Genomic DNA, 57,671 nt, shown 5'->3' on the forward strand with positions numbered 1-57,671 from the left:
CACTTGAACAAGAAAATGGCATGTTTCCCTTTTCCGTTTGGTGTCCCTTTTTCTGCCAACAAAAAACCCGCTTAGAGATGCTTCTAAGCGGGTTTTTAGTGCGAAAGTGCCCAGAAGAGGATTCGAACCTCCACGCCATTACAGCGCCGCCACCTGAAGACGGTGCGTCTACCAATTTCGCCATCTGGGCGTTTTGTGGGCACAAAGATGTTGTGCTTTGCTTTTATTTGCAATACCTTCACCCAAAAAACATTAACTTTTTTCGTCTGCCATGTTGTTTCGCCCTTTCAAAACAAGCGATGTAGAGCCATTAACCCTGATTGCCAATGATTTCAGCATTTGGGAAAATGTACGCGACCATTTCCCGCATCCTTACCGCATGGAAGATGCCGTGCGATGGATAGACTTTTGCAACGCACCCGAACAAACTACCAACTTTGCCATTGAATACCGCGGGCAACTGGCAGGCAGTATTGGCATTTTTCTGCGCGAAGGCAACGAACGTTTTACCGGCGAAATCGGCTATTGGTTGGGGAAAGAGTTTCGCGGCAAGGGTATCATGCAGCAGGTCATACCCGACTTTTGCCGCTATTGTTTTCAAACATTTGGCCTGAAACGCATTGAAGCTATTGTTTTTGCACCCAATGAAGCCTCCAAAAAAGTACTGGAAAAATCAGGGTTTCAGTTGGAAGCCATCCATAAAGATGCCTATTACAAGTGTGGCGAAATTATTGACGGCTGGCGATATGCCATTTTTCCTGCTGTTGATGAATTTATGCCAGATGCAACTTCTTCATCTTAGCTTTTAGCGTATTGAGGCTAATGCCCAAGGCTTTGGCAGTATGCGTCAGGTTATGACGGAAATGTTGCAACGCCCGCTGTATATGTGCTTTTTCCACTTCTTCCATGTGCCAGCCGACCGGATGATGAATGTTTATGTCCGACTCGCTGTTATCTATTTCGTGCAGCACCATCTCCACCGTAACGCGAGGTTCGTGGCGATAAAAAACATACAGCCCGGCAATCAGATTTTGCAACTGCCTGATGTTGCCGGGAAAGTTGCATCGGATAATAAAATCTGTTGCCTCTGCGGAAATCGTCATTTTTCTGCCGTGATTGAGTTTTCGGGCTTGCTGTTCCCATAGGAAAATAAACAACTGCCGTCGGTCGTCTTCGGGTAAATCAGACCACGCAGGCAAGCGAATGGGGGCAGGATTCAGCCGATAGTAAAGGTCATCGCGGAAGCGACCTTGAGCAATCATCTGCGGCAAGTTGCGGTGAGTTGCGGCAATAATCCGTACATTCACCTTGCGGGGGCGCGTATCGCCCAGCGGAGTAATCAGCCCGTCTTGCAGCACCCGCAGCAAGGACTGTTGCAGCAGCAGCGAAGCATCGCCAATTTCATCCAAAAAAAGCGTGCCGCCGTCGGCTGCTTCAAAATAGCCGACGCGACTTTCTACCGCTCCCGTGAAAGCGCCTTTCTTGTATCCGAAAAGCTCGGCGCGAAGCAGTTCATCGGGCATGGCGGCGCAATTGACGGCCAGAAATCTTCCCTTGCCCGAAATATGGTGGATATGCCGCGCCAGTTGTTCTTTTCCCGAGCCGGAAGCGCCTGTGATGAGTGCGGGGAAATTGGGCAAAGAGGCAACCTGTTCTGCCCGATGGTAGGCCGAACGCATGGCAGGCGTAATGCAGGTATCGGCAGAGCGACTGTCGCCCCGGGTGTACATCAGCAAGCCGTAGGCCTGTGTGGATTGTTGTTTGGTAAGGTCTATCTCCAAAATTTCAGGCCGCCCGCTTTCCGTAAATTCGGGTTTGCGCATATGAAACAGGCGCGTAAAATCGCGGCAGGTAGTCAGGCAGCAAAGCACCCATGCCAGTTGCATCATCTGATACCCTGCATTGTAAAAAATATTCACCCTGCTGTCATCCCGAAGGTGCAACAAAAAAGACTCAACCTCTCCTTTGATACGAGCTAAATCTATCGGGTCGGGGATGTTCATATACACAGGCGTAATGCGATGCGCAGGAAAATCGCGCCCAAGCCTTTGCAGCATAGCCGTCATTTGCGTATCCTCGGGCTGTGAGGCTTTCATAGAGAGCAGATAGTGCCTGTCGCAATCGTGTTCGGGTATATAGTAGCGATGCAGCCGCCAAGTCATTCCGTTAATTGCAGGTACATGAGGATGGTCTTTTTCAAAATCAAAGCGATAGTCTAACCAAGAAACCAGAACATTTTTCATTGCATCTCTACCTGTTCATTGTATCTCACGTCGGTAATTTCCATTTGCAACCACGTCCAATCCTCTTCGGGGAGCTTCCATGTGGCTCGTACCTTGGAAGGAACGCGGATGCCATTGAAAGTACGCCAATTTTCGGCCGTAATTATCCATTCATGCTGTCGGGCATTCTCTTCGCTGCCCATGTAGCGCATGGCATTGAATGAGACCAAATCTCCATCGGGCGTAAAGTGGAAAATGCCGCTGCCTGTTGTTTCTCCGTAGGTCATGGTAGCGCGGGCGCTGTTGTCGTCTACGGCTTCCCACCGAATGGCAGGATGCAGCGCTGCGGACGGCAGCCAGACGATTTCCCCCAGATAGCGCTGCATGGTTCCTGTGTTGATTTTCTCATTGTCTTTACTGTCCACCATAGCAAAAGCACCCCAGAGTTGAATCTGCATCTGTCCTTTACCACCATTGAAACGGTCTCTGCCCAAAAAATAGACCAAAGGCATCATTTGTACAGTTGTTTCCCAGATAAAAGCAGGCTGCCGGACGGCATAGTATTGCACAGCGGTTGCAGAGAGCCAGTCTTTTTGTTCGGGTTTCATTTGCATCCGAATAGCCTGTGCCACTTGCGCCCGATAAATTTCAGGCTTACCTACCATGCCGGAACGACGTATCCAACGTGCTACGGGCGATGGCAAATCGGTAAGCAAGGTATCGGTAACTATCATCGGCTCGCGGGCAGCAAGCCGTCCTATCATCTGCTCCACCTGTCGGGTTGTTTCCCGATGGAAATTATAGGTAAAAAAAGCCGCCAGCACGGCAGGTAATATCATCAAATTTGCAACAGTGCCAAAGCGGGCATCTTCCCAGAACCCAATAATCAGGATTTGGGAAATTACGATTGCCACAGCACCGCTCAACCACCAATAGCGGCTTTCGCCAAAGCACAACGCCGCCGTCAGCAAAAACTGAATAGCGGCCAGCAGCCACAAAATGCCCCATGCTTTGCTGATGGGCAGTGTCAATTCTTTCACGGGCGAAATAGCAAAAGCCTTTACAAAGCCTAACAGATGAATAAGGCCGTGCAGACAGATGACAGCCAACAGAAAGTAGCGCATGGCAGTAGGTTACGTAAGTTTAGTTTCATTCCAAATTTACGGAAACGGCCTGTTTCGTTCCGATTTTTTTGTTAATTGATTCCAAAAACTGCCGCTATGTCTACCAACCAATCGCCCATCAGAGGACTGACCGATGCCGAAGTGCTTGCCTCACGGGATAAACACGGCGCAAATGTGATTGATTATCAGGAAAAAAACGGCCTGTGGGAAGTTATAAAGGGGCTTGCCAAAGAGCCTATGGTAATACTTCTGCTCATTACTGCGGCTATCTATTTTTTCAGTGGCGATGTAGAGGACGCTGTTTTTATGGCTGTGGCCATTGTATTTGTGGCAACCATTTCCATCTATCAGGATGCCCGCACCAGAAATGCCTTAGAAAAACTGAAAAGCATCACACAACCCAATTGCAAAGTCATTCGCAACGGAGAAACCATAGAAATCCCCACAGCCGAATTGGTAATAGGCGATGCAATGGTGGTAGAGGAAGGAACTTCCGTTCCGGCAGACGGTATCATTTTGCAGGCCAATGATTTCTCGGTCAATGAATCGCTGCTCACGGGCGAATCGCTACCCGTTTACAAAGATGCAAGCGTACAATCTCCTGTTTTTCAAGGCACTACAGTTGCCAGCGGCTTGGCAATTGCCCAAGTAAACGCTATTGGCAAAGAAACGCAGCTTGGCAAAATCGGTAAGCAGTTGGAAAGCATCAGCGAAGAAGCTACGCCTTTGGAACGCCAAATCAACCACTTTGTGCGCATGATGGTGATAGCAGGCACAGCGGTATTTGCCTTTGTATGGCTGCTGAACTGGTTTCGCTCGGGGTTAGTAGTGGACAGTTTGCTGAAAGCGCTTACGCTTGCCATGAGCATCTTGCCCGAAGAAATACCGGTAGCATTTACCACTTTTATGGCATTAGGCGCATGGCGGCTGATGAAAAAAGGGATTCTGATTAAGCAAATCAAAACCGTAGAAACGCTGGGCAGTGCCAATGTGATTTGCATAGACAAAACCGGCACTATTACCGAAAATCGTATGCAGTTGGTACAGGTTGTTCCCGGCGATAGCCTTAGCAAAGAGGATGTCGTGCGCATGGCCATGTGGGCCAGCGAACCCGTTCCTTTTGACCCAATGGAAACAGCCTTGCATGAGGCTTATGCAGCAGCCGCATCTGTTGATGAACGACAGTATTTCCGCATCATCCACGAGTATCCGCTGGATGGCAAACCGCCCATGATGACCCATGTGTTTGCCAACAGCGAAGGCAAGCGCATTATTGCTGCCAAAGGTGCGCCGGAAGCTATTTTGGCACTATCTGTACTTACTCGGGAAGAAAAATCGGCTATTGAACAGCAAGTACAAACGCTTGCTGCAGAGGGGTATCGCATATTGGCCGTAGGTGAGGCCTTGTTCAAAGGCGATGTTTTCCCGCCCCGACAGCAGGATTTTCAATTGCAGTACTACGGTCTGGTAGCATTTTACGACCCGCCCAAATCCAATATGCGTACCGTTTTGCAGGATTTTTACCGTGCAGGCATTTCCGTCAAAATCATCACCGGCGACAATGCACTCACTACCCAATCCATAGCCCGCGAAATCGGTTTTGCAGGTGCTGCCGGCAGCATCAGCGGCGAAGCACTGATGGCACTTTCCGAAGCGGAACTGCGGCAAACAGTGCAGGCAACCAATATCTTCACCCGCATGTTTCCCGAGGCCAAACTGCGGATTATCAATGCGTTAAAGGCCAACCAGAACATAGTGGCCATGACAGGCGACGGCGTAAACGATGCCCCCGCACTCAAAGCCGCACACATAGGGATTGCAATGGGCAAAAAAGGCACGGAAATAGCCCGACAAGCAGCCTCTCTCATTTTGGTAGCCGATGACCTTTCCAAAATGGTAGAGGCCGTAGCAATGGGCAGGCGTATTTATACCAATCTGAAAAAAGCCATTCAGTACATCATCTCCATCCACATTCCCATCATTCTGACCGTTTTCCTGCCGTTAGTGCTGAACTGGATTTATCCACATATTTTCTCACCCGTTCACATTATTTTCTTTGAACTGATTATGGGGCCTACCTGCTCTATCATCTACGAAAACGAGCCGATGGAAGCCTATGCCATGGAGCAGCCGCCGCGTCCTTTCAGCACCACCTTTTTCCGATGGAAGGAGTTGATAACCAGCATTATACAAGGTCTGTTTATCACAGCGGGGACGCTCACGGCTTATCAGGTAGCAGTTCATCAGGGGGCGGATGAAATGCTGACACGCACGATGGTTTTTGCGACACTCATCAGTGCCAATATTTTTCTGACATTGGTCAATCGCTCTTTCAGGTACTCTGTGCTGCACACTTTGCGTTATGCCAATCCGCTCATTCCGCTGATTATCGGCATCACCACAGCATTATCCGCCATGTTTATCTATTGGCAACCTGTGGCACATTTTTTCGGATTTAGGCCGCTTAATTTGGCAGAAGCAGGCACGAGCATAGCTATTGGTTTTGTTTCTGTCATTTGGTACGAAGCCGTAAAGAAACTGAAACAGTGATTCAAAACAACGAAGCCATCCTCCGTATGCAGGAGAATGGCTTCAAAATAACACAGGATAATTTATTACTTACTGTTGTTTACGATGTACTCAACTTTTGCCAGTTTTTTCTGGGCGGTAGTCAGTTCCGATGCTTCGGAGTACTTATCAACAATGGTTCTGTAAGCCATTACCGCATTGGCATAATCTTTTTTCAGTTCGTATGCCAAACCGAGTTTTAACAGATAAGCAGGCGTAAAGGCATCGTTCGGATAGTGCTCGGAAGCCTTTTTGTAGTACTTAATCGCATTATCCAAATCTTTTTTCTCCATGTAGGCATCGCCAATCAGGCTGTAAGCACGCGCCTGAACAAGCCAATCGTCGGCATCAAATTTTTCCAGATTTTTAATAGCTTCGTCATATTTGCCTTCTTTCAGTTGGGCAACACCCAAGTAGAAGGCCGCTAACTCACCGGCATCAGTGCTTCCGTATTGGTCTACGATTTTCTCCAAACCAATCGTGGTGTTGTTATTGTCGCCTTTGATGGCTTTGTTGATAGAGTCTTTTTCAATGTAGAAAACGGTAGGGAAAAGCTCGTTTTGGGCTTTGATATTGTTCTGTTCACTGAAATACTTCCAGCCAATTACGCCGCCAATCAGGGCAAGCACGCCCACACCAATACCAATTACCAATTGGCGGTTATTTTTAGCAAACTCTTCTGTTTTGCTGAGCTGTTCCTGCAATGCTTCCGGACTTTCAAAAATTTCTATGCCGGCTTTGTCTTTCTCTGCCATTGTCGTTTTCAATTTTGAGAGCGCAAAGTTATGTTTCCCACCTGAATTGTGGAACAACTTGCGCTATTTATTTTGTAAAGGAAGGTTAAAACTCAAATATGGCGTTCGGCATGGTAAGAAGAACGCACCAGCGGCCCCGATTCAACGTACTTGAAACCGCGCTTCAAACCTTCTTCTTTGTACATGGCAAACTTATCGGGGTGGATGTATTCCACTACTTCGAGGTGCATCTTGGTAGGTTGCAAGTACTGCCCCAGTGTCAGCACATCCAAGCCGTTGGCAATCAGATCATCCATGATTTCAAATACCTCCTCGTCGGTTTCGCCCAAGCCCAGCATGATGCCGCTTTTGGTGCGCTTGCCGTATTCTTTGGTCAGGCGGATTTGCTCGAGGCTGCGCTCGTATTTTGCCTGCGGGCGCACACGGCGGTAGAGGCGCTTTACGGTCTCCATGTTGTGCGAAACCACCTCCTGCCCTGCCGAAATCATCCGATACAAAGCATCCCAGTTGCCTTTCACATCCGGAATAAGGGTTTCTATGGTTGTTTCGGGACAGCGTTCTTTCACGGCACGCACCGTCTGATACCATATTTCCGCACCTCGGTCTTTGAGTTCGTCGCGGTTGACCGAAGTAATTACGGCATGTTTCACACCCATCAGCTCAATGGCTTCCGCAACGCGCCGCGGTTCGTCGGTATCGTACTCATTGGGGCGGCCTGTGGCAACTGCACAGAAGGTGCAACTGCGTGTACATACATTCCCCAAAATCATAAAAGTGGCTGTGCCTGCGCCCCAGCACTCGCCCATATTGGGGCAGTTGCCGCTTTCGCAGATGGTATGCAGTTTATATGTATCCACCAGTTTGCGCACCTTGGCATATTCGGGGCCTATCGGGAGCTTTACGCGCAGCCAGTCGGGCTTCCGTGCACGCACAGGCGCTTCGACGGGAGGAGTATTGCCAAGAACGGGAAGTTCTATCATGTCCATCGGATATCAATATTTAGCTTGTAAACACAAATTTACAGGCAGATGTTTAGCCTGACAAGTATTCCGTCAGTTGTTTCGCGCAGGTACGGATGCCATTACTCGCTCGTACATAGCTTCGTACAAGGGGCGGATTTTGTGTACGTCAAACTCTTGCGCACGTTTGAGCGCATTGGCCTTGAATTCTGGTAGTTTATCGTCCTGCAAAATAACAAGTGCATTTTTCACCATATCATCCACATCGCCCACATCACTCATAAAGCCCGTAACCCCGTGTATGTTCAGCTCGGGCAGGCCACCGGTATTGCTGGAAATCACCGGCACTTCGCAGGCCATTGCTTCAAGGGCTGCCAAACCAAAGCTCTCTTTCTCGGAAGGCATCAAAAACAAATCGGCCACAGAGAGCACCTCTTCTATGGCATCTAATTTGCCCAAAAAGCGGATGTCGTCCATCAAACCGTTGTCTTGGCAGAGTTGCTCAATGCGCCGACGCTCGGGGCCGTCGCCAATCAGCAACATTTTGACGGGGATTTGCTGCCTCAGTCTGCAAAAAACCTTGATGGCGTCGTCTATGCGTTTCACTTTGCGGAAGTTGGACGTATGCACAATCAGGCGCTCTCCGTTGGGGCAAATGGCTTTTTTGAAGTGTTCCTTTTGTTGCTTCTTGAAGCGCGTAAGGTCAATAAAGTTGGGAATTACTTCAATCTGCTTGGTTATTTCAAAATGTTCGTAAGTATCGGCGCGCAGGCTTTCCGAAACTGTTGTAACGCCGTCGGACTGGTTGATGCTGAAAGTTACAACCGGCGCGTAACTTTCGTCTTTACCTACAAGGGTAATGTCGGTACCGTGCAGTGTGGTAACAAAAGGCACATAAAGCCCTTGCGTTTTCAGAATTTCGCGTGCCATATATGCCGCCGAAGCGTGGGGAATCGCATAGTGGACGTGTAACAAATCCAATTGTTCAAATTTGGCTACATTGACCATTTTGCTGGCAAGTGCCAATTCATACGGCGGGTATTCAAACAAAGGATACGTGCGAATATCCACCTTATGATAATAAATATTTTCATCAAAAAGTGCCATTCGCGTAGGCTGGTCGTAGGTAATAAAATGGATTTCATGTCCTTGCCGTGCCAGCGCATTGCCTAATTCGGTGGCTACTACTCCACTGCCGCCAAATGTCGGGTAGCAAACGATGCCTATTTTCATGTAAAAAGGTTTTCGCGAGTAAAAATCAGGAGTAAGTTGTATGTTTTACACTGTAATAACTAATGCAACAGGTCTGGCCGCTCAAAAGTTTACACAAAGTTCATGTATTTGCGTATAAACATCACCGATTGACCTGCATTTAATGTGCAGGCAACAAAAATCACATGATTCACATTCAAAAAGCAAGCAATCTGCCCGACACAAAAAACGAACAGATTACTTGTTGAATAATGCAAAAAAACCTGACAGGCTTTTGTAGCCTATCAGGTTTAAATAGCTGCTTTTCAGAAATTTACACAAAATATTTTTCGCAAATCACTTGCGCTTTTGTATAGCATTGAAGGCGGTAGTTTACACGCGCTCTACAATCAATGCAGAAGCGCCGCCGCCGCCGTTGCAGATGGCAGCCAAGCCGTATTTGCCATTGCGCTGATGCAGCACGTTCACCAGCGTGGTGATGATGCGCGCACCTGAGCAGCCCAACGGGTGGCCAATAGATACAGCGCCACCGTTTACGTTTACTTTGGCTTGGTCTAAGCCTAATTGCTTAATGAATGCCAAGGCTACTACCGAAAACGCTTCATTGACTTCAAAATAGTCAATGTCGCCTAAGTTCAAACCTGCTTTTTTCAGTGCACGCTCTGCTGCCGGTACGGGAGCAGTAGTGAACCACTCGGGTGCTTGCGCTGCGTCGGCAAATGATACGATGCGTGCCAAAGGTTTCAGGTTCAGGGCTTTAACCTGTTCGCCGCTGACGATGGCAAGGGCTGCCGCGCCGTCGTTGATGGTGCTGGCATTGGCGGCTGTAACGCTGCCGTCTTTGGTGAATACTGGCTTCAGTGTCGGGATTTTATCAAAGAAAACGTTTTTGTATTCTTCGTCTTCTACCATCATAACAGGGTCGCCTTTTTTCTGCGGAATGGCAATCGGAGTGATTTCGTTCTTGAAACGACCTTCGGCCGTAGCTTCAGCGGCACGCTTGTAAGACTGAATCGCATAGGCATCCTGCTCTTCACGGCTGATTTCGTATTTGGTAGCCGTAGCGTCGGCGCATACACCCATGGCACAGCCTTGATAGCGGTCGGTCAGACCGTCATAAACCAAGCCGTCCAAGATTTCGCCGTTGCCGTACTTGTAGCCGTAGCGCGCTTTGGGGATGTAGTACGGCACGTTGCTCATGCTTTCCATACCGCCCGCAATGATGATGTCATTTTGTCCGCTCATAATACTTTGTGCGGCAAACATTACGGCTTTCATGCCCGATGCACACACTTTATTGATGGTAGTACAGGGTACGTGGTAGCCCAGCCCGGCATAGATAGCTGTCTGACGTGCGGGAGCCTGCCCCAATCCGGCGGCAATTACGTTGCCCATGAAAACTTCTTCTACCTGCTCTCCGGTAAGTCCGGCGCGGGAAACAGCCGCCTTAACGACTTCTGCACCTAATTGAGTGGCTGTAAATCCTGCAAGGCTGCCGCCAAAGCTGCCGATGGGCGTTCTGGCAGCGGAAACGATATAGGCTTCTTTCATTGGTGTTATGGGTGATGTAATCGCACAAATTTAAGGCTGAAACTTGTGATATTTGGCTGCCTTTCGCTAAAATTGGAAGTTACATATCGGCCTTACATTCCTTTTTTTATTTTTCACATTCTTGGTCAAAATATGAAGCGAAAACTTATCTGCGCTTTTTTGTGGTTTCTGCTGCCAGCGTTGGCATTACAGGCACAAACCCTCAACATGGAAAAACTGCACGGGATGAAAGCCCGCAGTATCGGCCCGGCAGGAGTAAGCGGGCGCATCACGGCAATTGACGTGGTGTTGCGTAATCCCAACATTATCTACATCGGCTCGGCTTCGGGCGGTTTGTGGAAGTCCACCAGCGGCGGCATCAATTGGCAGCCCATTTTTGATGAGCAGCCCGTTGCTTCTATAGGTGCTATTTCCATCTATCAGAAAAACCCCGACATTATTTGGGTTGCAACAGGTGAAGGCAACCCGCGCAACAGCCAAAACTTCGGCAACGGTGTGTATCGCAGCAACGACGGCGGCAAATCGTGGGTGCATCTGGGGCTGGAAAATACGCGCAACATCCACCGCATTTTTGTACATCCCGACAACCCCGATGTTTGCTACGTAGGCGTGCAAGGCCCCGCTTACGGTTTCAGCATGGAGCGCGGCGTATGGAAAACCACCGATGGCGGCAAAACATGGCAGCACATCCTCAAACCCGAAAACAACACCACAGGTGTTGGCGAAATGGTGATGGATCCGCACAATCCTGATAAGTTTATCGTCAATATGTGGGATTTCCACCGCGATGCGTGGTTTTTCCGCTCCGGCGGCCCCGGCTCCGGCTTGCACATTACGATGGACGGCGGTAAAACATGGAAGAAGTTGGGCACAGAAGACGGTTTGCCCGAAGGTACGCTGGGTAAAATGGGCTTTGCCATTGCCCGCAGCCGCCCCAATGTAGTTTATGCCCTGATTGAATCTAAGAAAAACGCTCTGTATCGCTCCGACGATGGCGGCTTCAAATGGACAAAAGTCAGCGACCGCAACATCGGCAACCGACCGTTTTATTATGCGGAAATCTACGTAGACCCCACCAATGAAAACCGCATTTACAACCTCTATTCGGAAGTTACCCTCAGCGAAGACGGCGGCAGAACATTCCGCACACTGTTAGACAATCAGATACACTCCGACCACCACGCTTGGTGGATTCACCCTAACGACCCGGACTACATTATAGACGGCAACGACGGCGGTCTTGCCATCAGCCGCGACCGCGGTAAAACGTGGTTCTTCCCCGAAAACCTGCCGTTGAGCCAGTTTTACCATATCAATGTGGACATGAGCATTCCTTACAAAGTCTATGGCGGTATGCAGGACAACGGCTCATGGGCAGGCCCCAGCCAAGTTTGGCGCATGGGCGGCATCCGCAACCACGAGTGGGAAGAAACCAGCTTTGGCGATGGCTTTGACGTATTGCCCGACCGCAGCAACAACCGCTACGGTTATTCCATGTCGCAGGGCGGCAATTTAGTGCGCTACGACTTGGTGTCCGGTGCTACCAAATTCATTCGCCCGCAGCATCCCAACACCAAAGTAACCCTTCGCTACAATTGGAACGCAGCCATTGCACACGACCCGTTTGACGATAAAACCATCTACTATGGCAGCCAATTTGTACATAAAAGCACCAATCGCGGCGACAGTTGGGAAATTATTTCTCCCGACTTGACTACCAACGACACCTCCAAGCAAAAACAAACCGAAAGCGGTGGTTTAACCTACGATGTTACAGGGGCTGAAAACCACTGTTCTATTTTGGCCATTGCCCCGAGCGCAGTGAAAAAAGGTGTCATTTGGGTAGGCACAGATGACGGCAATTTGCAACTGACAACCGACGGCGGCGCAACTTGGACAAACGTTATCAAAAATGTCAAAGGTGTACCTGCCAACACGTGGATTCCGCAAATTCAGACTTCGCCAACCAACGAGGCAGAAGCTGTGGTCGTTTTTGATAACCACCGCCGCGACGATTGGACTTGCTATGTTTTCCGCACCAAAGACTACGGCAAAACATGGGAACGCCTTGCCGCCAACGTAAAAGGCTATGCCTTGTCATTTGCCTATGACTTGCAAGAGCCAAACCTGATGTTTCTGGGAACGGAATTTGGCCTCTATGTAACGGTGGACGGCGGCAAAAATTGGACAAAATGGACACAAGGCTATCCGCACAACGTTTCCACGCACGACATGGTCATCCATCCACGCGAGCATGATTTGGTTATCGGAACGTTCGGGCGCTCGGCCTATATCATTGACGATATCCGCCCGCTGCGCGCCATGGCAAAAGAGGGGGTAGCAACTTTGGACAAAACCCTGAAAGTATTTGAGATTCCCGATGCGTATATGGCACATTACCGCTTCCCTGCCGGTATGCACGAATTTACGCCCGATAATACCTACACAGGCGAAAACCGCCAACGCGGGGCAATGATTAGCTTTGTGATGAACCCCAAAGATGCCAAAACAAAAACCGACACCGTGAAGGTGGAAGTAGTAGCAGCCAACGGCGAAGTAGTGCGCACCTTCCGCGCAGGCGGCAAACCGGGCTTAAACCGCATCTACTGGAACTTCAGCAAGAAAGGGGTGCGCTTCCCGGGACAACCCAAGCCAACCAACCCGAACGCTCCCGAACCTGCGGGCGGAACAGTTGTTCCGGGCACTTATACCATTCGCATCAGCTATGCGGGCGTAAAAGACTCTGCCAAAGTGAACGTATTGCACGACCCACGCTACGAAACCACACCCGAAATTCTGGCCGCGCGCGAAAAACTACAAAATGATATGATGGGCTATGTCAGCAAAGCAACCGAGGTAGCAGATAATATCCGCAGCGGTCAAGACAAGATTGCACAAGTAACCCGTTTGCTGGGCGAGCGCAGCGATGACAAAGCCAAAGCCATTAAAAAGGCAGGCGATGAACTTCGCAAAAAGCTCACCGATTTGAACAAGAAAATCAGCGGCGACAATGAATTGCAAGGGATTGTACGCCGTCCCGATGCGGTAACAGCCGTTATCGGCGAGGCAATGTCGTACTTCCGCACCACACAAGGAATGCCCGGCAGCAACGAACAAGCAGTTATTAATCGGGCTATAGAGGCTATCACTAATTTGGTGAAACAAGCTAACGATTTATTTACCAATGACTGGGCAAACTACCAGAAATTGGTGAATGAAGCCAATATCACCATAGTGGAAGCTATGCCCGAAGTGAAGTAATATCGGTCAGCAGGATACCCAAAACGGGTTTCCCGCATTGCAGCATTACATCCGTTTGTTATACTTAAATCCGACGGGTCTCTAAGCCTGTCGGATTTTAAGTATCCGATTTTCAAAAATTCACACAAAAAATTTTTTGCAAAATCACTTACGGCTTTTTAAACACAAACCTGACAGGTTTCTAACACCTGTCAGGTTTAATCGCTTGTTTTCCAATAATTTACACAAAAAATTTTTCGCAAAATCACTTGCACTTTTGTATAAACAGAAACGGTAAAAAGCAAAATCCCGACAAGTTTTCAATGACTTGTCGGGATTTTTGTTGTCGTCAAACTGTGGCGATTAGTTAGCGCCGATGGCCGTCAATATATCATTGCTCATAGGCTTGATACCGGAGCCATAAAACTTCACCAATTCACCCTTTTCGTTAATCAAGTACTTGCAGAAATTCCACTTAGGCGCATCACTGTTCCATCCGTTTAACTCTTTGGTAGAGAGCCACTTGTAAAGCGGGTGCATGTCATCGCCTTTAACGGAAATTTTCTCAAACATTTGGAAAGACACTCCGTAGGTTGTGCGACAAAACTCGGCAATTTCTGCATTGCTGCCCGGCTCTTGGTTGCCGAAGTTATTCGCGGGGAAGCCCAAAATAACCACTTTGTCGCCGTGTTTCTTGTTGAGTTCTTCCAACTCGGCATACTGTGGAGTGTAGCCGCATTTGGAGGCTACGTTTACAAGCAGCACTTTTTTGCCTTTGAACGTGCTGAAGTCCACCTCATTACCGTTGATGTCCTTCATTTTAAAATCGTAGAAAGAGGGTTTTTCCTGCATGGTTGTTGTATTAATAATGCTTGCCTCAGCCGTTTCCGGTCCGGATTTAGTTTCGTTGGCACCCACACAAGCACTTACAAACAGTAAACAAGCTAAAAAGATGTGGTTCATAATAAATTAGAAGAGGTTTAAAAATTCATTGCAACTACAACAAGTGTTGTTACACATTTGTTCGGCTTCGGCGCTAAATTTTTAATGCGCTTTTCGCAGATTGCAAATCGCGGTAGAACGATTGCTCGGTTGCCTCTGAGTAGCGAATGGCGCGCTGCCTGAAATTTTCGTAGGATTCATACACTTTCTTGCTGACGGGGTCTGTCGCAATCATCTCGCGCACAACTTCCAGCAATTGCTCGTTCATTGCCGCCAATACGTCGGCAGGAAAACGGCGCAGTTCTTTTTTCTCTTCCTGAATCAGTTTGTCCAAATATTCGGCATTTTTTGCCTCTGCCTCTGCAAAAATAGTCGTGTGCAGGTGCATAATAGCTGTTTCTAAAATCGCTTTCAGGTCGTCGGTGAGTTCTGCCAGCGCATTTTTATTGACAAGAACTTCCAACGGCGTTCCGGGCTCTTGCCATCCCGGGTAGTAGTAGTATTTGGCTACGCGATGTAAGCCCAACAGGTAGTCATGGAAGGGGCCAATCCACTCGCAGGCATCAATTACGCCGCGCTCCAAATTGGTGTAAATCTCTGCACCGGCAACCGTAATGGGCGAACCGCCGATTTTTTTTACCACCTTACCGCCCAGCCCGGGGATGCGCATAATCAGCCCTTTAAAGTCATTGATGTTGTTGATTTCGCGGTTGAACCAGCCGCCCATTTGCATACCTGTGCATCCGCCAAGGTAAGGGACAATGTTAAAAGGTGCATATACCTCCTGCCAGAGTTGTAGCCCTCCGCCGCCAAGAATCCAAGCAATCATCTGCTGGGAGTTCATGCCAAAGGGAATGGAAGCGAAAAATTGGGATGCCTGCACACGCCCCGCCCAATAGTAAGGAGCCGAATGCCCCAGTTCGACTGCGCCAAGACTGACCGCCTCAAAAACTTCATAGGCAGGAATGAGTTCGCCCGCACCGTACACCTGAATTTGTATGCGACCATCGGTCATTTTCTCGACCAAGCGGGCAAACTTATCTACATTTTCACCCAAAACGGGAAAATGCGGCGGCCAAGTAGTTACCATTTTCCAGCGAAAAATCTTGTCAGATTTTCGCGTTTTTTGTGCCTGATTCTCGCTGTCTGCCGACCGGCAGGCTGCCAATCCGCCACTTGCGGCAAGTACTGCCAATGTGCCTTTTTTAAGAAAGTTGCGCCTTTTAAACGTATCCATACAACAAATTTATAAATTTGGCTCAGTATGAAGTATTTGCCCTCAAATAAAGCGTTGCGAACGGTCATGACCGCTGTAATCGCATTGTTGGCAGGACTGCTTTCACTGCCGGCTGAGGCTCAAAAAAAGGGAAGTGCAAAAACCTCCACCAAAACTCCCGTAAAAAAAGTCAATGCTGTTGTTAAAACACCTCCCAAAGTAGAATATAACCGTCCGCTGAAAGGCAAAACTATCCGAGTAGTGCTTGACCCCGGGCACGGCGGCCATGACCCGGGCACGCTTCGCAGTTCTCAAAAGTTCAGCCACGAAAAAGATATCGTACTGGAAATCAGTCAATTGGTTGCCAAATACATAGATGAAAACTTAGAAAACATAGAACTGATTCACACAAGACAGGCCGATAATTTTGTCAGCTTAGAGGAACGAGTAAAATTGGCAAACAGTGCCGAAGCAGATTTTTTTGTAAGCATCCACTGCAACGCCAATCCGCGCTCGTGGGTAAGCGGCACGCAAGTACACATCCACGACCACGCCTTCGTGCGCAGCCTTGCATTAGCCCAAAGCATTGACGAGGAATTTCGCGTGCGGGCACGCCGCCCAAGTCGCGGCATCTTTAATACCAAAGACCGACGGCACAGCCTTTACGTATTGCAGTACACCACCATGCCGGGCGTATTGGTTGAAATCGGCTTCTTATCGAATAAAGAAGAGGAACGCTATCTGAACGGGCAATATGGCAAGGAAATTATTGCCTCCGCTATTTACCGTGGTTTACGCAACTATCTGGTAGCAGCAGAAACAGGTGTGCGATTCAAAACAGACAGCCCTGCCGGCAGAAAGCAGTTGGCAGAAGAAAAAGCCGACAGCGAAAAAATCCGCTATCGGGTGCAGATTACTGCCTCCGAAAAGAAGATTCCCATGACGCATCAGGACTTTAAAAAACTCAAAATGCCCGTTAAGGAGCACCTGTTCGAGGGGGAAACCTATCGCTACCGATATACGGCGGGCGATGCGTTTGATGACATTACAAAAGCCACCGAACTGATGCGGGAAGTACGAAAAAAAGGCTTTCCCGATGCCTACCTGATTATTGACCCGCAACAAAGAGCTGAGGCCATCAAAAAGTAGCGCTTATTTGCATATGTGCTTACAATGATGCAATTTTGCAGCTATTTAGAATGGTTCTAAATTATATCTCTGCATTTATGAAATTCACCTCTTTAATTGCAGCTGCAGCATTGATGCTGTTAGCTGCCTGCGGCGGCCAAAACAACCAAAGCAATCAGGAAGCTGCCACAACAGACTCACTTGTTGTGAATGTGTACACACATCGCCACTATGACGCTGACAAACAACTTTTTGCCGAATTTGAGAAAGAAACAGGTATTAAGGTAAATGTTAAAACTGCCAGCGCCGACGAGTTGCAAAAACTCATGGAAATGGAAGGCGCTAATTGCCCGGCCGACTTGCTGCTGACCGTTGATGCAGGTCGTTTGGTGCGTGCCAAAGAAAAAGGTCTGTTGCAACCCGTACAGTCGGAAATATTGAATGCCAATATTCCTGCTAACCTACGCGACAGCGAAGGCTACTGGTATTCGCTCACACAGCGCGGCCGTGTGATTGTTTACAACAAAGCCAAAGTAAAACCTTCCGATTTGAGTACTTATGAAGACTTGACAAGTGCGAAATGGAAAAAACGTATTTTAGTGCGCCCGTCCGACAACATCTACAATCAATCGCTGTTGGCTTCCATCATTGCACACAAAGGCGAAGAAGTTGCTCTGCAATGGGCGAAAGGCATTGTAGCCAATATGGCGCGCGAACCCAAAGGCAACGACCGCGACCAGATTTATGCAGTTGCCAACGGAGAAGGAGACGTAGCTATTGTCAATACCTATTACTTAGGGCAAATGCTAAACTCAAAAGAAGCAGCTGACACTGTGGCTGCACAAAAAATCGGCATCTTTTTCCCCAATCAGGCCGACCGCGGCACGCACATGAACGTGAGTGGCGGAGGTGTTGCCAAATATGCCCCCAACAAGGCGAATGCCATCAAATTGTTAGAGTTTTTGTCTTCCGATAAAGCACAACAAGTTTTTGCAGAAGGTAATCAGGAATACCCTGTGAAACCGGGCGTGCCACTCTCTGCCACCTTGGCAAGTTGGGGTGCTTTCAAAGGCGATACGTTGAATATTGTGGAGTTGGGCAAACTGAATGCCGCTGCCGTAAAAATATTTGATGCCGCCGGCTGGAAATAATGCTTTCATAAAGCCCTATTGCACATAAAGCCATCTCCGAAATAAGAGATGGCTTTTATCTTTCCTCACGCAGCCGCTGATTTTCGCGTTGCAGGCGCACCACTTCCAAATACAGCAACTCATTGGTCTCTGTAATCTGACGGTTTAAATCCGCAAGTTCGCGCAGCAGTTCCCGTCGGGCAGATACAGAAGCTGTTAAGCTAACCTCTTCCTCCAATCGTCGGTTAAATGCCTTCATAATTGCGTCCAATTCCAAGGCTGCCTCGTTGAGGCGATTCAGGCAATACTCCAATTCCTGCGGGTCGTTTCGGTCAGTCTTTTGTAAGACAAGCACCAGCCCCATAATGCGGGCAAGCGGTGCACGTACTTGGTGTGCATGAAACTCTCCATACTCTTGCAATTGCTTGTTGCGAAGGGTCAAGTCCTTGGTTTTGGCCCTGATGATATTGGCTAACTTCCGGTTAATCAAATCTAAGCGATGTTGTTTTGCTTGAAGATTATGGGTAAGTTGTGCCAGTTCTTCATTTGCCAATTGTGTGTCGCGCAGCAATTGGACAATATTATCCTCCGATGTCAAGTTGATATGCTGCAAATAGCCGAATCCCAAAAAGAACATGGTAAAATTGACCAATGCCGAAATAACATAAAGCGCATTGGGAGGCATTTCCTCAGACTCGTAAATCGGATAGAACAGCCGCGTTCCAAGAAATTCGGAGCCAAAAAAATTAGCAATCACTATACCCGTACCAATTGCCATCAGCCACCTTTCGCGAATGCTTATGAGCACCATCGGCAAAATAAAAGTGGCAATGATTGTAAACTTAACGTAATACTCATTCCTCTCCGATAGGCCAAACAGCATGTAAACACCTGCCAGCGTTCCGATTTGAGGAGCAAGAATAACCGCTATGCGTGCCAAATTATGATATCCCTGTTGGTTGAGCAGTATGGCACTAAAACTGATGCAAGCAGCCAGCAACATTACTCCAACGTAAAAAAATTTATCAGGAGCCAGCAGCGTATAAAAAATAATAGGCAATCCGCTAATAATGGACAGTTGATTGCTTAAAACAACCCTTTTATATAAATCGGGGTCGCGAATATTGGTTGTTCCTGTATAACTCAGGCGTTTCCATAGGATTGTGAGGCGTTTCATGCAGCCCGTCTGTTAGTATTCTACAAATATGCTTATTTTGGCAATAAAATCTTGAAATTTTATGCTCACAATAGGGTATGACTTAGGCAGTTCGTCTGTAAAGGCGGTTCTGATGGATGTAGAAAAAGGACTTTTGCTCGCATCGGCAACTGTTCCGGCAGATGAAATGCCTATTCATGCGCCGCAAGCAGGTTGGGCAGAGCAGCCGCCGCAGATGTGGTGGGATTATGTACAACAAGCAACCCGACAACTTCTTTCAAAAGCGCCGCAGGTATCGCCTCAGGCAATTCAAGCCATTGGTATATCCTATCAGATGCACGGGCTTGTGCTGGTAGATGAGGCGGGCAATCCGCTGCGCCCGTCTATTATCTGGTGCGACAGTCGGGCAGTTACAACGGGCGAACAAGCCTTAAAAGCCATCGGGCAGGAAAAATGCCTTCGCCACCTGCTCAATTCGCCGGGCAATTTTACGGCTTCCAAATTGCGTTGGGTAATTGAAAACGAACCGACGATATACCATAACGCCCGCTATTTCATGCTCCCGGGCGACTTCATTACATTGCAAATGACGGGAAAGGCAACGACTACCGCCTCGGGGCTTTCAGAAGGCATACTGTGGGATTTTGCAGCAGGCCAACCAGCCGATTTCCTCATGCAACATTACGGGATTCGTCGCGAAATGCTGCCCGAAATAGTGCCTACTTTCGGCATACAGGGCGAACTCACCCCCCATGCGGCAGCACAACTTGGACTGGCAGCAGGAACGCCCGTTACTTACAGGGCAGGCGACCAACCCAATAATGCTTTTTCGCTCCACGTGCTAAACCCGGGTGAGGTTGCAGCTACGGCAGGCACTTCGGGTGTTATTTACGGGGTCGGAGAAAATGCCATCCCCGCCCCCGATATGCGTTTTAATACCTTTCTGCACGTCAATCACCGTTCTGAAACGCCGCGCATGGGTGCGTTGCTTTGTGTGAACGGCACCGGCAGCATGAATGCATGGCTGCGCCGCAACATCTGCCCAGAACTGTCCTACGATGCCATGAATGAGTTGGCAGCCACTGCCCCCCAAGGCGCTGACGGCGTGCGGGTTTATCCTTTTGGCAATGGTGCAGAGCGAGTGCTGTCAAACCGCGACGCAGGGGCGCAAATCAAAGGTGTGCAATTCAACCGACACAGCCGTGCACATTTGCTCAGGGCAGCACAGGAAGGGATTGTTTTTGCACTTTGGTACGGCATGAAAGCCATGCAGGAAACAGGCATCCGATTTGAAACAATTCGCGCAGGGCACGCCAACATGTTTCTCAGCCCGTTGTTTGCCCAAACCTTGGCAACGTTGAGCGGTGCAGCCATTGAATTGTTCAATACCGACGGTGCACAGGGCGCGGCACGCGGTGCAGCCATCGGTGCGGGGCTTATCGGCGAATCCGAAGCATTCAGCCGCCTGCAATGCCTCCGCCGCATAGAGCCGGAAATTACACAACAGGCTGACTTACAAGCTATTTATGCCAACTGGGAGAAAGAAATAACAGCGTAGCTCGTCGGTTAAGCGGCCAATCCGCTTGGCTTTGTGATTTCGGAGTAAGCAGTTGAGCAATTTTAAACGCATAAGTACGTTGCACGCGCTGCGGATTTCAGGCGAATGACAACACAGCACACTTTTCAATTGCTTAACTTGCTACCTCAAACACAGCCCCGTCTACGGCTGCCAGCGTTGCGGGAAATACCTCACATGCTTCATTGAGCAGTACATCCACCTCGCGGTAGCGCACCGAAAAATGCCCCAGCAACAACTGCCCGACTTGGGCTTTGCGAGCAATGGTAGCCGCTTGCCGTGCCGTAGAATGGAAAGTTTCTTTGGCGCGGTCTGCCATGTCGTCGGCGAAGGTGGCTTCGTGATAAAGCAAACTCACACCTTTTACCCACTCAATTACCGGTTCGTGGTAGAGCGTATCGGAACAATAGGCATAGCTGCGCAGTGGCTTAGGGGGCAGCGTATAGTCGGCTGCAAGCAGTGTCTTTCCTTGCCACAGTACATCTTCGCCGCGTTTCAAAGCCTGCAAATGCCCGAAAGGTAAGTTTGCGGGCAGCCGTTCTTTTATCAGGTTGCGCGGTTTTTCCTTTTCGCGAAACAAAAAGCCAACCACGGGCAGCCCGTGTAACAGCGGAAAAGTACTCACCATAATTGTTTCATTGTCAATAATAACCGCAGGATTTTCCATGTCCAACGGATGAAAATGTAGCGGAAAATGCAGCACAATACCCGTGCATCGGAATTGCACGGTCAGAACTTCCGCCAATTCGCGCGGGGCATAGAGGTCAATGGGTCGGGTACGCCCTTGCAGGCTCATGCTGGACAGCAGCCCTACCAGCCCCAAGTAATGGTCGCCGTGCAGGTGACTGATGAGGATGTGCCGAATGCGGCTTGCTTTTACGCCAAACTTCTGAATTTGCATTTGCGTGCCTTCGCCGCAGTCAATCAGGTAGAGTTGTTCGTTGAAATTAACCACTTGTGCAGGCAGCCCCCTCCCCCAGCCCGGGGTTGCGGACGAACTGCCGAGTATAGTAACGTTGAAAATCATAATAGCCAATAATACACCGATGATTAGGTTGGTTATGAGCGTATTATTCGCTGCTTGAAAAATAAGATTGCTCCGATTTCGCTGCATGAAAAAGACGCAATTGCATTTCAACCGCTTGAATGCGTTTTCTTGCCATCATACAATATTCGGGACTTATGTCTATGCCGATATATCGCCTGCCTGTTTCACAAGCCACTCGCAGGGTTGTACCGCTGCCGCACATAGGGTCAAAAACAATATCGCCCGGATTAGTCCATGAAATAATATGGTCTCTTACTAATTGGCACGGAAAAGGAGCAGGATGTCCTTTAGCTTCTTGGTCTTCTTCTTTTTTGCCTACCACATATTCCCAAATATTACCTTTGATTTTCTTGTCTTTCACGGGTTTAGCGAGCTTCTCGCGTACCTGTTCATTTTTTGAATAATTTTTATAAGTTGTTCCGTTTAACTCAAGACCGGCGTGCATACAATCGACCATAATCGGATTATGCGTTTTTACAACTCCTTTGCTCAATACGAACATGTATTCAAACTCATTATTATAGCGTTTGCGGTAAATCTGAGGTATGGGATTGCGTTTGCGAAAAATCATTGTGTCGTGCAAATTAAATCCGATTTCCTTGAAATAAAGTGCCTGTCTAAAACTTGTACCTGTTTCGCTTGCATCAATTGTAGCGTCTGCAACTACCCATACTACTACGCCACCGGGTTTGGTAATTCTATAGAGCTCTCGGGCAATCTCTTCAAACGGAAATACATATCCCTTGTAGTTTCTCAAATCATCATATGGAGGCGAAGTAACAGTTAAGTCGATAAAATCATCAGCAAAATTTTGCATCACATCCACACAATTTCCTTCGATGATACTGTTAATAAACGATTCCATAGTTAATCCCGTCATTTGATATTGAATAACCCGTTATCTGAAACAGCCTGAATGGTTGCTATTCTTCTCTCAATCTGATGTACTTTCATCAGTTCTGCAATTGCTTCCTCGCGGCTCATTTGCATAATTTTTTCACGCTCTTGCGCCAGAAAACCTAATGCTTCTTCTTTACCCAAAATGATTGAATGATTAGCAATTGCCTTTTCCTGCGCCCACAAAAGCCCTATTTCTTCGGCGAAAGAAAGCATAACTTGGTTTATCGCCAACCAATAATCATTTGCAATGTCAGACGGGTTTAGTGCAGCAATGGTTTTAAACACCTGCTCTAACAGTGTTGTGGCTTTTGTTTTTCCTGCCGTAACGGCATAATTGATAAGTACCGCTAAATGAGAGTAAGTAAAAATACACACATTTCGGGTAGTTGCTTGCCGATATATTTGACTTTTTCTGCCGGGTAATTGATAAATCGGGCAAACAACCATTGCATAAGGTTTACCTCGTTTCCAGCCTGCCATTGCTTCTATTTTGAAATCCTTTTGGTTTTTAGCTGTACGACTCAATCGGAATGATTTTGCATCGGCAACAAAGCTGAAAATCGAAGAAAACGTCTCAACATCAGCTGCATCAGCCCTTTCTCTAAGAACAATGCTCTGCATTCCTAAACTTCTGTATGCCAACGCCAATAAGCAATCGGTATATTTTGAATATAGTTTTTCTTCGCTACTGTCATGCTCATAAATTTCCGGGATATTGCCGCAAAGTCTTAAATGATCTACCAGAGCTGTGATGCCCTCATTTTTAATCTCTTCTTCCAACTCTTTTTCTAAGCGGGTTGCATCTGCGCCAAAATTGCCGCTTAACTTTTGGATTTCAGTAATCCAAAATTGCCGTCGTTGAACAGCTTTGGGGGATATGATGCTATTTTCGGTCATTATTATTATTCTCAAATCCCCGTATAATTAAACGGACTTACCGCCAACATTTCTGCCTTAACTGCTTCGGAAATTTCCAGTGAGCGGATAAATGTTGCAATGCTTTCCTGCGTAATACCACCCTGCCCGCGGGTGAGTGCTTTCAGGGTTTCGTAGGGTTGCGGATAGCCTTCGCGGCGAAGAATGCTTTGCAGTGCTTCGGCAACCACTGCCCAGTTGTTACTCAAATCGGCGTGCAGGCGGCTTTCATCGGGCGTGATTTTGCCCAATCCCTTTTTGAGCGATTGCAGCGCCACTACCGTATGCGCCAGCGGTACGCCCACATTGCGCAACACCGTAGAATCGGTCAAATCACGTTGCAGGCGCGAAACGGGCAGTTTTTCCGATAAAAAGCCAAAAATGGCATTGGCATAGCCCAAATTGCCTTCCGCATTTTCAAAATCAATCGGATTAACCTTGTGCGGCATGGCAGAAGAACCAACCTCACCGGCAACTGCCTGCTGTTTGAAATAGCCCATGGAAATGTACGTCCAAACGTCGCGGGCAAAGTCAATCAAAATGGTATTGATGCGGCGCAGCGCGTCAAATAATGCTGCCAAATGGTCGTAGTTTTCAATTTGCGTAGTCCACTGCGCGCGTCGCAAACCGAGTTTTTCATTCACAAATCGGTTGGCGAAATCCTGCCAATCAACCGTCGGGTAAGCAACCTTATGCGCGTTCATATTGCCCGTAGCACCGCCGAACTTAGCACTGTAAGGAGCTGATTGCAAGGCTTTTAGCTGTTCTTCCAAGCGATAGACAAACACCTGAATTTCCTTGCCTAACCGAGTAGGCGAAGCAGGCTGCCCGTGCGTAAAAGCAAGCATCGGCAGGTTTGCCCATTGCGCCGCCATTGCTGCAAGTTTTTGCATCACATCGCCCAAAAGCGGCAGATAAACCAATGTTACAGCCTCTTTCAGCGACAGCGGAATAGCTGTATTGTTTACATCTTGCGAAGTAAGCCCAAAATGAACAAACTCTTGATAATGAGCTATTTGCAGACGCTCAAAGTGCGATTTGATAAAATACTCAACCGCCTTAACATCGTGATTAGTCGTTTTTTCTATGTCCTTGATTTGCTGCGCATCCTTTGCGGAAAAGTTGCGGTAAATATCGCGCAGCGGCTCAAACAAGTTGCGGTTAAAGCCTGCCAATTGTGGCAACGGCAACTCACAAAGGGCAATAAAATATTCAATTTCAACCTGTACGCGGTAGCGAATAAGCCCTTGTTCGGAAAAAAACGGGGCGAGCGTTTCGGTTTGTTTTCTGTAACGCCCGTCTATCGGGGAAATTGCAGAAAGTGAGGAAAGTTCCATGCAAAGCCTTATTAAGCGGCAAATATCGGATTTTTTTTCGTCGTTATTCCCGCAAACTTTGTTACTTTGCTTTATCGTTTTTTAAACTTTGGAACAATGAACGAAGGATTCAACCCCGAAAAAATTGCGGCACTCAAAGAACAGTGCAAGCAAGCCAAGAAGTCATTCATATACGTAACCGACGAGCAACAGCCCGATGAGGACTCCGCCTATTTCCAATTTGTAGGCAAGCACGACGGAAAAGAAGTAATCTTCGATGCTTTTATCTACACCCTGCGTGCCGAGTACGAAATGGCTGTATTTGATTTGGCAGAGCAACGCATCAAGGAAAAATTCCCGAACTACACCAACTACGACGAAGCCACCGAAGAGCAGCAAGACTATTTGGATTTGCTCATTGACGAAATAGAAAGCGAAGACGAGGTAGGTGTTTCCGAATTTGTAAACATCGAAGAAGCTGTTGATTTCGGCATCGGCATTGACATCTGCCTCAATGTGGATGAAATCAACGACGAGGTGATTGAAAAATTCGTTCGCGAATTTAACGACGGCACATTAGAGTTAGACGATTCGGTGTATTCGTTCAGCTATGCCGCCGAGGAAGGCGACGAAGAGTAGTCCGGTTGAAAGGCTATCCAACACGTAAAATCCTGTCAGGTTTCAGAAACCTGACAGGATTTTTGCCAACTGACTGCGTCGGCAACAATATAATCAGTGTTTATTCGTAAAATTTACAACCATCAGCATTTCTAAAATCAGCAATTAAGACAAGACATGGAAAACTCAACCGGTACCAATCAGGCTGCCGACTTAGAACAGGAATTTCTTACCCAAATCACCAACTACGGCTTTATTATTGAGCGAACAACCAAACGCATCCGCCAAAATCTGCAACGCCGTTTCAATGCGCATCATTTCGGCGTAACGGTTGACCAGTGGGTCGTGCTGGACTGTATCCGCCAAAACCCGAGCATCAGCCAAAACGAAATTGCCGACCGCACCTTTAAAGATGCCCCCACCGTTACGCGCATCATCGACCAACTCTGTAAAAAAGGATTGACCACCCGTTCGGTAGATGAAAACGACCGCCGCAGGTTTATTGTCGAACTCACCCCCAAAGGTCATAAAAAGGTCAGCCAAATGCTTCCCGTTGTTATTGAGATGCGCAAAGACGGCTGGAAAGGACTTGATATTACTGACTATCAAAAACTTATGCACATCATGAGCACCATTTTCAACAACTTGGATTAGGCGCGAAAAATTTTTTTCGGTTATTATGCTTGCATAACATTTTTTTCTTTACTTTTGTATTGTTATGCACGCATAACAATTTTCTCTTTGTGCACCTAAATCATTAAACGCTGTATATTATGGAAATGGTAGAAAGAAAAGAAGCCCTCAAAGGCGGAGAGTTCCTGATTCGCGAATCTGAAGCCCATGATGTATTCATCCCTGAGGACTTTACCGAAGAGCAACGCATGATGGCGCAAGCCTGTACGGACTTCCTGCGCACCGAAGTTTTCCCCAATGTGGACAAAATGGAAGATGTAGAGTCCGGCTTCACGATTGAGTTGATGAATAAAGCCGGCGAGCTTGGCCTTTTGGGGATCTCTGTTCCCGAAGAATACGGCGGATTGGGCATGAGTTTCAATACCTCAATGCTTGTTGCCGACGTATTGGGCACGGGCGGTTCTTTCTCTACTGCGTTTGGTGCACATACAGGCATAGGCACGCTGCCGATTCTGTACTACGGCAACGAAGAACAAAAGCGCAAATACTTGCCAAAATTGGCTACCGGCGAGTGGAAAGCCAGCTACTGCCTCACCGAACCCGATGCAGGTTCAGATGCCAATTCGGGCAAAACCAAAGCGCGCCTGAGCGAAGACGGCAAACACTACATCATCAACGGGCAAAAGATGTGGATTACAAACGCAGGTTTTGCCGATTTGTTTATCGTTTTTGCCAAAATTGATGACGATAAAAACCTGACTGCATTCATTGTAGAAAAGTCATACGGCGGCATTACGATGAACGACGAAGAAAAGAAACTTGGTATCAAAGGTTCTTCTACCCGTCAGGTATTTTTCAATGATTGCCACGTGCCCGTAGAAAATATGCTTTCTACACGCGGCAATGGTTTTAAAATTGCCGTAAATATTCTCAATATCGGTCGTATTAAATTGGCTGCTGCCGTTATTGGTGCTTGCAAAGACGTGATTACGATGGCTACCAACTATGCCAACGAACGCAAGCAATTCGGCAAGTCTATTTCTTCTTTCGGTGCTATCAAGCACAAAATCGGTGAGATGACTGCCCTGACCTATGCCACCGAGTCGGCAGCCTATCGTGCAGGTCAGTGCATCGAAGATAAAATCAATGCGCTGATTGCCGAAGGCATGGACGAGGCACAAGCCAAACTCAAAGGCGTAGAGCAATTTGCCATTGAGTGCGCCATTATGAAAGTGCACGGCTCCGAGGTGTTGGACTATGTGGTAGACGAAAGCCTGCAAACCTACGGCGGCATGGGCTTCTCCGAAGAAGCTCCGATGGCACGCGCTTACCGCGATGCACGTATCACACGCATCTATGAAGGCACAAACGAAATCAACCGCATGTTGCTAGTAGGTATGATTCTGAAGCGTGCAATGGCGGGCGAATTGGATGTTCTCGGCCCTGCAATGGCTGTTGCCAAAGAACTGACCAGCGTTCCTACTTTCGGTGCAATTGATGCCTCCGTACTGTTTGCCGAAGAAAAAGAAACTATCAAAGGCTTGAAAAAAGCCGTGCTGATGGTAGCAGGCAAAGCCGCCCAAACTTTCGGCCCTGCCTTGGAAGAACAGCAGGAAGTAATGATGCACGTAGCCGATATGATTATTGAAACCTACGTAGCCGAGTCTGCCCTGTTGCGCACCGAAAAACTGATTGGTATCCGCGGTGAGGCTGCTTGCCAACAATACATCAACATGGCACGCCTGTATCTGAACCGCGCAGTGGATAAAGTAGCTTACCACGGCAAAGAAGCTATCAACAGCTTTGCTACCGGCGACGAGCAGAAAGTAATGCTGATGGGTCTGAAGCGTTTTGCAAAGATGAATCCTATCAATGCAACGGCTATTCGCCGCGAGTTGGCTGACTTTGTGATTGAGCAAAACAAGTATCCTTTCTAATTCATCATATTTCCATTTCATTTGTTCCTGATACAAGCATGAGTCTGATGGCTTATGCTTGTATGCTTTTCAGGTCATTCACCTCCAAACATCCTCCCGCTCATGGAACGCTACCTCAAAAACACCTATTTTATTGACCATGAAAGCCATGCCATTCGGGCTTTTGTAGCAAATGTTGATTTTTCGGCAGCCCGTACAGCTACGGAAAAGGCTGTCAGGTTGTACTACGCTGTTCGCGATGGCTTTCGCTATAACCCGCACAACATATCCATGCAGCCCGAAGACTTCCGCGCAAGCGTGCAAGTGCAACGCAGCGAGGGGCATTGCATAGACAAGGCTACCATTTTGGCAGCAGCGGCGCGCGCCGTCGGTATCCCGTCAAGATTAGGTTTTGCCAACGTAACCAACCACATCGGCACGGAAAAATTAGAGAAAATTCTGGGCACTAATATTCTGGTTTTCCACGGATTCACCGAGTTGTACTTGGAAGGACAATGGGTAAAAGCCACCCCTGCCTTCAATGCAGCCCTTTGCGAAAAACTCAACGTAGAACCGTTGGAGTTTAACGGTCGTGAAGATTCTATTTTTCAGCAATTCAGCCGCAACGGCAACCGCTTTATGGAATACCTGCACGACTACGGCTCATTTGATGACTTGCCCTTTGAGCAAATGATTGGTGAGTGGAAGAAGCATTATCCAAAACTGTTTACCGATGAAATTAAACAGTTGATTGTCTGATATTCCGCAAAAAGACACCTTGAAACAAATGATTGCCCACTTCTAACCGTTGCGTGTGTCTGCTCACACGACTATTGTCGCTTTTTTAGATACACATAACGCATTAATTTGCGCAAACGCTGAGCTACGCAAATGGGATTGCATAAGCACGCGGATTATACAAAAGCGCAAGAGGTTTACGAAAAATATTTTATGTAAGTTATTGAAATACAGATATACAAACCTGACAAGCCTTTTAGTCCTGTCGGGTTTGTATATATTACGGATGACGCGATTTTCACTAGTTGTTTAAAAATCCGAAATGCTATTTTTTTATTCACCCTCCAATCGGGAAGTTGTTAATTGTCGTATGCCAATGTGATTTCCTTACTGATTGGCTGGCATTCGTTATTACATCCGTCTTTAAATTTGACATATACCCGTTTCAAACCTGCCCCATCGCGCAGCGACCATTGCTTAGTAGCTTGATAGGGCTCCCAAGTAACCCCATCATCAAATTTAGGAGAGTTGGAAACCAGCATAAATTTAGCTTTGCGGGCATTGAGCTCGAGCGTTACAAGGGTTGTTTTCGTAAGCGTTTGATTACCGACAAATTTAATCAGCCCGGGTATAGGCGCATCTGTATCTAAATAAATATTGTCGTAGGCAATACCCGATTCATTACCGGCCTCATCCCGAAACTTTACATAAATGGTTTTTTCACCGTCGCCCGGCGAAACACTCCATTCTTTGCTTTCTCTTACAGGCTCCCATGCCGCATTGTTAAAGTATTTGTTATTGCTAATCATCATTTCCTTGGCACCTTCTACCTGAATATCCAACTTAACTCTGCCGCTTGCAGCATTGGTACATTCTTCGTTATTATTGATGACAACTTTTTCATTAACAGGTTCTTGACGGTCGAGTATGATGTTGGCTACCACAGGTTGCGTTTCATTGCCTGCCTTGTCGCGGAACTTGGCAAATACCTGTTTTTCGCCATCTTCGCCATCCAATTTCCAGTTATACAGGTAGTTTTCAAAGCGTTGCCATTTGGCATCCTTGAAATCTTTATTGTTGCTAATCATCATTTCGGTAGCATCTTGTACAGACAAACGCAGCGTTACCAACTTATTAATATTGGTACAATAGCGCGCTCCGTTGTTAATTTTTATATCGCCGCCCTTAGGAGCAGTCATATCTAAACCGATGCGGTCGTAGGCTACCTGCGATATGTTGTTTACTCGGTCTTTGAATTTGACAAATACCATTTTTACCCCGTCTTCGCCAACGAGCGTCCAGTCTTTGGTTGTTGCATAAGGCTCCCACTTTGCTCCCCGAAAATCGTAAAAATTAGATATCATCATTTCTACGGCATCCTGAGCGACTAATTCCAGTTTTACCTGTTGGAGTTTTACTTGTTGGTTCTCGGCCAAAATTTTCACAGAACCTTTTTTAGGGGGTGTTCTGTCCAGAATAATATCATCGGAATAGACGGCGGATTCGTTGCCGGCCTCGTCTTTAAATTTGACATATACTGTTTTTACACCATCAGTACCGGCCAATACCCAACTGATATTCAGCTCGGAATAGCCGCGCCAGCGTTCGCCCGAAAAATCAGGCGTATTGGAAATCATCATCAGGGTTGCCTGCTTGGCTCTCACCTTCAATACCACAACCTTATCTATATCATTAGTAATAGAGTCCCCTCTGTTGATGACAACACTGCAATCAAACGGAGGTTTGCGGTCTAAGATAATATTGTCGGCTACCACATCCGACTCATTACCTGCTTGGTCGCGGAACTTAACCACCACGTTTTTCAAGCCGTCTTCGCCTTCCAATTCCCACTCGGCACTGGTTGCATACGGCTGCCATTTGCCGCCTGTAAAAGTGCTGTTGTTAGATATCATCATTTCTGTAGCTCCTCTGGCAAAAAGCATCAGGTTTACTTTTTTGCCGGGATGCGTGGTAAATTCTTTACCGTTGTCTATGGTAACACGGCAATCAACCGGTTTGGTGCGGTCAAGTTTAATTTTGGTGCTTGCAATATCAGAAACGTTGCCTGCTTCATCCCGAAACTTGACATATACGCCTTTTTCACCGTCATCACCCGGGCTTCCGAGTTTCCAGTTTTTGACCTCCGTACGATAAACTTCCCAGCGTGCATTGTAAAAATTGCTGGTATTGCTTATCATCATGTATTTGGCACCTTCGGCAGATATTTTCAAATTGACCGTAGCACTTGTATCGTTGGATATCTTTGACATATCGCCTACGATTTCTACACGAGGCTTGGTCGGCGGTACTCTGTCTAATATAATCTCAGACCATGTGGTCTCGGAGATGTTACCTGCTTGGTCGCGGAATCGGACATATACCCTGCGGTTGCCGTCTTTTTCGGCAAGCGTCCATGCTGCCGCTACATTATAAGGTCGCCATGCCACATTTTGAAAGGAGCTGTCGTTGCTGATTTGCATTTCAAATGCGCCAATAGCAGATAGCCGCAGAGAAACAGACTGACTTTTGGTAAAACGGTTGCCGCCGTCTATCAATACACGGGGCATTTGCGGCGGGTCGGTATCAACAATAATTGCGTCTTGGGCAACGGCCGAATAGTTGCCGGCATCATCGCGGAAACGCACTTGCACTACTCGCTCGCCTTCGCCGGGAGGGTCTAATTTCCACTGAATGGTGCTTTGCATCGGCATCCATTCGGAACCGCCGCGAATAAATACCTCTTTGGCACCCTGCGCACTGAGGAAAAGTGTTACTTCTTCTTTATTGGTGTACTGGTCGCCGTTGTTGATGAGCACTTTCGGGTTCAGCGGCGGCATCATATCCATCAGAATGCGGGCGCTTACCGGTTGCGACACATTGCCCGCCACGTCGCGAAAGCGTGCAAAAATAATTTTTTCGCCGTCTTCGCCTAACAATTGCATTTTTTTGCGTTCGGCATAGGGCACCCACTGCGCACCGACGAAATCGCTTCTGAGGCTTATCTGCATTTCTTTGGCTTCCTGCGCATAGAGTTCTACGCTGACCACACGGTCGCGCGCGTTGGTGAAGCGTGCGCCGCCGTTAATGGTAATGCTACACTCAAAGGGGGGCTGGCGGTCTAATTCTATCACGGTTTCTACAACCTCCGAAACGTTGCCCTGATTGTCTTTGTACATTACATAAACGTTCTTCAAGCCATCGCCATCGGTGGTTTTTAAGCGCCATTTGATGGAGGTTTCGTATGGTCGCCAACGTTGGTTGGGAAAGCTGGGGTCATTGGAAATCATCATTTCGGTTGCTCCCCTGCCAAAAAGCTCAAGTACAACCAAACCCTCAGGGTCATTGGTAATATTTTTTCCGCCGCGCATTCGCACTGCACCATCTATTTGTGCAGATGCCGAGAGAGAGAGGAAACATGTAAGTAATACAGTAAATATGCTATATTTCATACTTGCATAGGGCTATAACCTTTTCATTATCAGGTAGATAAGCCAATGAAAAGCAATCAGACGGGCAAGGGGTAGTTTGCCTTGTATCTATCTAACGTTAAAATTATGCAAAACTTGTACCATCTGTATGCTGCTTATGAAATAGTTGCAGCAGCAGCCCCAGCAAAATCACCGCTGCACAGCCAATCAGGTTGAACCAAAGATATGAAATATTTGTGAATTTCCAGCAAAACAGTACTACCATTTCGGCAAGTATGGCTGCCTGAAAAATCGCCTTTGCTTTTACGCTTTTGACATAGAAGGCGACTAAAAAAATGCCAAGAATGGTGCCGTAAAAAAGTGAGCCAAGTATATTGACCGCTTCTATCAAATTATTGCTCAATGTGCTTGCAAATTCGGCAAACAGGATGGCATAAGCCCCCCACCCGATGGTCATCCACTGAGAGGCTTTGAGATAGTGGGACTCGCTTTCGTTTGGTCTGACAGAGCGTTTATATACGTCAATAACCGTTGTGGAAGCCAGTGCGTTAAGTTCCGATGAGGTAGATGACATAGAGGCGCAAATAACAAGTGCAATGAGCAACCCAATCAGTCCTTTGGGCAGGTAGTTGATGACGAAGGTGAGGAATACATAGTTCGTATCACTGGATTTCCCTTTGCCTTCTGCTTCATTTTGTCGGTGGATAATGGCTAAGGCCTCATTGCGAATATCGCGGGCTGCGCTGTTTTGCGCATCTAACAGTGCTTTGGCATGGTCTATCTGCTGCGGCTCTCCCTGTTTCAGTGCTTCTACCAAAGCAATGGCCTGTTCGCGCTTTTGAGTAAAAACCTGATGATATTTTTGTTCTAATGAAATAAACTCGCTGCCGTTATCCGAACGGCGCACTTTTGCTGCTTCTACCTGATTGAAGTATAAGGGCGGCTCGTGAAACTGGTAAAATACAAATACCATAGCCCCGATAAACAATATCAGAAACTGCATCGGGATTTTGATAAAGCCGTTGAAAATCAACCCCAAACGACTTTCGGTGGTTGATTTCCCCCCCAAGTAGCGCTGTACTTGCGACTGGTCGGTACCAAAATAAGACAATTGTAAAAAAAATCCGCCAATGATGCCCGACCAGATGTTGTAGCGGTTGTTCCAGTCAAAACTGAAATCAATACTTTCCAGTTTGCCTGCCTTGCCTGCTACCTGTACTGCTTCCCAAACGCCTACTTCTTGCGGCATCAGGGCAAAAACCATATACAGGGCAACCATTAAGCCTACAAAAATGACAAACATTTGCTGTTTTTGGGTGATGCTGACAGCCTCGGTACCGCCTACTACGGTGTAGAGAACCACGATTCCGCCCAAAATGAGATTGACGTAAAAGATTTCCCAGCCCAAAATAGTAGAAAGCACCAAAGCGGGGGCATAGATGGTAAGCCCTGCGGCCAACCCTCGCTGAATCAAGAACAGGAAGGCTCCAAGTGAACGGGTCTTGACATCAAAGCGCTTTTCCAAAAACTCATAGGCCGTATAAACGTGCAAACGCTGGTATAAAGGAACGGCGGTCATACAAAGTACAACCATGGCCAATGGCAAGCCGAAATAGAACTGTACAAAGCGCATACCATCGGAGAAAGCCTGCCCGGGTGTGCTCAGGAAGGTAATGGCACTTGCCTGCGTAGCCATAATGGAAAGCCCGATAGTGCCCCAACTCATTTTTTTGGAAAGAAGGTACTCTTTGGTGTTTTTACTTCCACGTGTTTTCCAAATGCCGTAGGCGGTGATAAAACCTATCGTAAAAATGAGAACAAACCAATCTATGGGCGACACAGCTAATGCAGTTTAACAGGTGAAGTTTTCGGAGACTGCCAAAAATAGGCGTAAAAAAAGAAATTCCACTCCAAAGCGGAGTGGAATTTCTTTCAGGAGAGGAAACAATCGGCTGTTATCTGCCTTGCAACAACTCCCAGTTTACTTCGGCAATCGGACGCTCCAACTGTGTAAATACAGCGCCTCTGTCCAATGCTACCGGAATTTCGTTGAGTCGGTTATAGCGGCGTGCATCTACCCAACGATGTCCCCAAGGCTCGCACCACAGGGAGTAGCGGCGTTGGAATAAAATTTCGTTGATGAGTGCATCGCGTGTAGTAGCGCCTGTATAGGCCGGTAAACCTGCCGCAGTGCGTATGCGGTTGATAGCGCGAACGGCCTCACCGCTGTTACCTGCCTGCGCGTTAGCTTCCGCATAAATCAGCACCAATTCTTCGTTGCGCAAATATTTGACAGGAGTGGTATTTGTCGGATAGCGCAAGTCTTGCCATTCGCCCGACAACGGGATGTTATCGGTAGTAACAACCACAGGCGAACTACGGCGGAAGAACTTGCGCTGTACGCGCAAATCGCCGGGCAGCGCATCGCTAATCAGCGAGGGGTGCACCACAATCATTGTATTAACAGGTGCATTCAACACGAAAAACAACGGATTGAAGATATCGGGTGGTGCGCCGTAAACAAATGCAGGGCCGGCTTCCAAGTCACCGTCGATGTTCATAAATGACTGTCCAAGGGCAGTGAGCGCACCCTGCCAATCTTGGCGGTACACCGCCAAACGGGCTGCTATGGCGCGGTTTAACTGACGGATAGAGGCAATTGTACCAAAGTTATTGGCAGTAAAGCCTGCAGTCAGTCGGAAGGGGAAGTTACCTGTTCCTGCACGGCTCAACTCATCGTTAGCCTCATTCAGTAAGGCATTGATGCGGGTCAGTGCTTCATTGTAAGGTACAAACGGCCCCGGGTTTAACTCGTCCGCTACATCAATGCGGATACCGTTTTGGAACTGTCCGTTGGCCACAATCATGTACTGATACGCCTGAATGGTTTTGGTGAAACCGCTAACGGCCAAGCGCTCCTGTTCGGTCAGTACGTTGGTGTTGCGTATAGCTTGCAGCAGTACATTGCCTTGCTTGATGGTCTGATACGGCGCATCATAAGCAGGGCCTACGCCAAAAAACTGACCGTCGGGGCGGCGCCCCCCCTGCCCTAACCAGTCTGTTTGCCAGCGCGGGTCAGAAGCGTTCAGATACCATATTTCACGGCCGAAACAGCCAAATGCAGCCGTAACCGTAAAAACATGGGCACGGTGGCGAAATTCGAGACCGCTGATGAGCGACTGAATCTGGTTGCGCGTAGCGTTTTGAGAAACGCTTTGCAAAGAAGGGTTGTTGGGGTCAATTGCGTTTTCCAACTTAAAGAAACTGCAACCGCTGTTACCCAGCAGGGCAACGGCTAAAAGACCCGCGTATATTGTTTTTTTCAACATGGTTTTCAAATGTTTAGGTAACAACTGCTTAGAATTCCACAATCAAATGTCCGAAGAAACGTTTGGCCGTCGGATATGGGGTAACATCCACACCTGAGCCGATTGAGCGCTGACCAAAAGTTGAGGTTTCAGGGTCGTAACCTTCATATTTGGTAAAGGTAAGCGGGTTGTTGGCTGAAACACCTAAACGGACTCTGCCTACTTTGTCGTCAAACCATTGGGTCAATGTAGTCTTAGGAACGTTGTAGTACAAGGCAACTTCGCGCAGGCGGATATAGCTGGCATCTTGTACCCAACGGCCGGCGTTGTTGAACGGTGCAGGCGGGCGCTGACGACCGTTAGGAATACCGTCGCCGTCATCATCGTTAAACCAGCCCGGCGTAGTACCGCCTGAATCGGTCAAAAAGGCTGACAGGTTGATATTGTCGCCGCCCTGCTTCCAGTGCCAAAGCATATTGAAATCAAAGTTTTTCAGGAAGGTAATTTCGTTGAACCATGACATTTGGAATTTAGGCTGCTGGTCGCCCCAAATGGTAAATACACCCGGAGAAACTTGCGGCGTACCTACGATGGTAGTAGGTGAAATACCCTCGCGAATCCAGAATGTACCAAGTGCTGTACCGAAACCTCCTTGGAAGTATGCAGGAATACCCAAGCTCTTGGTAAGCAGGCGGTTTTGCCAGTACATCACGCGGGTAAACCAGCGGAAATTGTCTGATTGAACAGGCGTTGCACCCAATGAGATTTCCCAACCTTTATTGGAAAGCGAAGCGCGGTTGCTTGGAATGGTGTTAATACCGGTAGAAGGCGCAAGGCTCAGGTTTTGGATGTTGTTGCGAGTTTCCTTGTCGTAATAAGTTACCTCCAATTGGATGCGATTATTAAACAAGCCTGCATCAATACCAAATTCAAGTTCGCTGGCGCGTTCAGGTTCAAGGGTTGCATTACCTGCGGCAGTAGTAACCACTGAACCAAGGAGACCACCGATGTTAGCGGCATTCAAGGCTGTAAAGGTATTGCCGAAAGCAGGCAAACCTGCGGTTTCGCCGTAGGCAATACGCGGCTTAATTTGGTTCACAGTTTCTTTGAATGTCCAGAAATCAAAGTTGGCAACGTTTACAGCCAATGAGGCTTTGGGGAAAGCATAGAACTTATTGGCGTCGCCGTTGAGAGTTGATTTATCCCAACGGATACCTACGGTAGCCACTACTTTGTCATCCCAGTTAGCTTCCTGCTGCGCAAATATGCCTACGTCGGTAATGCTGCTTTGCAGCGCTTGGAAGATTTCTTGTACTGTTCCTTGACGCAGGTTTTTCTGGCCGGGAGCCAAACCGCGAGAACGGGTCAGCAAGCTGTTTTCAAAGAAGTTCAGGCGAACTGTACCCACCTGAGAGTTCATGTTTACTTTGCCTATGTTGTAGTTATAGGTCAAAGCCGCTTGGAAGTTGGTATTCACGTTACGTGTTTCTCCCCAAAGCGCATCGCCGGGGTTTGCCTGCGCACGCTGGAACTGCAAGTCTTCGGGCAAGTAAACCAATGTAGAGTTTTGCGTAAAGTCTAAACCGCCTTGCGCCACAAATTTCAGGAGCGACTTATCGGTCTTCAACAGGTCTGCGCCAAAGTTGAATGATTGAATGAAACGATCTACCACCGAATTGTTGATACCTTTATCGGTTACGGCAATCGGGTTTTCGGCAAAATAGGGATTATCGGGATATACGCCGTTTTCATTGGGGAACAGATTGAAGTAGTTAGGTACATAAGCAATGTTATAACCGATACTTGCACCTGTGTTGTTCTGGTTGCCCGTAAAACCGCGGTCGGTATTGGTGCGGATGTAGTTAGAACCTACACCAAAAGAAATGCGGTCTGAAATTTTGTGGTCAATATTGGCGCGCAGCGAGTAGCGCTTAAATCCTGTACGACGCACGATACCTTCTTCGTCAGTCAGCGCACCCGATACCATGAACTTGGTTTTTTCATTGCCGCCCGATACGCTCAAACGGGTATTGAGCAGGGTGGCAGTATTGCCGTAAAAATATTTTTCATAGTCATATTTCTGTCCGGCAGCCGCACGGAATCGGTCTAATTCTACCTGACGACGAGCAGCAGGGAAAAAGAAGTTGATTTTGGCTTCGCTCCAATCATCTACACCCAGCAATCGCTGTGCACGGGCAAAACCCGCATCTTGTGCAAATGAGATTTTTGTACGACCTGCCGAACCTTTTTTGGTGGTAATAATGATTACACCTGCGTTGGCACGCGTACCGTAGATAGCAGCAGCAGAAGGGCCTTTCAAAACCTCAATGCTTTCAATATCGTTGGGGTTCAAGTCTGCCAAACGGTTGGGGGCATCGTCCTGCGCACCCACACCGGCACCGGCTTCTGCACCGGATACGGCAGCACGACCGTTGCGGTTCGTAGCATTGTTTACATATACGCCATCTACAATATAGAGTGGTTGCGAAGCGCCTACCAGCGAAGAAATACCACGCAGTTGCACGGAAACACCGCCACCGGGGGCGCCGCTGTTCAAATTGATATTGACACCTGTCAGTTTACCGTACAGCGCATTATCAACTGTTTGAATTTGCGTAGTACCAATCAGTTCTTTGGCAGAAACCGTAGAAACAGCATTGGCAAGGTTACTTCTCTTTACGGAAGATGCCAAACCTGTAATTACTACCTCTTCCAGTTTAGTAACATCTTCTGCCAGCGATACATCCACTGTGCCGCTGTTTGCATTTACTTCAACCGATTTAGACAGATAACCGATGTAAGAGAAAACCAACGTTGCAGAGCCGCTGCTGCCTACATTGATACGATAGGAGCCGTTGGCATCGGAAATAGTACCTGCCGTGGTGCCTTTTACCACAATGTTTACACCGGGCAGAGGGCTGCCGTTAGCGGCATCTTTGACCGTTCCCTGCACCGTGTACTGTGCCCAGGCAACGTTGCACATCCACAAAAGCGCAAATGCGCCCAAATAGCGGATGGCATGATTGAACGTAGAAAACTTCATAGCAAAATAGTTTTGTTTAAGTTTGATTGCCCTAAATCTAATCGGTTCGGACAAAAAACGAATCAAGTGTGCACATTTTTTGTTCGCCTGCAACCCAACTTTAACATATTTGCCATGTAAGCTATTGGTTATCAGACATTAAGCTGATTTACAGCAACGCAGCACCTGCCGATGAGCCGATACGGTCGGCACCGGCGGCAATCATAGCCAATGCCTGCCCTTTGGTGCGGATGCCGCCCGATGCTTTTACGCCCATATATTCGCCTACGGTTTCGCGCATCAGGCGCACGGCGTGTTCGGTGGCACCGCCGCTGCCAAATCCGGTAGAGGTTTTTACGAAATCTGCACCCGCATCCTGTGCAATTTTGCAGGCACGGACAATTTCCTCATCGCTCAGGTAGCAGGTTTCTATAATCACTTTCAACATAGCATGGCTTTCGTGGCACATTTTGGCCAATTGGGCAATTTCACCTTTTACCCAACTCATCACACCTGTTTTGAATGCGCCCAAATTCATCACCATGTCTATTTCCTGTGCGCCGTCTGCAAGTGCTATCTCCGTTTCGCGGACTTTTGCCTCCGTGCGATTGTAGCCTAACGGAAAACCGACCACGGTTACTAAGCGTATGTCGTGCACGCCAATGTCGCGGCGGGCTTTTTTTACCCAATAAGGTGGCACACATACGCCAACAAACCGATGCTGGATTGCTTCTTGCACTAAGCGTTCATAGTCATCTGAAACGGCAACAGGCGAAAGCAGGGTATGCTCTATGTGCTGATTTAAGGTTTCCATCCGATGCGGGCTTGTTAAAATCCTAAACTTTCTTTTACTTACACAAGTTATCAGTGCAACTATTTGTTCACAAAAATAAACAGAACCCATGCTAAAAATGCTGAGTATTGCCGCATCCCTCATTTTGGGTGCTGCATCCGTTTTTTTCTACAATCAATATCGTAGCGAGTCTGCCAATGCAGTTTGTTGCCATGTGCCCTCCTCTGCAACTGCTTCATTTGCCGCCTTCGCCTCCGACCGCGACTTTGTCAATAAGCACGAAGAGCCGCTGCCGTTCACTTTTGTTTCGCAGGCGGGCGGTCAGGAAATCAGTTATCCTACCCCGGACGGTAAAACAGCCAAAGCATGGCTGATTCCATCCAAAAAGAAAAGCAAAAACTACCTGTTCGTATTCCACGAGTGGTGGGGGCTGAACGACCACATTAAAGCAGAAGCAGAAAAATTCTACAAAGATTTACCCGATGTAAACGTTATTTGCCTCGATTTATACGACGGCCTTGTAGCCACCACACGCGAAGAAGCAGGTAAGCAAATGCAAGGACTGAAACAAGAACGTGCCGCTGCCATTGTAAACGGCGCCATTGCCTATGCCGGCAAAAAAGCCAATATTTTCACCGTAGGCTGGTGTATGGGCGGCAGCTGGTCGCTGCAAGCTGCGCTGTTGGCAGGCAACCAAGCAAAAGGCTGTATCATTTACTATGGTATGCCCGAGAAAAATGTGGAACGCCTGAAAACACTCAATACCGATGTGCTGGGCATTTTTGCCGGACAAGAGCAGTGGATTTCGCCCAAAGTAGTGGAAGAGTTTGACGCAAACATGAAGCAGGCAGGCAAAAAACTGACCTATAAAATTTTTGATGCCGACCATGCTTTCGCCAATCCGAGCAACCCGAAATATGCGAAAGAAGCTGCCGACGAGGCCTACGCCATGTCGTTGGACTATCTGAAAAAACGAATGAAATAGTACGAAGTTAAAAGACCCGATAACGATGAAACGCCGTTTTCGTATGCTTGCATGGCTGCTGTTGGTATTTGCAGCGGCCTGCCAAAAGAAAGAAAACAATCCTATTACGGATGTAAACAGCCTGCCGATTAAGCGCTATGTTTACGAAGTAATGAAGTACATCTACTTCTGGGACACCAAAATACCGACAAACATCAATCCTGACAATTTTAGCACGCCCGAAGCCCTGATGGATGCGATGCTTTACAAACCAACCGACAGATGGAGTTACATCGTGAGGGATAACGGGGCTACGGCGGCACAACTGCAAACAGGTTCTACGCAGGGTTTCGGTTTTCTGTGGGGATTAGACCGCGACCAAAATTTGCGATTGGTGCTGGTGCATCCCAACTCACCGGCCGAAGATGTGCGCCTGACCCGCGGAATGCGCGTATTGAGCGTTAACGGCACACCCATCAACGCAGGGGCAACCAATATCCCCCGCTTTGAAAACACTGTTTCGCTGACCGTTCAGGATGCCTCAGGCGCTATCCGCCAAGTAGAACTGCAAGCACGTAATTTTAACATGCGCGGTGTTACCCTGCGCGAAGTAAAACAGGTGGCAGGCAGAAAAGTAGGTTATTTAGTGTTTTCCATTTTCACTCAATCTTCGGTGCAGGAACTGGACGAAGCCTTCAATTTCTTCCGCAGCGAAGGTGTCAATGAATTGGTGCTGGACATCCGCTACAACGGCGGCGGCTCACCCGAAACCGCGCAGCATCTGGCAAGCCTGATTGCGCCCAATGCGGCAGGCAGGCGCTTTTTGCAATACCAACACAACAACCAAAACACGCAGCGCAATACGGAACTTAATTTTAAAAGCGTAAACAACGGGCTGAATCTGAACCGCGTGTTCATCCTGACTACAAGCAATACTGCCTCTGCCAGCGAGTTGGTAATCAATGGTTTACGGCCTTTTGTAAATGTACAAACCATTGGCAGCACTACCAACGGCAAATATGTCGGCGGCTATGTGTTTACGCATCGGGAAGGGTATTCAGTTGTGCCCATCAGCTTCCAGAGCATCAACGCCAACGGCGATACTTTTGCCAATGGTTTTGAGCCATCGTTCCGCGCCACCGACGACCGCACGCGCCCGTTTGGAGACCTCAACGAAAACCTGCTGGCGGCTGCCCTGCACTTCATTGCTAATGGCTCTTTTGGCGGCTACGTACAAACCGCAAGGGTAGAATCCGACAATTTCAACGAAACACTACTCTACACCGAAGACCAAGCCATTCGCCGCTTGCCGATTACAGGCGGTTTCAAACAATTGCAATAGTATTGCCAAAGCATTGATAATCAATACACTAAGCCCGACAAATTTTCAAAAATCTGTCGGGCTTTTTAATATGCAAAAAAATACTATCATGTACGAACATCCTGACTACGACCGCGCAACTGCTTTTCACTATGCCGCCTATCGCCCCGACTTGCACGAACGTATTTTAGCCGAATTTTTACAGCCCATGCCGCAAGCCACAGGTTTGGATATCGGCTGTGGAACGGGACAATCGGCTATTACTCTATCCAAATTTACACGCCGCGTTATTGGCATAGAACCAAGTGAGGCGATGTTGCAAAAAGCCTTGCAACATCCCAACGTATCTTACCTCCTGTTCAATGGCAGGGACTTGCCTTTTTCACAGCCGCAGTTTAGCATTATCACAATGGCCGGCTCATGGTTTTATGCCGCCTCACAACACTTGCTCAATCAGTTGTTGCAAGTGCTGCTGCCCAATGGCAGTGTCCTGCTTTATGATTTTAACATCTGCTTGTCCGATGTGTTATCAGCCCTTGGTATCAGGCTTGCCGAAACCGCGACTCCATACAATCATGCCCTTGATTTTTCGGCATTTGAGCACGCTCCTTTGCAGGTTGTGCAACAACTGAAAAAAGATATAGATTTCCCTGTTGCAGCCGAAAATCTGGTGCATCTGCTGCTGTCGTTGAAAGAAGTATATCTGCTGCTGCAAACAAAGTATGGCGATGCGGTCAACGTGCCCGCGATATTGCTGCATGAATTCTCACAACATTTCGGCAAAGAAAGTATCAGTTTAAGGACAACCTTATACGGTACGCGCTATCACCTGCCTGAAACAAGCGAACATATAAAAACAAATCCCCAATCGTAAATCCCAAATCCCCAATCACAAAGCAATTCCTGCCAACTTATGATTAGCTTTGCAGCCGAATTAGAAATGGATAACCTGATTAACTATCTCCTCTCATGGCCATTAAAATCAGAAAACAGGACGCGCTGGACTATCATGCGCTGGAACGTCCCGGTAAAATAGAAGTCATTCCAACAAAAGCCACCAAGTCTCAACGCGACTTAGCACTGGCATACTCCCCGGGTGTTGCGGAACCCTGCCTTGAAATTGCCAAAAACCCCGAAGACGTTTATAAATACACTGCCAAAGGCAATCTGGTAGCCGTTATTTCCAACGGAACGGCTGTGTTGGGTCTGGGCGACATCGGCCCGGAGGCATCTAAGCCGGTAATGGAAGGCAAAGGCATTTTGTTTAAAATATTTGCAGGCATTGATGTATTTGACATAGAACTCAACAGCCGCAATATTGACGACTTCATCCACGTTGTAAAAGCATTAGAGCCTACCTTTGGCGGGGTCAATCTGGAAGACATCAAAGCGCCCGACTGCTTTGAGATTGAAGAGCGTCTCAAAAAAGAAATGCGCATTCCGGTGATGCACGACGACCAGCACGGAACAGCCATTATCTCCGCGGCCGGCCTGATAAACGCTGCCGAACTGGTAGGCAAAAAATTGGAAGACATCAAAATCGTAGTTTCGGGTGCAGGCGCTTCCGCTATTTCGTGCGTGAAACTGTTTCTGGAAATCGGCGTAAAGCGCGAAAACATCGTCATGTGCGACAGCAAAGGCGTAGTGCGTGCCGACCGCACCGATTTGGACAAATACAAGCGCGAGTTTGCCACCTCGCGCGACCTTTACACCCTCGAGGACGCAATGAAAGGCGCGGATATGTTCCTTGGCCTGAGCAAAGCCAACGTACTGAAGCCCGAGTTGCTGCTCACAATGGCCGACAGACCGATTGTATTTGCACTGGCCAACCCCGACCCCGAAATTGCCTACGATTTGGCAGTGGCTACCCGCAGTGATATCATCATGGCCACAGGCCGTTCCGACTACCCCAATCAGGTGAACAACGTGCTTGGCTTCCCGTTCATCTTCCGCGGCGCTTTGGATGTTCGCGCAACGGAAATCAACGATGCCATGAAACTGGCAGCCGTACATGCCATTGCCGAACTTGCACGCAAGCCCGTCCCTGAAATCGTTAATATTGCTTACAATCAGCCGAACATTACTTTTGGGCCTACCTACTTCATTCCCAAGCCGTTAGACCCGCGCCTGCTCACAACGGTAGCGCCTGCGGTTGCCAAAGCGGCTATGGAAAGCGGCGTTGCCCGTTATCAAATCACAGACTGGGACGCCTACGAAAACGAGTTGCGCCGCCGCATGGGCAACGATGAGAACATCATGCGCGTGCTCGTAAACAAAGCCAAGCAAGACCCGCAGCGCGTTATTTTTGCCGAAGCCGACAACTACAACGTGCTGAAAGCCGCACAGATTGTAATGGACGAAGGCATTGCCAAGCCTATCCTGCTGGGCGATAAAAACAAAATTGCACAGCTCATTGCCGACAATGGGCTGGATTTGGGCAATGCCCCCGTAATAGACCCCTACTCTGCCGAAACAACCGAACAATGCAAACGCTACGGCGATATTTTCTTTGAAAAACGCAAACGCCGCGGTTATAACTACAACGAAGCCCATAAGCGCATCCGCGAACGCAACTATTTCGGCATGGTGATGCTGCACGAAGGCGAAGGCGATGCGCTCATCTCAGGGATGACGCGAAAATATGAATCCGTTTTGCGTCCTGCATTGGAAATTATCGGCACAGCCGAAGCCGGTAAAAAAGTTTCCGGCATGTACATGATGCTAACCAAACAAGGCCCCATTTTCATGGCCGATACTACCGTGATTCAGAACCCGACAGCCGAAGAACTGGTAGATATCGCCCTGTTTGCCGCCGATGCCGTGCGCCGTTTTGAAATAGAACCACGCATCGCCATGCTGTCCTACTCCAACTTTGGTTCATCTAACGACCCCGAGCCTACCAAAGTGCGCAAAGCGGTGGAAATGCTCAAAGCCAAACATCCAACCCTTTGTGTGGACGGCGACATTCAGGCAAACGTAGCATTCAACAAAGAAATTCTGGAAGAAAATTATCCTTTCTCCGAATTGGTTTCCGGTGCTCCTAATATCCTGATTTTCCCTAACTTAGCAGCAGGAAACATTGCCTACAAACTGATGCAGGCCATCGGCGGTGCCGAAGCCGTAGGGCCTATCATTTTAGGTATGAAAAAAGCCGTGCACGTATTGCAATTGGGCAGTTCGGTACGCGAAATAGTAAACATGGCAACCATTGCCGTTGTAGATGCACAAAACAAAAAGCGCAAACGCTCATGAAAATTGAACACCACACCGTTGCTACCATCACCTACGAATTGCGTATGAGCGATGCAGCCGAAGACCAAGTTTTGGTTGAAATTGTTACCGAAGACGACCCCATGCTGTTTCTGGTGGGCGAAAGCGGTTTACCCGAAAAATTTGAAGAAATGCTGATGGGCAAACAAGCAGGAGACACCTTTGAGTTCAGCATTGAGCCCGAGGAAGGCTACGGCGACTACGACCCCGAAGCCAAAGAACTTTTCCCGCTCGAAGCCTTCAAAATTGACGGGGAAATAGACGAAGAAATGTTGCAAATCGGCACAGTGCTACCACTCACCAACGACGAAGGCGATATGATTAGCGCGCGTGTAGAGCAAGTTACCGACAGCGGCGTATTGCTCGACTTCAATCATCCGCTGGCAGGCAAAACCATGCACTTTAAAGGCAAAGTAGTGCACGTGCGCAATGCCACCCGTGCAGAAATTGAACACGGACACGTACACGGCCCCGGCGGCGTAGAGCATTAATCTGTTTGATTAGTCGCGTATTTTCGTAAATTGCAATTTGATTGATTTTCGGGCAGATGCTACTTAATTAATCGCCTGAAAATCAATCTATTGTTATAAGCGGTTTTCTAATAAACCGTACTTTGTTGCATCATTTTTCAGAGATTGTTCCGAAATTTGCAGCAAAAGGCATCTGAAAAAAAGGCTGACAAATACGATTGCCACATACTGATGAAAGAAAAGATTGATTTGTCCCGCGTTCCCCAACATATTGCCGTGATTATGGATGGTAACGGGCGCTGGGCAAAAAAAAGAGGGGCGGCAAGGGTTTTCGGTCATCGCAACGCGGTGAAAGCCGTGCAGGAAATTTCCGAAGCTTCTGCTGAGTTGGGTGTCAAATACCTGACGCTGTACGCATTTTCCACTGAGAACTGGAATCGTCCTCAGGAAGAAGTCAATGCGCTGATGCAACTATTGGTCAATACCATAGAAAAAGAGGTGCCAACGCTGCAAAAAAACAACATCAGGCTAATGACCATCGGTAACATGGAGCGCCTGCCTTCCGATTGCGTCAAAACCCTGCGAAAAGCCATTGCCGATACAGCGAACAATACCGGCATGACCGTAGTCCTTGCGCTCAGCTACAGCGGCAGATGGGAAATACTCAACGCCGTTAAAGCAATGGCCGCCGATATTGAAGCAAAAAGACTCAGCAGCGACGATATTAACGACGAACGTTTCAACTATTACCTGAACACCTACAACATTCCCGACCCTGAACTAATTATCCGCACAAGCGGCGAAATGCGCATCAGCAACTTTCTGCTGTGGCAACTTGCCTACTCGGAACTCTTTTTTACCGATATTCTCTGGCCTGACTTTCGGAAAGAACACTTGTACGAAGCAGTACTTTCTTACCAAAGTCGTGAACGCCGTTTCGGTAAAATCAGTGAGCAACTCGTGCAACCTTAAAAACTATTTTTGCATACGGATACAAAGCCTTGCTTTGCTTCTCAATTATGAAAAAAATCATTTTCCTTTCCTTCCTGTTTTTGCATACCATTACAGCTTTTGCGCAAATTGGCTTGGGTTTGCGAAACCGCTATCGCCAACAGGAATCGGTGGACTACACCCGCCCGCGTGATTATACCATCGCAGCCGTTACCGTCAGCGGCGCTGAACACTTAGACCGTGATGCCTTGCTCTCCATGTCGGGCTTGCGCGTGGGCGATAAAGTGCGCATACCGGGCGATGATATTAGTAATGTTATCAAAAAACTTTACAAATCAGGTATTGTCAGCGATGTTGCCGTACTGATTACGAAAACAGAGGTAGATAAGGTGTATTTGGAAATTGCCGTCAAAGAACGCGCGCGTCTTTCCCGTTTTGTATTTGAAGGCATCCGCAAAGGACAACAGGAAACCCTGAACGATAAAATTAAACTTACCAAAGGACGCATTATCAACGATGCCCTGATAAAAAATACGGAAAATAAAATTCGCAAATATTACGAAGAAAAAGGTTTTCGCAACAGCAAGATTATTATCACCCAGCGTAAGGACACCATCTACGGTTCCAATTCCAACTATGCCTACCTGCTCATCAAGATAGACAAAGGCCCCAAAGTACGCATCCAAAACATTGATGTTGAGGGCGTAAACGACTTTAAAGCACAGAAAGTAATCAACAAGATGAAAAAGACCCGCGCCAAAGGTTTTAACTTGGCGAAAATATTTACACCGTCTAAATTCATCAAAGAAGAGTTCGAAAAAGACAAAAAGCATATTCTGGAATTTTACAGCAAAAACGGATACCGCAATGCCGCCATCGAGGCCGATTCGGTTTATGATATTGCCGAAGGATTGGTGGGAATTAAACTGAAAATACACGAAGGCAAAAAATTCTACTATCGCAATATCAAATGGGTAGGTAACTTCATTTATTCCGATACGGTTCTGAACAAAGTACTTGGCATCCAAAAAGGCGACGTTTACAACCCCGAAGAGTTGAGCAAGCGCCTGAATTTCAGCCCAACCCAACAAGATGTAACCTCATTGTACATGGATGACGGCTACCTGTTCTTCAATATTGAACCCGTAGAAGTACAAGTAGGCGAAGACTCGATTGATATCGAACTGCGCATGTATGAAGGTGAGCAGGCAAACATCAACAAAATCAATCTGCGAGGCAATACTCGTACCAGCGACCACGTAGTTATCCGCGAATTGCGCACACTGCCCGGCAACAAATTCAGCCGTGCTGACCTGCTTCGTACTCAGCGAGAACTTTCCGCATTAGGCTACTTTGACCCTGAAAAAATAGGCATGAATCCCGTACCCAACATAGCCGACGGTACGGTAGATATCAACTACAACGTAGAAGAACGCCCAAGCGACCAGATAGAACTCTCCGGTGGTTGGGGCGGCGCCTTCGGTTTTGTAGGAACGGTAGGTTTGGTATTCAATAATTTTTCGGCACGTAAACTAACCGATTTAAGCTCATGGAAGCCTCTGCCACAAGGCGACGGACAACGCCTGCAATTGCGTTTACAAGCCAACGGTCGCCGATTCCAGAACTATTCGCTCACATTCAGCGAACCATGGTTGGGCGGTAAAAAACGCAATGCGTTCACTATTGGCTTCAACCATTCGGTAAACCGCACCTTTGCTGACTTTGCCATGTCCCGCCAATTGGGCTCATTGCAAGTGTCGGGCGTATCGGTAAGTCTGGGCAGACAACTGAAAGTACCCGATGACTGGTTTGTAATGACCAACGCATTGAGCTATCAGTTTTACAATCTGAATAACTTCTTTGGCTTTGGAGCAATTAATAACGGTCGATTCAACAACTTCACCTTCAATACTACCATATCCAGAAACAGCATTGATAACCCGACTTTCCCCCGCGAAGGTTCTAACGTATCTCTTGCCGTAACCGTAACACCGCCTTACTCGTTGTTTACAGGCCGTGCAGAGCCATTGGTAAACGGCTCTACGCAGTGGATAGAGTACCACCGATGGATGTTCGACAACTCATGGTTCATGAAACTGACCAACAACGGCAAATTGGTTCTCCACGCACGTGCCCACATGGGCTTTATGGGTCGTTTCAATCCCAATATTGACACCAGCCCCTTTGAGCGATTTGTGCTTGGCGGCAGCGGCTTGACTATCAATAACTTCCTGTTAGGTACTGAAATTATTGGTCTGCGCGGCTATCAGGACAACACCATTCGCCCGTTAGAGCCGGACGGCAACGGCGGCTTGCGCTACAATCGCAACGGTGCAGGCGGTATCGTATATAACAAGTTTGTACTCGAGATGCGCTACCCTATATCTCTCAATCCTTCGGCAACGATTTTCGTGCTGGGTTTTGCAGAAGGCGGCAACAACTGGGGTAATTTCAAAGAGTTTAATCCTTTTGACCTGAAACGCTCCACCGGAGTGGGTGCCCGTATCTTTATGCCGGCCTTTGGCTTGCTGGGTATTGACTGGGCATATGGTTTTGACAGCATCCCCGGCGCACCGAATATCAGCGGCAGCCAGTTTCACTTTACCATTGGCCAATTGTTAAGATAATTGCACTAACCGAAAAAGACTATGCTCACGCGCTTGCTTTTTATCGCTTTGTTGCTGACGACTTTTGGGCAAGTAAATGCCCAACGCTTCGGCTATGTGGATACACAGGTGATTGTAGAAAAAATGCCGGAGTATGCACAGGCACAAAGCGAAATAGAAAAACAAGCCGAAATATGGCGCAAAGAAGTAGAGGAAAAACAGGCAGCTGTTCAGAAAATGCGGATGGACTTTGAAGCCGAAAAAGTGCTGCTCCCCGAAGAACTGCGCCAACAACGCTTGGCCGCCATTGATGCCAAGGAAAAAGAAGTGATGGAGTTTCAAAACAAAATGTTCGGCATCGAGGGGCAAATCTATCAGAAACGCCTTGAACTGATGAAACCCATTCAGGATAAGATATATGCAGCCGTGGAAAAAGTAGCCCGTAAACGCCGCCTGTCGTTCATTTTTGACAAAGCAGGCGATTTGGTTATGATATTTGCCGACCCTACACACAACTACACGGACATTGTAATGGAAGAGCTGGGTATAGCAGAAAATAACCAGCAACAGGGCGGCAAACCCGGTACAGGCAAAAAAGGCAATAATTAAAAACTGTTAATGCGGGTTGCCTATATTTGCACCGCTCTATTTTGGAGCGCAAATTGTATTTAACAATCTGATTATTTTAAAAAAACCGCTAACGCAACATGAAAATTAAATTTTTCGCTTTCGCAATTGGGTTATTGCTGTGGGCAGGCCACTCGAAGGCTCAAATGAAAATCGGCTACACTAATCCTGACGTAATTCTGGCGGCACTGCCGGAGGCCAAAACAATTGAAACCGAACTCAAAACTTATGGTACGCAACTCGAGAATGAGATGCAAAACAAACGCAAAGAATTGCAGACCAAGTTTGAGAACTATCAGAAAAACGTAAATGACATGACTCCCGCCATTCGCGAGAGTCGTGAGAAAGAAATCCAGACACTGAATCAGGCCTTGCAGGAATTTCAGGAGAAAGCACAGAACGATATGCAGGTAAAACAGGCGCAACTATTGCAACCTGTTTATGAGAAAATCCAAAAAGCAATTGACGATTTGGCAAAGGCTGAAAACTATGACTACATTTTGGTAGCAGATGCCGGCCAGATGCCTATCATTCTCTATGCAAAAGAAGAGTACGATATCACCAACAAGATTATCACCAAACTTGGCGGCAAACCTATCGCAAAAGAGGAGCCTAAAAAATAAAGCCTTACTCCCTCTCTTACAGGTCTTTACAAAAAAAGCCATCCTTACGTTCAAGGATGGCTTTTTTGCGCTACTGCGTGTATCACTTTTCTATCATCTTGCCAAAAAAATCAACCAATACAACAAAAAGTGCATCAGTTGGCGGAAAAACACGGTATGAACTTCTGTGGCTAATCTTTAATGATATCTTCGTCTGAGTCCTCTTCCATTGCTTTGGCATCGCGTAGGGCTCGCAGTTCTATTTCTGCCGCATCTTTCAGCGAGCTTCTCATTGCCATAGAAAAACCTTGTCGGGCAATGGCAATATCTCCGAATTTTTTACCTGCCAAACCCATCAGGAAGTTCATCTCGGCGGTAGTAGCCGCATCAAAGCGCTGATTGGTAAGCATAGACTGAATGAAGTCTATCGCGGCCTTGTATTCACCCTTTTTGTAAAGGGCAATGCCTTTAAACATCACACTCTTAGGCTCAGCAGGGCTGATTTTCAGTGCTTCCTGTACTGCGGCAAGTGCATTATCGTAGTTTTGAGCGCTAAGCTCCAACTCTGCCAGTTGCACATACAAAGGCAATTGTTTGTTGCGGTCGTTAGTAGCTTCAACCGCTGTTTTCAAATTGGCAATTGTATTGCTGTGTTCCGTATTGCGTTTGGCTATCTGAGCCAGCAGTACGTAGGCCGTAGAATTGCCTTTTTCAACTTTACCTGCTTTCTCGGCATATTGCTTTGCCAAATCGTTTTCATAGACTTTGAAATAGCTGTGGCTTACATTGCAGAAATATTTGGCGGAAAATTTTTCCATGCGCGCCTTGTAGGGGCCAAAATCCGCCTTTTTCCATGCCGCATTAGCTTTGTCAAACTCATCTAAGTGATAGTAGGCATATCCGAGTTCGTAGTAAAACTTGGCGTTCTGGTCTATCTTCATGTTTTGAAGTTTGCTTTCCACCGCAGTAACGGCGTTAATGGCCTCTTGGTATTTGCTGATTTTATTGGCAAGGCGTGCAACATAGTAGGCTACCATCTCATTATCGGGTGCTATGCGGCGCGCGTCTGCTGCTTTCTGGTAGGCCTCTGTCCAATTGCCTTCTCTGATGGCTGCCTGAATGGCAAACATCTTGTATTGCACCTTTTTGTTGATATCCGTTTCGTAATTGAACGCTTGCTCGTAGTAATAGCCTGCCTTTGTAATATCGTTTTTAGCCCGATAAATTGTTGCTAACAGTACATATGCGGGGACAAAATCATTTTTCAGTTTTAAGGTGCTTTGCAGCGAACTCAACGCCGCATCCATACGCTTAATCTGATATTCGCTTTGTGCACGGGCAAACAAATAGTTGTAGTTATTCGGCTCGCGCTGAAGCGCTTTATTGAACTCGTTAATGGCTTTCTCGTGTTGGCCGGAACGGCGCAAATTCTCGCCGTCAACATAGTGCGCAAGGCCTTCCTGTTGTGCAAATACAGTAGAACACATCAACCACAGGGAAAAGGCAAATACGGTGGATAAAAAGTTTTTCATAACATGAATAGTGCATAGCAAAATCAATTCAGCAGTTAGCGCCCAACCATAGGATTTGTCGTTTCAAACTAACTACATTACTTAGGTAATGTTTATGCAATTTTACAACATTTTTAACAGAAAAACAAACAAAAACCCAATTTTAAATTGGGTTTTCCAGTGAAAAAATGTAATAAAATGAGGTTTTTATAATTTATTGGCTAAAAAAGCCGATGTGTAACTTTTTGAGTTTTTTACCATTTCTTCGGGAGTACCTTCAAAAATAAGCGCTCCGCCTTGCAAACCTCCTTCGGGGCCTAAGTCTATTATCCAATCGGCGGACTTAATCACGTCCATATTGTGCTCTATAATCAGCACCGTATTACCGGCATCTACCAGCGCATTAATGGCATGAAGCAGTTTGTGTATGTCGTGAAAATGCAGGCCGGTTGTGGGTTCATCAAAAATGAAAAAGATGTGCTCATCGGTAGGGCGGCCTTTGCCAAGGAAAGAAGCCAGTTTTACGCGTTGTGCCTCTCCTCCGCTCAGCGTGCTGGACGATTGCCCCAAGCGCACATAGCCAAGCCCTACTTCGCTCAGAGGGCGCAGCTTTTCGGCTATTTTAGGTTGCGACTGAAAAAATACAAGTGCATCGGCTACTGTCATTTCTAACACATCGGAGATGTTTTTGCCCTGATACTCAATGTCCAACACCTCCTGTTTAAATCGTTTACCGTGGCAGGCTTCGCAGGTCAGGTGTATGTCTGCCATGAACTGCATTTCAATTTTTACGATGCCCTCGCCTTCACAGGCTTCGCAACGCCCGCCATCTACGTTAAAAGAAAATGTTGCGGGTTTGTAGCCGCGCTGTTTGGCCAGCGGCAATTCGCTGTACAACTGACGGATGCCGTCGTAGGCCTTTATGTAGGTTACGGGATTGGAGCGGCTGGACTTACCGATTGGGTTCTGGTCAACAAACTCCACTTGTGTAATCATTCCCAAATCGCCGGATAGCTCATCCATTTTGCCGGTTTCCTCGCCCGAATTACCGCCTATGTATTTGCTCAATGCAGGATGTAATATTTTGCGAATCAGGGTAGACTTTCCCGAACCGCTCACCCCTGTTACAACAGTCAATGTATGGAGCGGGAACTTGACGGTGATGTTTTTCAAGTTGTGCTCGCGTGCGCCCGATACCTGAATAAAATGCTTCCACGGCCGCCGAGCTGTCGGTGTTTTAATCTGCTCCAAACCGAGGAGATAGCGCGCAGTGAGGCTTTGAGGTGCATTTTGCAACTCATCATGCGTGCCTTGAAAAATCAGTTCGCCGCCTTCCGAACCTGCTCCCGGGCCTATATCTATAATTTGGTCGGCCTGACGGATGACTTCTTCCTCATGCTCTACCACAATAACCGTATTCCCCACATCGCGCAGCATTTTAATCACTTCCACAAGATTTTGCGTATCGCGAGGGTGAAGGCCTATGCTTGGCTCATCTAAAATGTACATACTACCCACCAGCGAACTGCCCAAAGACGTTGCCAGTTTGATGCGTTGAAACTCGCCGCCGGAGAGGGTAGAAGTCAAACGGTTGAGGGTCAGATAGCCTAAACCCACTTTTACCAAGTACTCCAACCTGTTCTGAATTTCAACTAATATGCGTCGGGCTACCTGTGATTCGTGCGGAGTGAGCGAAAGGTTTTGAAAGAACGCATATACATCTGCAACAGGCATCAGCACGAGGTCGGCAATGGATTGCCCGCCAATTTTTACATATTGTGCATCCTTGCGCAAGCGTGTACCGCGGCAATCGGGGCAGGTGGTGCGCCCGCGATAACGCGACAGCATCACGCGGTACTTAATTTGGTGCGATTGCGACTCTAAATAGAAAAAAAACTCGTTCAGCCCTGCAAAGTATTTATTTCCTGTCCAAAGCAGTTGCTGCTCGGCTGCCGTCAGTTCATTATAAGGCCGATGGATGGGGAAATCAAAGCGAATGCCGTTTTTCAGCAGTGGTTCCAGCCATTCGCTCATCTTATCGGAGCGCCAAGGCGCAATAGCACCCTCGTAAACCGACAAGTGTTTATTGGGTATGACCAAATCGGGGTCTATGCCGATAATCGTTCCGAAACCTTCGCAGGTTTTGCAAGCCCCATAGGGGTTGTTAAAACTGAACAGATTAACGCTCGGCTCTTCAAACAGGATGCCGTCGGCCTCAAATTTATCGGAAAAGGTGCGCCATTGGTTGTCGGCTGTGATAACCATGCAGATACCTTCGCCTTCAAAAAAGGCAGTCTGGATAGAGTCGGCAATGCGGTACTGGTTATCGGGGTCGTCTTTCCGAACAACATTTCGGTCTATCAAAATATGCCATTGTTTTTGCTCTTCGGCAGTTGATATGTTTTCAATCAACTCTTCTATAAAGACCACTTCATTAGCCGACGAATACAGGCGGGTGAAGCCTTTCTGTAACAATATTTTACATTCTTCGGCCAATGTGCGGCCATCCTTGCGGAGCAAAGGGCATACAATCGTAAAACGCTGACCGTCAGGCATTGCCTGAATGTTGTCCACTATGTCCGTAACAGTGTCTTTTTTTACCGGATTGCCTGAAACGGGCGAGTAAGTCGTGCCGATACGCGCAAAAAGCAGTTTCAGGTAGTCGTAAATCTCGGTGGTTGTACCTACGGTGCTGCGCGGATTGCGGGTATTGACTTTTTGCTCAACAGCAATTGCAGGCGAAACACCTTTAATGTATTCCACGTCCGGTTTTTCCATCCGGCCCAAAAACTGACGGGCATAGGAACTCAAACTTTCCACATACATCCGTTGTCCTTCGGCAAAAAGTGTGTCAAATGCAAGCGAAGACTTGCCCGAACCCGAAAGACCTGTGATAACAACTAATTGGTTGCGAGGAATGGCAACGCTCAGGTTGCGCAGGTTGTTCACCTTAGCGCCTTTGATAATGATATATTCGCGTGGGTCTAACTCTTCTAAGGGTATGTTGGCGGCTGGCATGACGGCTGAAAATAAACCGCAAGTTAGCTTACTTAGGGCAGATTGAAAAGAAGCGCACCATTAGCGCTTGACAATGAGTTTTTTGGTAACAACGCTTTTGTTGTTTACCCACAGGGTGTAGAAATAAACCCCCGGGATGAAGCGGTCAACCGGCAGAGTCAGTTGGCGCTCGTGAGCAGACAAGGTATATTCGCCAACAATACTGCCCAAAACATTGCGCACTACTACCTTTACGCTTGTTTGGGCATCGTAAAAAATATAGTTGAAAGAAGCGTTATCCGATGCGGGATTGGGGTAGATATTGGATATGGTAACTTGGTCGCTTACATAAAGCCAATTATCATCCGATTTCTCCGACAAAGGGGAGTTGTTTGTTACGGGAGAAACTGATAGATTTAAGCGCTCAAATGAATAATTACTCTCAACAGGGGCTTTGTTTAAAGCATATAAGCCCTGCCCGACAAGCAGGAGAGCAAATAAAAGAAGTCTGCGTAGTAATTTATTCATAGTTAGTCAGTGGGGGCTAAATGTAAACTCATATCAAATATACGCCAAAAAAAGATGGAAGTTGCAATTTATCCACCCCGATTTTGAGCTTTTATATCTTTTTAACAGACAAAAGTTTAGAATATTATCACTTCAACTTTATTTAACCTGAAAATGAATCAACAAAACGTTTCTCAAAGGCATCCCAACGCACTTTACCTGCTTTTTGCAAGTGAAATGTGGGAACGCTTCAGCTACTATGGTATGCGGGCTGTACTGGTGCTTTACCTGACGAAAGCACTGGCATTTGACAAAGTAGTTGCCTCTAACCTCTATGGCGGTTATGTAGGGCTGGTTTATTTAACACCGTTGATTGGCGGTTTTGTGGCAGACCGATTCTGGGGCAACCGTCGTTCCATCCTTGTTGGCGGCATTCTGATGGCATTAGGGCAATTCTCGCTTTTCACCTCCGCCATGTTTAGAGAGGTAGAAGGATTTGGTGTAATATCGCTCTTTACGGGTTTGGGGCTGATGATTGTCGGTAACGGCTTTTTCAAACCCAACATTTCCTCTATGGTAGGCTCGCTGTATGCACCCAACGACTCCCGCCGCGATTCGGCATATACTATTTTCTACCTCGGCATCAACATCGGTGCATTCCTTGGCAACCTGATTACCAGCACCGTTGGCGATACCGGCAATCCCGATGATTTCAAGTGGGCGTTTTTGGCCGTGGGTATTGCCATGACATTAGGCACGCTCATTTTTCAATGGGGTAAAGACCGCTACCTCTATTCATGGGAAGGCAACCCTGTGGGGATGACTCCCGCAGACTCTCCGGGGGTTAAACAAGTTTATTTCTGGCTACCTGTACTCTTGCTCGTAAGCCTTGGCGTGCTGTACATTGACGCTTTTGTTTATAACATCGTATTCCCGATTCTGATTGTTTCCGCACTGGTGATTGCCTACATCGTATTTGCCGATAAATCGCTTACAAGCGTGGACAGAGAAAAGGTGGCGGTAATTTTCATCGTTTCGTTCTTCGTGATTTTCTTCTGGGCAACTTTTGAGCAGGCTCCCGCTTCGCTGACCTTCTTTGCCGATGAGCAAACCGACCGCGAAGTTTTCGGCATCACTGTTCCGCCAAGCCTGTTCCAAAACCTGAACTCGTTCTATATCATGATTTTCTCCCTGCCGATGGCTGTTTTCTGGGGCTTCCTGAACCGCCACAAGCTGGAACCAAGTTCACCGGTGAAGATGGCTTGGGGCCTTGTGCTGGTAGCTTTGGGCTATGTAGTCATTGAGTTTGCCGTAAAAGATTTGGCACCCGGCGTAAAAGTGAGCATGTTCTACCTAATTGGTTTGTACCTGTTGCACACACTTGGTGAACTTTGCCTCTCCCCTATTGGGCTGTCGCTGGTGAACAAACTGTCCCCTCCGAAGTTTATCTCCCTGTTGATGGCGGTTTGGTTCCTTGCACCTGCCATTGCCAACAAGGCTGCCGGTATGATTTCAGCCCTCTATCCCGAACCGGGCAAGAGTACCTTTTTCTTAGGTATTGAAATTACCAACCTGTACGAGTTTTTCCTTATCAACGTAGGGCTGTCAGGTGCTGCTGCAATTCTGTTATTCCTGATTGCCAAGCGTTTAGATAAAATGATGCACGGTATCAAATAAACTTTGCCTTGGGTAAATATTTATAGTAACTTTTCGGCAGTGGCTCAAAGCCCTGCCGATTGTTTTTTTACCATATGAAGATTCACGGTATTATAGCGGGCGCGCTGCTGCTTTTATCGGCAGGCTGCTCGCAAGCACAAAAACACGTACAACAAGACGCACAAGCACCTGCCGTGCAGGCTGTCCAACCGCGTGGGGGGCAGGATGTAAGCGCCTATCCCGAATTGAAAGCAGCCTTAGACACTATTCAGCGCCGCTTTGCACCCGACAAGCGCACCGAACCGTTTTTAACGGAAAGCCAAGCCAAAGGCGACTCGCTGCTCATCAGCATTGACGTAGGGAAAAGTGAAGCCAAGCGGACATTAGACAGCCTCTCCAACACACTGACGATACCTGTGCGTATCACCACTGTATTGTTGCCCGACCAATCGGTTGGCAATAAAGGATATGCAGTGGTCAATATATCTGTTTGCAATATCCGCAGCCGACCGGAGCACTCCGCCGAACTTGCCACGCAGGCACTGATGGGGATGCCGCTCAAAGTATGGAAAAAGAAAGGCGGCTGGTATCTGGTACAAACTCCCGACCACTACTTGGGCTGGGTAGATGGCGGCGGCATTGAGCGCATGACCCAGGCCGAAATGGCACAGTGGAAAGCCCGCAAAAAAGCCGTTTTTCTGCCGCTTTTCGGTATGGCCTACGAAAAACCCGATGTGCAGGCAGCAACCATTGCCGACCTGACAGCAGGTAATAT

General features: G+C 47.6%; 42 protein-coding genes and 1 tRNA gene (1 of these 43 running past the window's edge). 21 read left to right on the top strand and 22 right to left on the bottom strand.

Going from position 1 to position 57,671, the window contains the following annotated elements; translation table 11 throughout:
- Positions 1–107 precede the first annotated feature (107 nt).
- Positions 108–190 (bottom strand) — tRNA-Leu (locus NDK19_RS08675).
- Positions 191–271: 81 nt separating this feature from the next.
- Between NDK19_RS08675 and NDK19_RS08680 the strand changes: the two genes are divergently transcribed.
- Positions 272–802 (top strand): GNAT family N-acetyltransferase, encoded by a 531-nt coding sequence (locus NDK19_RS08680; protein ID WP_250631481.1) that lies wholly within the window; start codon positions 272–274, stop codon positions 800–802.
- Here NDK19_RS08680 and NDK19_RS08685 read toward each other — a convergent pair.
- Positions 774–2,243, bottom strand: a complete 1,470-nt coding sequence (locus tag NDK19_RS08685) for a sigma 54-interacting transcriptional regulator (RefSeq protein ID WP_250631482.1) — start codon at positions 2,241–2,243, stop codon at positions 774–776. The genes NDK19_RS08680 and NDK19_RS08685 overlap by 29 nt on opposite strands.
- Positions 2,240–3,346: a DUF6544 family protein gene (locus NDK19_RS08690; RefSeq protein WP_250631483.1), complete on the bottom strand. Its 1,107-nt coding sequence runs from the start codon at positions 3,344–3,346 to the stop codon at positions 2,240–2,242. Before NDK19_RS08690 ends, NDK19_RS08685 begins: the two co-directional genes overlap by 4 nt.
- A gap of 96 nt (positions 3,347–3,442) precedes the next feature.
- Here NDK19_RS08690 and NDK19_RS08695 point away from each other — a divergent pair, with 96 nt between their 5' ends.
- Positions 3,443–5,896 carry a cation-translocating P-type ATPase gene (locus NDK19_RS08695; protein WP_250631484.1) on the top strand — a complete coding sequence of 818 codons (2,454 nt, stop codon included), beginning with the start codon at positions 3,443–3,445 and terminating at the stop codon, positions 5,894–5,896.
- A 65-nt stretch (positions 5,897–5,961) separates the two neighbouring features.
- Here the strand turns inward: NDK19_RS08695 and NDK19_RS08700 are convergent, their stop codons facing one another.
- The 4 genes from NDK19_RS08700 to NDK19_RS08715 all read right to left on the bottom strand — a co-directional run bounded on the left by NDK19_RS08700 (position 5,962) and on the right by NDK19_RS08715 (position 10,391).
- Positions 5,962–6,669, bottom strand: a complete 708-nt coding sequence (locus NDK19_RS08700) for a tetratricopeptide repeat protein (RefSeq protein WP_250631485.1) — start codon at positions 6,667–6,669, stop codon at positions 5,962–5,964.
- A gap of 92 nt (positions 6,670–6,761) precedes the next feature.
- Entirely contained in the window at positions 6,762–7,649 is an 888-nt protein-coding gene (gene lipA, locus NDK19_RS08705) for a lipoyl synthase (RefSeq protein WP_250631638.1), read from the bottom strand.
- A gap of 72 nt (positions 7,650–7,721) precedes the next feature.
- Positions 7,722–8,861: an N-acetyl-alpha-D-glucosaminyl L-malate synthase BshA gene (bshA, locus tag NDK19_RS08710; protein ID WP_250631486.1), complete on the bottom strand. Its 1,140-nt coding sequence runs from the start codon at positions 8,859–8,861 to the stop codon at positions 7,722–7,724.
- A gap of 351 nt (positions 8,862–9,212) precedes the next feature.
- Positions 9,213–10,391 carry a thiolase family protein gene (locus NDK19_RS08715; RefSeq protein ID WP_250631487.1) on the bottom strand — a complete coding sequence of 393 codons (1,179 nt, stop codon included), beginning with the start codon at positions 10,389–10,391 and terminating at the stop codon, positions 9,213–9,215.
- Positions 10,392–10,523: 132 nt separating this feature from the next.
- On the opposite strand from NDK19_RS08715, the gene NDK19_RS08720 reads away from it, so the two are divergent.
- Complete coding sequence (locus NDK19_RS08720; RefSeq protein ID WP_250631488.1) at positions 10,524–13,652, top strand: VPS10 domain-containing protein; 3,129 nt, start codon at positions 10,524–10,526, stop codon at positions 13,650–13,652.
- 342 nt (positions 13,653–13,994) lie between these two features.
- On the opposite strand, the gene NDK19_RS08725 is transcribed toward NDK19_RS08720, so the two are convergent.
- Positions 13,995–14,594 carry a glutathione peroxidase gene (locus NDK19_RS08725; protein WP_250631489.1) on the bottom strand — a complete coding sequence of 200 codons (600 nt, stop codon included), beginning with the start codon at positions 14,592–14,594 and terminating at the stop codon, positions 13,995–13,997.
- A 73-nt stretch (positions 14,595–14,667) separates the two neighbouring features.
- Positions 14,668–15,810, bottom strand: coding sequence for a TRAP transporter substrate-binding protein (locus NDK19_RS08730; protein WP_250631490.1), 1,143 nt, complete (start codon positions 15,808–15,810; stop codon positions 14,668–14,670).
- A gap of 66 nt (positions 15,811–15,876) precedes the next feature.
- On the opposite strand from NDK19_RS08730, the gene NDK19_RS08735 reads away from it, so the two are divergent.
- Both NDK19_RS08735 and NDK19_RS08740 read left to right on the top strand, forming a co-directional pair.
- Positions 15,877–16,938, top strand: a complete 1,062-nt coding sequence (locus NDK19_RS08735) for an N-acetylmuramoyl-L-alanine amidase family protein (RefSeq protein ID WP_250631491.1) — start codon at positions 15,877–15,879, stop codon at positions 16,936–16,938.
- A gap of 77 nt (positions 16,939–17,015) precedes the next feature.
- The gene (locus NDK19_RS08740) at positions 17,016–18,068 is read left to right on the top strand and encodes a Fe(3+) ABC transporter substrate-binding protein (RefSeq protein WP_250631492.1); all 1,053 of its coding nucleotides are present in this window, start codon (positions 17,016–17,018) and stop codon (positions 18,066–18,068) included.
- A gap of 55 nt (positions 18,069–18,123) precedes the next feature.
- Here NDK19_RS08740 and NDK19_RS08745 read toward each other — a convergent pair whose 3' ends face one another.
- Positions 18,124–19,224, bottom strand: coding sequence for a hypothetical protein (locus tag NDK19_RS08745; RefSeq protein WP_250631493.1), 1,101 nt, complete (start codon positions 19,222–19,224; stop codon positions 18,124–18,126).
- Positions 19,225–19,285: 61 nt separating this feature from the next.
- On the opposite strand from NDK19_RS08745, the gene NDK19_RS08750 reads away from it, so the two are divergent.
- Complete coding sequence (locus NDK19_RS08750) at positions 19,286–20,761, top strand: xylulokinase (protein ID WP_250631494.1); 1,476 nt, start codon at positions 19,286–19,288, stop codon at positions 20,759–20,761.
- A 133-nt stretch (positions 20,762–20,894) separates the two neighbouring features.
- Here the strand turns inward: NDK19_RS08750 and NDK19_RS08755 are convergent, their stop codons facing one another.
- The 4 genes from NDK19_RS08755 to purB are packed head-to-tail and all read right to left on the bottom strand — an operon-like array spanning position 20,895 to position 24,979.
- Positions 20,895–21,893, bottom strand: coding sequence for a ribonuclease Z (locus NDK19_RS08755; protein WP_250631495.1), 999 nt, complete (start codon positions 21,891–21,893; stop codon positions 20,895–20,897).
- The gene (locus tag NDK19_RS08760) at positions 21,850–22,692 is read right to left on the bottom strand and encodes a DNA-methyltransferase (protein WP_250631496.1); all 843 of its coding nucleotides are present in this window, start codon (positions 22,690–22,692) and stop codon (positions 21,850–21,852) included. Before NDK19_RS08760 ends, NDK19_RS08755 begins: the two co-directional genes overlap by 44 nt.
- Positions 22,693–22,703: 11 nt before the next feature.
- Complete coding sequence (locus NDK19_RS08765) at positions 22,704–23,624, bottom strand: HindIII family type II restriction endonuclease (protein WP_250631497.1); 921 nt, start codon at positions 23,622–23,624, stop codon at positions 22,704–22,706.
- Between the two features lie 11 nt (positions 23,625–23,635).
- The gene (purB, locus tag NDK19_RS08770; protein ID WP_250631498.1) at positions 23,636–24,979 is read right to left on the bottom strand and encodes an adenylosuccinate lyase; all 1,344 of its coding nucleotides are present in this window, start codon (positions 24,977–24,979) and stop codon (positions 23,636–23,638) included.
- Between the two features lie 96 nt (positions 24,980–25,075).
- Here purB and NDK19_RS08775 point away from each other — a divergent pair, with 96 nt between their 5' ends.
- From NDK19_RS08775 to NDK19_RS08790, 4 genes are all read left to right on the top strand, one after another.
- Entirely contained in the window at positions 25,076–25,597 is a 522-nt protein-coding gene (locus NDK19_RS08775) for a hypothetical protein (protein ID WP_250631499.1), read from the top strand.
- A gap of 156 nt (positions 25,598–25,753) precedes the next feature.
- The gene (locus NDK19_RS08780; RefSeq protein ID WP_250631500.1) at positions 25,754–26,230 is read left to right on the top strand and encodes a MarR family winged helix-turn-helix transcriptional regulator; all 477 of its coding nucleotides are present in this window, start codon (positions 25,754–25,756) and stop codon (positions 26,228–26,230) included.
- Between the two features lie 119 nt (positions 26,231–26,349).
- The gene (locus tag NDK19_RS08785; protein WP_250631501.1) at positions 26,350–28,146 is read left to right on the top strand and encodes an acyl-CoA dehydrogenase family protein; all 1,797 of its coding nucleotides are present in this window, start codon (positions 26,350–26,352) and stop codon (positions 28,144–28,146) included.
- 102 nt (positions 28,147–28,248) lie between these two features.
- On the top strand, positions 28,249–28,884 hold the full coding sequence (locus tag NDK19_RS08790; protein WP_250631502.1) for a transglutaminase-like domain-containing protein: 636 nt from the start codon (positions 28,249–28,251) through the stop codon (positions 28,882–28,884).
- Positions 28,885–29,222: 338 nt separating this feature from the next.
- Here NDK19_RS08790 and NDK19_RS08795 read toward each other — a convergent pair whose 3' ends face one another.
- The 5 genes from NDK19_RS08795 to deoC form a co-directional block, all read right to left on the bottom strand.
- Positions 29,223–32,312, bottom strand: a complete 3,090-nt coding sequence (locus NDK19_RS08795) for a hypothetical protein (protein WP_250631503.1) — start codon at positions 32,310–32,312, stop codon at positions 29,223–29,225.
- Positions 32,313–32,415: 103 nt separating this feature from the next.
- The gene (locus tag NDK19_RS08800; protein ID WP_250631504.1) at positions 32,416–34,131 is read right to left on the bottom strand and encodes a sodium:solute symporter; all 1,716 of its coding nucleotides are present in this window, start codon (positions 34,129–34,131) and stop codon (positions 32,416–32,418) included.
- A gap of 115 nt (positions 34,132–34,246) precedes the next feature.
- Positions 34,247–35,620: a RagB/SusD family nutrient uptake outer membrane protein gene (locus NDK19_RS08805; protein WP_250631505.1), complete on the bottom strand. Its 1,374-nt coding sequence runs from the start codon at positions 35,618–35,620 to the stop codon at positions 34,247–34,249.
- Positions 35,621–35,648: 28 nt separating this feature from the next.
- Positions 35,649–38,642, bottom strand: a complete 2,994-nt coding sequence (locus tag NDK19_RS08810; protein ID WP_250631506.1) for a SusC/RagA family TonB-linked outer membrane protein — start codon at positions 38,640–38,642, stop codon at positions 35,649–35,651.
- Positions 38,643–38,790: 148 nt separating this feature from the next.
- Complete coding sequence (gene deoC, locus NDK19_RS08815; protein WP_250631507.1) at positions 38,791–39,435, bottom strand: deoxyribose-phosphate aldolase; 645 nt, start codon at positions 39,433–39,435, stop codon at positions 38,791–38,793.
- An 88-nt stretch (positions 39,436–39,523) separates the two neighbouring features.
- Between deoC and NDK19_RS08820 the strand changes: the two genes are divergently transcribed.
- From NDK19_RS08820 to NDK19_RS08860, 9 genes are all read left to right on the top strand, one after another.
- Positions 39,524–40,399 (top strand): dienelactone hydrolase family protein, encoded by an 876-nt coding sequence (locus NDK19_RS08820; RefSeq protein ID WP_250631508.1) that lies wholly within the window; start codon positions 39,524–39,526, stop codon positions 40,397–40,399.
- A gap of 25 nt (positions 40,400–40,424) precedes the next feature.
- Complete coding sequence (locus NDK19_RS08825) at positions 40,425–41,720, top strand: S41 family peptidase (RefSeq protein ID WP_250631509.1); 1,296 nt, start codon at positions 40,425–40,427, stop codon at positions 41,718–41,720.
- 70 nt (positions 41,721–41,790) lie between these two features.
- A complete protein-coding gene (locus NDK19_RS08830; RefSeq protein WP_250631510.1) occupies positions 41,791–42,573 on the top strand; it encodes a class I SAM-dependent methyltransferase in 783 nt (260 codons plus the stop codon).
- Positions 42,574–42,668: 95 nt separating this feature from the next.
- Entirely contained in the window at positions 42,669–44,951 is a 2,283-nt protein-coding gene (locus NDK19_RS08835) for an NADP-dependent malic enzyme (protein WP_250631511.1), read from the top strand.
- On the top strand, positions 44,948–45,460 hold the full coding sequence (locus NDK19_RS08840; RefSeq protein WP_250631512.1) for an FKBP-type peptidyl-prolyl cis-trans isomerase: 513 nt from the start codon (positions 44,948–44,950) through the stop codon (positions 45,458–45,460). Before NDK19_RS08835 ends, NDK19_RS08840 begins: the two co-directional genes overlap by 4 nt.
- A 210-nt stretch (positions 45,461–45,670) precedes the next feature.
- Positions 45,671–46,411 (top strand): isoprenyl transferase, encoded by a 741-nt coding sequence (locus NDK19_RS08845; RefSeq protein ID WP_250631513.1) that lies wholly within the window; start codon positions 45,671–45,673, stop codon positions 46,409–46,411.
- A gap of 47 nt (positions 46,412–46,458) precedes the next feature.
- Entirely contained in the window at positions 46,459–49,017 is a 2,559-nt protein-coding gene (gene bamA, locus NDK19_RS08850; protein WP_250631514.1) for an outer membrane protein assembly factor BamA, read from the top strand.
- A 21-nt stretch (positions 49,018–49,038) separates the two neighbouring features.
- The gene (locus tag NDK19_RS08855) at positions 49,039–49,605 is read left to right on the top strand and encodes an OmpH family outer membrane protein (protein WP_250631515.1); all 567 of its coding nucleotides are present in this window, start codon (positions 49,039–49,041) and stop codon (positions 49,603–49,605) included.
- Between the two features lie 98 nt (positions 49,606–49,703).
- Complete coding sequence (locus tag NDK19_RS08860; RefSeq protein ID WP_250631516.1) at positions 49,704–50,246, top strand: OmpH family outer membrane protein; 543 nt, start codon at positions 49,704–49,706, stop codon at positions 50,244–50,246.
- A 170-nt stretch (positions 50,247–50,416) separates the two neighbouring features.
- On the opposite strand, the gene NDK19_RS08865 is transcribed toward NDK19_RS08860, so the two are convergent.
- The 3 genes from NDK19_RS08865 to NDK19_RS08875 form a co-directional block, all read right to left on the bottom strand.
- Entirely contained in the window at positions 50,417–51,757 is a 1,341-nt protein-coding gene (locus tag NDK19_RS08865) for a tetratricopeptide repeat protein (protein WP_250631517.1), read from the bottom strand.
- Between the two features lie 186 nt (positions 51,758–51,943).
- Positions 51,944–54,754 carry an excinuclease ABC subunit UvrA gene (gene uvrA / locus NDK19_RS08870; protein ID WP_250631518.1) on the bottom strand — a complete coding sequence of 937 codons (2,811 nt, stop codon included), beginning with the start codon at positions 54,752–54,754 and terminating at the stop codon, positions 51,944–51,946.
- Positions 54,755–54,814: 60 nt separating this feature from the next.
- Positions 54,815–55,114, bottom strand: a complete 300-nt coding sequence (locus tag NDK19_RS08875; RefSeq protein WP_250631519.1) for a T9SS type A sorting domain-containing protein — start codon at positions 55,112–55,114, stop codon at positions 54,815–54,817.
- Between the two features lie 300 nt (positions 55,115–55,414).
- Between NDK19_RS08875 and NDK19_RS08880 the strand changes: the two genes are divergently transcribed.
- Both NDK19_RS08880 and NDK19_RS08885 read left to right on the top strand, forming a co-directional pair.
- Complete coding sequence (locus NDK19_RS08880; RefSeq protein ID WP_250631520.1) at positions 55,415–56,917, top strand: peptide MFS transporter; 1,503 nt, start codon at positions 55,415–55,417, stop codon at positions 56,915–56,917.
- A 74-nt stretch (positions 56,918–56,991) separates the two neighbouring features.
- Positions 56,992–57,671, top strand: partial view of a C40 family peptidase gene (locus NDK19_RS08885; RefSeq protein WP_250631521.1) — the 5' portion only. Its footprint extends 571 nt past the window's final position; 680 of the gene's 1,251 nt are visible here — the first part of the coding sequence; the start codon lies at positions 56,992–56,994; its stop codon lies off the right edge, out of view.

The sequence above is a fragment of the Rhodoflexus caldus genome (assembly GCF_021206925.1).
Taxonomy (GTDB): domain Bacteria; phylum Bacteroidota; class Bacteroidia; order Cytophagales; family Thermoflexibacteraceae; genus Rhodoflexus; species Rhodoflexus caldus.

Bases quoted from the DNA above. Each gene is read 5' to 3' on its own strand.
- NDK19_RS08680 (WP_250631481.1), top strand. From the start codon at position 272: ATGTTGTTTCGCCCTTTCAAAACAAGCGATGTAGAGCCATTAACCCTG.
- NDK19_RS08685 (WP_250631482.1), bottom strand. From the start codon at position 2,243: ATGAAAAATGTTCTGGTTTCTTGGTTAGACTATCGCTTTGATTTTGAA.
- NDK19_RS08690 (WP_250631483.1), bottom strand. From the start codon at position 3,346: ATGCGCTACTTTCTGTTGGCTGTCATCTGTCTGCACGGCCTTATTCAT.
- NDK19_RS08695 (WP_250631484.1), top strand. From the start codon at position 3,443: ATGTCTACCAACCAATCGCCCATCAGAGGACTGACCGATGCCGAAGTG.
- NDK19_RS08700 (WP_250631485.1), bottom strand. From the start codon at position 6,669: ATGGCAGAGAAAGACAAAGCCGGCATAGAAATTTTTGAAAGTCCGGAA.
- lipA (WP_250631638.1), bottom strand. From the start codon at position 7,649: ATGATAGAACTTCCCGTTCTTGGCAATACTCCTCCCGTCGAAGCGCCT.
- bshA (WP_250631486.1), bottom strand. From the start codon at position 8,861: ATGAAAATAGGCATCGTTTGCTACCCGACATTTGGCGGCAGTGGAGTA.
- NDK19_RS08715 (WP_250631487.1), bottom strand. From the start codon at position 10,391: ATGAAAGAAGCCTATATCGTTTCCGCTGCCAGAACGCCCATCGGCAGC.
- NDK19_RS08720 (WP_250631488.1), top strand. From the start codon at position 10,524: ATGAAGCGAAAACTTATCTGCGCTTTTTTGTGGTTTCTGCTGCCAGCG.
- NDK19_RS08725 (WP_250631489.1), bottom strand. From the start codon at position 14,594: ATGAACCACATCTTTTTAGCTTGTTTACTGTTTGTAAGTGCTTGTGTG.
- NDK19_RS08730 (WP_250631490.1), bottom strand. From the start codon at position 15,810: ATGGATACGTTTAAAAGGCGCAACTTTCTTAAAAAAGGCACATTGGCA.
- NDK19_RS08735 (WP_250631491.1), top strand. From the start codon at position 15,877: ATGACCGCTGTAATCGCATTGTTGGCAGGACTGCTTTCACTGCCGGCT.
- NDK19_RS08740 (WP_250631492.1), top strand. From the start codon at position 17,016: ATGAAATTCACCTCTTTAATTGCAGCTGCAGCATTGATGCTGTTAGCT.
- NDK19_RS08745 (WP_250631493.1), bottom strand. From the start codon at position 19,224: ATGAAACGCCTCACAATCCTATGGAAACGCCTGAGTTATACAGGAACA.
- NDK19_RS08750 (WP_250631494.1), top strand. From the start codon at position 19,286: ATGCTCACAATAGGGTATGACTTAGGCAGTTCGTCTGTAAAGGCGGTT.
- NDK19_RS08755 (WP_250631495.1), bottom strand. From the start codon at position 21,893: ATGCAGCGAAATCGGAGCAATCTTATTTTTCAAGCAGCGAATAATACG.
- NDK19_RS08760 (WP_250631496.1), bottom strand. From the start codon at position 22,692: ATGGAATCGTTTATTAACAGTATCATCGAAGGAAATTGTGTGGATGTG.
- NDK19_RS08765 (WP_250631497.1), bottom strand. From the start codon at position 23,624: ATGACCGAAAATAGCATCATATCCCCCAAAGCTGTTCAACGACGGCAA.
- purB (WP_250631498.1), bottom strand. From the start codon at position 24,979: ATGGAACTTTCCTCACTTTCTGCAATTTCCCCGATAGACGGGCGTTAC.
- NDK19_RS08775 (WP_250631499.1), top strand. From the start codon at position 25,076: ATGAACGAAGGATTCAACCCCGAAAAAATTGCGGCACTCAAAGAACAG.
- NDK19_RS08780 (WP_250631500.1), top strand. From the start codon at position 25,754: ATGGAAAACTCAACCGGTACCAATCAGGCTGCCGACTTAGAACAGGAA.
- NDK19_RS08785 (WP_250631501.1), top strand. From the start codon at position 26,350: ATGGAAATGGTAGAAAGAAAAGAAGCCCTCAAAGGCGGAGAGTTCCTG.
- NDK19_RS08790 (WP_250631502.1), top strand. From the start codon at position 28,249: ATGGAACGCTACCTCAAAAACACCTATTTTATTGACCATGAAAGCCAT.
- NDK19_RS08795 (WP_250631503.1), bottom strand. From the start codon at position 32,312: ATGAAATATAGCATATTTACTGTATTACTTACATGTTTCCTCTCTCTC.
- NDK19_RS08805 (WP_250631505.1), bottom strand. From the start codon at position 35,620: ATGTTGAAAAAAACAATATACGCGGGTCTTTTAGCCGTTGCCCTGCTG.
- NDK19_RS08810 (WP_250631506.1), bottom strand. From the start codon at position 38,642: ATGAAGTTTTCTACGTTCAATCATGCCATCCGCTATTTGGGCGCATTT.
- deoC (WP_250631507.1), bottom strand. From the start codon at position 39,435: ATGGAAACCTTAAATCAGCACATAGAGCATACCCTGCTTTCGCCTGTT.
- NDK19_RS08820 (WP_250631508.1), top strand. From the start codon at position 39,524: ATGCTAAAAATGCTGAGTATTGCCGCATCCCTCATTTTGGGTGCTGCA.
- NDK19_RS08825 (WP_250631509.1), top strand. From the start codon at position 40,425: ATGAAACGCCGTTTTCGTATGCTTGCATGGCTGCTGTTGGTATTTGCA.
- NDK19_RS08830 (WP_250631510.1), top strand. From the start codon at position 41,791: ATGCAAAAAAATACTATCATGTACGAACATCCTGACTACGACCGCGCA.
- NDK19_RS08835 (WP_250631511.1), top strand. From the start codon at position 42,669: ATGGCCATTAAAATCAGAAAACAGGACGCGCTGGACTATCATGCGCTG.
- NDK19_RS08840 (WP_250631512.1), top strand. From the start codon at position 44,948: ATGAAAATTGAACACCACACCGTTGCTACCATCACCTACGAATTGCGT.
- NDK19_RS08845 (WP_250631513.1), top strand. From the start codon at position 45,671: ATGAAAGAAAAGATTGATTTGTCCCGCGTTCCCCAACATATTGCCGTG.
- bamA (WP_250631514.1), top strand. From the start codon at position 46,459: ATGAAAAAAATCATTTTCCTTTCCTTCCTGTTTTTGCATACCATTACA.
- NDK19_RS08855 (WP_250631515.1), top strand. From the start codon at position 49,039: ATGCTCACGCGCTTGCTTTTTATCGCTTTGTTGCTGACGACTTTTGGG.
- NDK19_RS08860 (WP_250631516.1), top strand. From the start codon at position 49,704: ATGAAAATTAAATTTTTCGCTTTCGCAATTGGGTTATTGCTGTGGGCA.
- NDK19_RS08865 (WP_250631517.1), bottom strand. From the start codon at position 51,757: ATGAAAAACTTTTTATCCACCGTATTTGCCTTTTCCCTGTGGTTGATG.
- uvrA (WP_250631518.1), bottom strand. From the start codon at position 54,754: ATGCCAGCCGCCAACATACCCTTAGAAGAGTTAGACCCACGCGAATAT.
- NDK19_RS08880 (WP_250631520.1), top strand. From the start codon at position 55,415: ATGAATCAACAAAACGTTTCTCAAAGGCATCCCAACGCACTTTACCTG.